At 50.4% G+C, this 57,671-nt stretch carries 42 protein-coding genes and 2 rRNA genes (1 of these 44 running past the window's edge); 25 read left to right on the plus strand and 19 right to left on the minus strand.

Annotated elements, in window-relative coordinates:
- From EHSB41UT_RS20690 to EHSB41UT_RS20705, 4 genes are all read left to right on the plus strand, one after another.
- Nucleotides 1-109: ribosomal RNA gene (locus EHSB41UT_RS20690) — 23S ribosomal RNA — on the plus strand; the annotation flags it as partial.
- Between the two features lie 121 nt (nucleotides 110-230).
- A 5S ribosomal RNA gene (gene rrf, locus EHSB41UT_RS20695) occupies nucleotides 231-346 on the plus strand.
- A 427-nt stretch (nucleotides 347-773) separates the two neighbouring features.
- On the plus strand, nucleotides 774-1,268 hold the full coding sequence (locus EHSB41UT_RS24530; RefSeq protein ID WP_133060601.1) for a sn-glycerol-3-phosphate transporter: 495 nt from the start codon (nucleotides 774-776) through the stop codon (nucleotides 1,266-1,268).
- 122 nt (nucleotides 1,269-1,390) lie between these two features.
- On the plus strand, nucleotides 1,391-2,020 hold the full coding sequence (locus EHSB41UT_RS20705) for a thiol:disulfide interchange protein DsbA/DsbL (RefSeq protein WP_207626724.1): 630 nt from the start codon (nucleotides 1,391-1,393) through the stop codon (nucleotides 2,018-2,020).
- Between the two features lie 68 nt (nucleotides 2,021-2,088).
- Here EHSB41UT_RS20705 and EHSB41UT_RS20710 read toward each other — a convergent pair whose 3' ends face one another.
- The 8 genes from EHSB41UT_RS20710 to EHSB41UT_RS20745 all read right to left on the minus strand — a co-directional run bounded on the left by EHSB41UT_RS20710 (nucleotide 2,089) and on the right by EHSB41UT_RS20745 (nucleotide 9,922).
- Nucleotides 2,089-2,589 (minus strand): hypothetical protein, encoded by a 501-nt coding sequence (locus tag EHSB41UT_RS20710; protein ID WP_087112783.1) that lies wholly within the window; start codon nucleotides 2,587-2,589, stop codon nucleotides 2,089-2,091.
- 175 nt (nucleotides 2,590-2,764) lie between these two features.
- A complete protein-coding gene (locus EHSB41UT_RS20715; protein WP_087112784.1) occupies nucleotides 2,765-3,217 on the minus strand; it encodes an Hsp20 family protein in 453 nt (150 codons plus the stop codon).
- Between the two features lie 160 nt (nucleotides 3,218-3,377).
- Nucleotides 3,378-3,908, minus strand: coding sequence for an 8-oxo-dGTP diphosphatase (locus tag EHSB41UT_RS20720; RefSeq protein ID WP_087112785.1), 531 nt, complete (start codon nucleotides 3,906-3,908; stop codon nucleotides 3,378-3,380).
- A 77-nt stretch (nucleotides 3,909-3,985) separates the two neighbouring features.
- Complete coding sequence (gene lpxL / locus EHSB41UT_RS20725) at nucleotides 3,986-4,990, minus strand: LpxL/LpxP family Kdo(2)-lipid IV(A) lauroyl/palmitoleoyl acyltransferase (RefSeq protein ID WP_087112786.1); 1,005 nt, start codon at nucleotides 4,988-4,990, stop codon at nucleotides 3,986-3,988.
- A gap of 168 nt (nucleotides 4,991-5,158) precedes the next feature.
- A complete protein-coding gene (locus EHSB41UT_RS20730; protein WP_087112787.1) occupies nucleotides 5,159-6,448 on the minus strand; it encodes an NCS2 family permease in 1,290 nt (429 codons plus the stop codon).
- 524 nt (nucleotides 6,449-6,972) lie between these two features.
- Nucleotides 6,973-8,178: a hypothetical protein gene (locus EHSB41UT_RS20735; protein ID WP_133060602.1), complete on the minus strand. Its 1,206-nt coding sequence runs from the start codon at nucleotides 8,176-8,178 to the stop codon at nucleotides 6,973-6,975.
- A 121-nt stretch (nucleotides 8,179-8,299) separates the two neighbouring features.
- On the minus strand, nucleotides 8,300-8,692 hold the full coding sequence (locus tag EHSB41UT_RS20740) for a hypothetical protein (protein ID WP_087112789.1): 393 nt from the start codon (nucleotides 8,690-8,692) through the stop codon (nucleotides 8,300-8,302).
- 156 nt (nucleotides 8,693-8,848) lie between these two features.
- The gene (locus EHSB41UT_RS20745) at nucleotides 8,849-9,922 is read right to left on the minus strand and encodes a porin (protein ID WP_087112790.1); all 1,074 of its coding nucleotides are present in this window, start codon (nucleotides 9,920-9,922) and stop codon (nucleotides 8,849-8,851) included.
- A 352-nt stretch (nucleotides 9,923-10,274) separates the two neighbouring features.
- Here EHSB41UT_RS20745 and EHSB41UT_RS20750 point away from each other — a divergent pair, with 352 nt between their 5' ends.
- Complete coding sequence (locus tag EHSB41UT_RS20750) at nucleotides 10,275-11,246, plus strand: LysR family transcriptional regulator (RefSeq protein ID WP_165767360.1); 972 nt, start codon at nucleotides 10,275-10,277, stop codon at nucleotides 11,244-11,246.
- 16 nt (nucleotides 11,247-11,262) lie between these two features.
- On the opposite strand, the gene EHSB41UT_RS20755 is transcribed toward EHSB41UT_RS20750, so the two are convergent.
- From EHSB41UT_RS20755 to ispB, 4 genes are all read right to left on the minus strand, one after another.
- Nucleotides 11,263-11,469, minus strand: coding sequence for a hypothetical protein (locus tag EHSB41UT_RS20755; protein WP_087112792.1), 207 nt, complete (start codon nucleotides 11,467-11,469; stop codon nucleotides 11,263-11,265).
- Between the two features lie 85 nt (nucleotides 11,470-11,554).
- On the minus strand, nucleotides 11,555-12,679 hold the full coding sequence (locus EHSB41UT_RS20760; RefSeq protein ID WP_087112793.1) for a hypothetical protein: 1,125 nt from the start codon (nucleotides 12,677-12,679) through the stop codon (nucleotides 11,555-11,557).
- Between the two features lie 112 nt (nucleotides 12,680-12,791).
- Nucleotides 12,792-13,961, minus strand: a complete 1,170-nt coding sequence (locus EHSB41UT_RS20765) for a GIY-YIG nuclease family protein (protein ID WP_087112794.1) — start codon at nucleotides 13,959-13,961, stop codon at nucleotides 12,792-12,794.
- 233 nt (nucleotides 13,962-14,194) lie between these two features.
- Nucleotides 14,195-15,175, minus strand: a complete 981-nt coding sequence (gene ispB, locus EHSB41UT_RS20770; RefSeq protein ID WP_087112795.1) for an octaprenyl diphosphate synthase — start codon at nucleotides 15,173-15,175, stop codon at nucleotides 14,195-14,197.
- A gap of 346 nt (nucleotides 15,176-15,521) precedes the next feature.
- Here ispB and rplU point away from each other — a divergent pair, with 346 nt between their 5' ends.
- The 4 genes from rplU (at nucleotide 15,522) to proB (ending at nucleotide 19,058) form a co-directional block, all read left to right on the plus strand.
- Complete coding sequence (gene rplU / locus EHSB41UT_RS20775) at nucleotides 15,522-15,833, plus strand: 50S ribosomal protein L21 (protein WP_087112796.1); 312 nt, start codon at nucleotides 15,522-15,524, stop codon at nucleotides 15,831-15,833.
- 18 nt (nucleotides 15,834-15,851) lie between these two features.
- Complete coding sequence (rpmA, locus tag EHSB41UT_RS20780) at nucleotides 15,852-16,109, plus strand: 50S ribosomal protein L27 (RefSeq protein WP_087112797.1); 258 nt, start codon at nucleotides 15,852-15,854, stop codon at nucleotides 16,107-16,109.
- Between the two features lie 394 nt (nucleotides 16,110-16,503).
- A complete protein-coding gene (gene cgtA / locus EHSB41UT_RS20785; protein WP_087112798.1) occupies nucleotides 16,504-17,700 on the plus strand; it encodes an Obg family GTPase CgtA in 1,197 nt (398 codons plus the stop codon).
- Nucleotides 17,701-17,879: 179 nt separating this feature from the next.
- Entirely contained in the window at nucleotides 17,880-19,058 is a 1,179-nt protein-coding gene (gene proB / locus EHSB41UT_RS20790; RefSeq protein WP_242667381.1) for a glutamate 5-kinase, read from the plus strand.
- Here proB and EHSB41UT_RS20795 read toward each other — a convergent pair whose 3' ends face one another.
- The 3 genes from EHSB41UT_RS20795 to EHSB41UT_RS20805 all read right to left on the minus strand — a co-directional run bounded on the left by EHSB41UT_RS20795 (nucleotide 19,059) and on the right by EHSB41UT_RS20805 (nucleotide 24,734).
- Nucleotides 19,059-23,000 carry a hypothetical protein gene (locus EHSB41UT_RS20795; RefSeq protein ID WP_087112799.1) on the minus strand — a complete coding sequence of 1,314 codons (3,942 nt, stop codon included), beginning with the start codon at nucleotides 22,998-23,000 and terminating at the stop codon, nucleotides 19,059-19,061. It lies immediately after the preceding gene.
- Between the two features lie 312 nt (nucleotides 23,001-23,312).
- Complete coding sequence (gene rpsT, locus EHSB41UT_RS20800; protein ID WP_087112800.1) at nucleotides 23,313-23,579, minus strand: 30S ribosomal protein S20; 267 nt, start codon at nucleotides 23,577-23,579, stop codon at nucleotides 23,313-23,315.
- Between the two features lie 189 nt (nucleotides 23,580-23,768).
- Nucleotides 23,769-24,734 carry a LysR family transcriptional regulator gene (locus tag EHSB41UT_RS20805; RefSeq protein WP_087112801.1) on the minus strand — a complete coding sequence of 322 codons (966 nt, stop codon included), beginning with the start codon at nucleotides 24,732-24,734 and terminating at the stop codon, nucleotides 23,769-23,771.
- A 129-nt stretch (nucleotides 24,735-24,863) separates the two neighbouring features.
- Between EHSB41UT_RS20805 and EHSB41UT_RS20810 the strand changes: the two genes are divergently transcribed.
- Entirely contained in the window at nucleotides 24,864-25,871 is a 1,008-nt protein-coding gene (locus EHSB41UT_RS20810; protein ID WP_087112802.1) for an NADP-dependent oxidoreductase, read from the plus strand.
- 30 nt (nucleotides 25,872-25,901) lie between these two features.
- Entirely contained in the window at nucleotides 25,902-26,588 is a 687-nt protein-coding gene (locus tag EHSB41UT_RS20815; protein ID WP_087112803.1) for a type 1 glutamine amidotransferase domain-containing protein, read from the plus strand.
- Nucleotides 26,589-26,593: 5 nt separating this feature from the next.
- Here EHSB41UT_RS20815 and EHSB41UT_RS20820 read toward each other — a convergent pair whose 3' ends face one another.
- Nucleotides 26,594-28,042: an HAD family hydrolase gene (locus EHSB41UT_RS20820; RefSeq protein WP_087112804.1), complete on the minus strand. Its 1,449-nt coding sequence runs from the start codon at nucleotides 28,040-28,042 to the stop codon at nucleotides 26,594-26,596.
- 128 nt (nucleotides 28,043-28,170) lie between these two features.
- Here EHSB41UT_RS20820 and murJ point away from each other — a divergent pair, with 128 nt between their 5' ends.
- The 4 genes from murJ to EHSB41UT_RS20840 all read left to right on the plus strand — a co-directional run bounded on the left by murJ (nucleotide 28,171) and on the right by EHSB41UT_RS20840 (nucleotide 39,726).
- The gene (murJ, locus tag EHSB41UT_RS20825) at nucleotides 28,171-29,751 is read left to right on the plus strand and encodes a murein biosynthesis integral membrane protein MurJ (protein WP_087112805.1); all 1,581 of its coding nucleotides are present in this window, start codon (nucleotides 28,171-28,173) and stop codon (nucleotides 29,749-29,751) included.
- 175 nt (nucleotides 29,752-29,926) lie between these two features.
- Nucleotides 29,927-30,874 (plus strand): bifunctional riboflavin kinase/FAD synthetase, encoded by a 948-nt coding sequence (gene ribF / locus EHSB41UT_RS20830; RefSeq protein WP_087112806.1) that lies wholly within the window; start codon nucleotides 29,927-29,929, stop codon nucleotides 30,872-30,874.
- Between the two features lie 94 nt (nucleotides 30,875-30,968).
- Nucleotides 30,969-33,791 carry an isoleucine--tRNA ligase gene (ileS, locus tag EHSB41UT_RS20835; RefSeq protein ID WP_087112807.1) on the plus strand — a complete coding sequence of 941 codons (2,823 nt, stop codon included), beginning with the start codon at nucleotides 30,969-30,971 and terminating at the stop codon, nucleotides 33,789-33,791.
- A 187-nt stretch (nucleotides 33,792-33,978) separates the two neighbouring features.
- On the plus strand, nucleotides 33,979-39,726 hold the full coding sequence (locus EHSB41UT_RS20840; protein WP_087112808.1) for a hypothetical protein: 5,748 nt from the start codon (nucleotides 33,979-33,981) through the stop codon (nucleotides 39,724-39,726).
- Here the strand turns inward: EHSB41UT_RS20840 and EHSB41UT_RS20845 are convergent.
- Complete coding sequence (locus EHSB41UT_RS20845) at nucleotides 39,719-43,075, minus strand: hypothetical protein (RefSeq protein WP_087112809.1); 3,357 nt, start codon at nucleotides 43,073-43,075, stop codon at nucleotides 39,719-39,721. The genes EHSB41UT_RS20840 and EHSB41UT_RS20845 overlap by 8 nt on opposite strands.
- Before the next feature lie 294 nt (nucleotides 43,076-43,369).
- Between EHSB41UT_RS20845 and lspA the strand changes: the two genes are divergently transcribed.
- From lspA to EHSB41UT_RS20895, 10 genes are all read left to right on the plus strand, one after another.
- A complete protein-coding gene (gene lspA, locus EHSB41UT_RS20850; RefSeq protein ID WP_087112810.1) occupies nucleotides 43,370-43,870 on the plus strand; it encodes a signal peptidase II in 501 nt (166 codons plus the stop codon).
- Nucleotides 43,871-43,900: 30 nt separating this feature from the next.
- A complete protein-coding gene (locus EHSB41UT_RS20855) occupies nucleotides 43,901-44,350 on the plus strand; it encodes an FKBP-type peptidyl-prolyl cis-trans isomerase (protein ID WP_242667382.1) in 450 nt (149 codons plus the stop codon).
- Between the two features lie 134 nt (nucleotides 44,351-44,484).
- Nucleotides 44,485-45,105, plus strand: coding sequence for a GspH/FimT family pseudopilin (locus tag EHSB41UT_RS20860; RefSeq protein WP_087112811.1), 621 nt, complete (start codon nucleotides 44,485-44,487; stop codon nucleotides 45,103-45,105).
- A gap of 16 nt (nucleotides 45,106-45,121) precedes the next feature.
- A complete protein-coding gene (pilV, locus tag EHSB41UT_RS20865) occupies nucleotides 45,122-45,685 on the plus strand; it encodes a type IV pilus modification protein PilV (protein ID WP_165767361.1) in 564 nt (187 codons plus the stop codon).
- A 14-nt stretch (nucleotides 45,686-45,699) separates the two neighbouring features.
- Nucleotides 45,700-46,866 carry a PilW family protein gene (locus EHSB41UT_RS20870; protein WP_165767362.1) on the plus strand — a complete coding sequence of 389 codons (1,167 nt, stop codon included), beginning with the start codon at nucleotides 45,700-45,702 and terminating at the stop codon, nucleotides 46,864-46,866.
- A gap of 52 nt (nucleotides 46,867-46,918) precedes the next feature.
- The gene (locus tag EHSB41UT_RS20875) at nucleotides 46,919-47,470 is read left to right on the plus strand and encodes a pilus assembly PilX family protein (protein WP_087112814.1); all 552 of its coding nucleotides are present in this window, start codon (nucleotides 46,919-46,921) and stop codon (nucleotides 47,468-47,470) included.
- 17 nt (nucleotides 47,471-47,487) lie between these two features.
- On the plus strand, nucleotides 47,488-51,282 hold the full coding sequence (locus EHSB41UT_RS20880; protein ID WP_087112815.1) for a pilus assembly protein: 3,795 nt from the start codon (nucleotides 47,488-47,490) through the stop codon (nucleotides 51,280-51,282).
- Between the two features lie 2 nt (nucleotides 51,283-51,284).
- Complete coding sequence (locus tag EHSB41UT_RS20885) at nucleotides 51,285-51,599, plus strand: hypothetical protein (protein ID WP_087112816.1); 315 nt, start codon at nucleotides 51,285-51,287, stop codon at nucleotides 51,597-51,599.
- A gap of 57 nt (nucleotides 51,600-51,656) precedes the next feature.
- Nucleotides 51,657-52,136 (plus strand): type IV pilin protein, encoded by a 480-nt coding sequence (locus EHSB41UT_RS20890; RefSeq protein WP_087112912.1) that lies wholly within the window; start codon nucleotides 51,657-51,659, stop codon nucleotides 52,134-52,136.
- Between the two features lie 248 nt (nucleotides 52,137-52,384).
- A complete protein-coding gene (locus EHSB41UT_RS20895) occupies nucleotides 52,385-53,893 on the plus strand; it encodes an EAL domain-containing protein (protein WP_165767363.1) in 1,509 nt (502 codons plus the stop codon).
- Here EHSB41UT_RS20895 and EHSB41UT_RS24970 read toward each other — a convergent pair.
- Together EHSB41UT_RS24970 and EHSB41UT_RS20905 are read right to left on the minus strand one after the other, a co-directional pair.
- Nucleotides 53,890-54,255 carry a type IV pilin protein gene (locus EHSB41UT_RS24970; protein WP_087112818.1) on the minus strand — a complete coding sequence of 122 codons (366 nt, stop codon included), beginning with the start codon at nucleotides 54,253-54,255 and terminating at the stop codon, nucleotides 53,890-53,892. The genes EHSB41UT_RS20895 and EHSB41UT_RS24970 overlap by 4 nt on opposite strands.
- A 74-nt stretch (nucleotides 54,256-54,329) precedes the next feature.
- On the minus strand, nucleotides 54,330-57,671 hold the 3' portion of the coding sequence (locus EHSB41UT_RS20905; RefSeq protein WP_087112819.1) for a PilC/PilY family type IV pilus protein. 1,416 nt of this gene lie beyond the right edge of the window; 3,342 of the gene's 4,758 nt are visible here — the last part of the coding sequence; the start codon falls outside the window, past its right edge — the gene reads right to left on this strand; it ends in the stop codon at nucleotides 54,330-54,332.

Raw genomic sequence — 57,671 nt, forward strand, 5'->3', positions numbered from 1 at the left:
ACTTGATCCCCTGAAGAGCCGTTCAAGACCAGGACGTTGATAGGCTGGGTGTGTAAGCGTTGTGAGGCGTTGAGCTAACCAGTACTAATGACTCGTGCGGCTTGACCATATAACGCCAAAGCGATCTAAAAGATCCGATAACGCGATAAACGATCGACACATACTAAGTGTCAGCAACTAACAGACAGATTTCATAGATTGTTGTCGAAAGACAGCAATCACCGTTTTCGCCTGGCGACCAAAGAGCTTTGGAACCACCTGACTCCATCCCGAACTCAGCAGTGAAACGAAGCATCGCCGATGGTAGTGTGGGGCCTCCCCATGTGAGAGTAGGTCATCGCCAGGCACTTATTAGAAAACCCGATTATCGAAAGATGATCGGGTTTTTGCTATTTGGAATTCTATCCGCGCATATGCCGGAATTAGTATTACTCCTCCCGCTCCAGCAATACGTCCCTGTATTGAGTCGCTAGCGGGGCTTCCTGCCCCTTGGCTGAGTAATACAAATTCCAGCTGTCAGCACCGCATTTGTTGCCTGATTTTTACCGCGATCTTCTCATTCCTACGGTCCTCCGTAGGAATGACTACCTGATAGTACCAAGCCCTTAATAGCATGGGTTACTACGCAGAGCGTGGTAACCAGGGTGTGGGCATCCTGCCCTTTGGCAGAGCAATACAAATCCCGACTTGGCAGCACCGTACTTGTTGCCTGATTTTTAACGAGAAAGGAAAAATTATGCTTAACTCTTCTCCGACTTCGGGGGAGGTATGCATTGTTAATACGTGATGGTTGGCAGGTTCTTGCTCTCGTCTTTTTCTCACTTTGTTCTTATGCAGAGGAGCAGCCTGAATTATCTAATGTATCCTATGCTATCGAAGCCAGCTTCCACACTATCCATTTCCATCATAACGATGAGCACAATGATCGGCAGAATCTGATTGGGATCGAAAGAAGGGACGCTTCCACGGTAATGGGCGCAACAGTATTTAAGAACTCGTTCAATCAGGATTCACAATATATTTATTGGGGGAAACGTTTCCCCTTACAAGATTCGGAATACGGTCTGCGAGCGCGAGTGACATTTGGCCTTCTGCATGGTTATCGTGGGGAGTATAAAAACAAGATTCCGTTGAATCGCTTTGGTGTGGCTCCAGCCATCCTTCCTTCACTTGGATATACCACACGTTATATTGAGGGTGATGTGGTATTGCTGGGAATCAATGCGCTGCTTTTCACGATCTCCATCCCTTTTGCTTTTTCTCAATAGCCTGTTTCACGACACATTTTTATACATTCACGCCAAGTCTATTACGACTCTGCCCTGTGCCTGTCTCTGAGATTTTGAGAGAATGCGGTAGTTACTTATAAAAACAATCACAGGGGTGCGTTGTGATAAAAGCTATAAAAGTATTGGTGGCGCTGCTTATTTTGGCGCCAATGGCCGCTCTGGCTGCTGATTACCAAGAGGGGAAGCATTACTTCAAACTGGATACTCCGGTCTCTACCAAAGCTTCTGGCAAGGTCGAGGTGGCTGAGGCCTTCTGGTATGGCTGTCCTCATTGCTACACGCTGGAGCCGGTTCTGAATGCTTGGAAGAACAAGCTGCCTGAGCATGCCGAGTTCCGTAAAGTGCCAGCTCAGTTCAGCAAAACCTGGAGAACCCACGGTCAGCTCTATTTCGCTCTGGACTCCCTGGATATCCCTAAGTCTGTTCATGACGATGTGTTCAATGCGATTCACAAGCAGAACCGTAAGCTGTCTACCCGTGATGAGATGGTGAGCTTTGTAAAGGCTTATGGTGTCTCTGAGGCGGCCTTTGACAAGGCGTTTAAATCCTTCAAGGTACGTAATGAAATGCGTCAGGCGGATGCGGTGGTGAAAGGCTCGCGTATTGCTGGTGTTCCGGCGCTGATTATCAATGGCAAGTATCGTATTTCTGCCCAGTCAGCCGGTGGTAATGCGGAAATGCTGAAGGTTGCGGATTATCTGATCGAGCAGGAGAAGAAGCAGCTGAACTGATCGTTTTATCGTAATCAGTCAGGCTTCTCCCCCATCATTAATAAGCCTCGTTGAAGTGGAGCAAGAAATTATTTCACTTCGACGAGGCTTTCTATTTTCTCTTTCACTTCTTTAGGAATGGCACGCATCCGTGGCCAGGCTACGGATGGTTTGTCATCTTCAATGTTCATATGAGGCATCTTGGTGCAGCCGCTCTTTCTGTCCAGCAGGCGGAGATTGTAGTCTGGTTGTTCGCTGCTCTCGCTTTCTGGATCGATCTCCAGATAGACCGCCCAGCTTTTGTCATTGGATTCCCAGTGCGGTTCCTGAAGGATTTTCAGGGTTTCCAGATGCTGCGCCATATCGACCATATTGGACTGACGACTTTGCTGGTCTTTCTGGGCTTGCTTGAGTTTGGTTTTCAGTGAGGAAACTTCAGCGTTCTTGCTGCGGTTTTCTTCCTGCAGACGTTTGATCTGGGCTTTCAAGCGCTTTGGGTTGTCTGCCTGCAGAGCTTTGTTCTCTGCCTGCAACTGTTTGAGCTGTTCCTGCAGTTCTTCTATGGAGATTGCTTCGGTCGAGTGGGACATACTACTTACAGATCCGCCAAAAAGTAGGGGAGTGTATCACCATGAATCCAAAATCGCTGCCCTTACAAAGGTAAAGACTGGATAAAGTCGTTGAGTATTGGTTTCGGGAGGATGCTGTGAAGAAGCAGGGCGGGAAGGCGAGAGTCGCCTTCCCGAAAGATAGCTTTATTTCATATCAGCTGTTTTCATTTTCCAGCAGCTGACTGCCACCAATATTGATCTTGCGGGGCTTCATGGCCTCGGGGATTTCACGAACCAGATCAATATGAAGCAGGCCATTCTCCATGGCGGCGGTGGTTACTCGAACATGGTCAGCCAGTTGGAAACGGCGCTCAAAGTTGCGCTCAGCGATACCCTGATACAGGTATTTGCGCTCGGTTTTATCTTCCGCCTTTTTGCCTTTAACGATCAGCATGTTTTCGCGGCTTTCCAGATCCAGTTCTTCTTCCTGGAAACCGGCAACAGCCATGGTGATACGGTAGCTGTTCTCGTCAAGCAGTTCGATATTGTACGGAGGGTAACCGTTCTGGTTGCCAGAGTGGTTGATGTTTTCCAGCATGCTGGCGATACGGTCAAAGCCGATAGCGGAGCGGTACAGGGGAGACAGATCGAAGTCGATAGTACGCATAACTCTATCCTCATAATGAGCAATAAATTTCAGATTGTTGACCTTCCATCGGACAGGTCGTTAAAGAGATCCCTGTTTATGCCGTGTCGGACTAAGGCGATCTCTCTTACTCATGAATATGTGGGCAGAGTTTATGACTTCAAGTAGATCTGAAAAATTATTATAAATTTTCTTTGCGCATGTGATCTTTACGCACTTTTTCTTCGAGGGCGTAATCGAGCATCTTGCTGTTATCGAACAGGAAGCGACCGGTAAAGTCTTTGCCTTCCAGCATCATCGGAATCCACAGGTAATCATCTTCCCACATTTCCTCGTAAGGAATTTTATCGAGATCAAACCAGAGTGGTTCGGCTTCATCTGTCTCGGTTGGTGTGCCCGTATATTCATTGGTGGTGTAAATATGCACATGCATGGCCAGACCATCGACAAACTGAAACAGGTTATCGCCATGGTAGGTCAGTGCTCCCGGGGTGATCAGCAGCTCTTCCTGAAGCTCACGGCTTGCACATTGCTCAAGGGTTTCGCCCGGATCGAGCTTGCCTCCCGGGCCGTTGATCTTGCCCATGCCCAGCCCGCGCTTCTTGCGGATCAGCAGAATCTTTCCATCCTGAATAACGAAGAGCAGCGTCGCATGCGTCGTGGGTTGCCAGTTGTCCCAGTCGATATCCGCAAGGCTGGTTGGGTTGTTCATAGGATCTCCGGGCGATCAGAAGGCATAAAAAAGGGCATCCAAGATGCCCTGATAATAAATGGTAATAATTGTCGACGTCAGCGTTTTTTCTGTTTCTTTTCTTTCTTGCCGTAGAGTGACTCTTCACCTTCCGGACGCGTCTTAAAGCGACGGTGCTGCCACAGATACTGTTCCGGGTGCTGACGGATAAAATCTTCGGTCAGCTTGTTGATACGACAGGTGTCTTCCCAAGTGTCATCGGTCGGGAAGTTAACCATTGGCTTGGCGAAATCAACGGTGTAGCGATTGCATTCATAATCCAGCCAGAAGGTACCCATGGAGACCTTGGCATTGCTCAGGCGGGCAAAGTCAGACACGCTGGGAATAGTTGCCGCTGGAATGCCAAAGTAAGGCACAAACAGACTGCGCTTTTTGCCCATATCCTGATCCGGCAGGATAATGCCGATCTCACCCTGTTCCATAAAGTGGAGCAGATCCTTGACCTGCTTGCGGGGAATAAAGCGGGATTTGTACGGGTAGCGGTTACGCATTACGCCACTGACATACTCATAAACAGGATTGTCGTGTACCCGGTAGAGAATATTGAAGGAGGTATGTTCGCTGGCAATGCGGCAGGCCATTTCTACACAGGTCATGTGCAGGCAGCTCACCAGTACGCCCTGGCCGCTCTCCTGAATCTCCTGAAAGCGTTCCAGTCCATGGAAGCTGGTCAGCCGGGCAATGCGTTTGCTGGAGGAAAACCAGGCGACACCGGGCTCGACAAGAGCGATACCAATCGCTTCAAAGTTCTGGACCAGAATGCGTTCACGCTCTTCCGAAGACTTTTCCGGGAAGCACAGCTCCAGGTTGCGGCGCGTTACCTTGACCCGGGAACCACCAATCTTCATAAACAGACGGCCAATGCCACGTCCGATAGCCAGAACCCAGCTAAATGGCAGGCGACCTACCAGAAACAGGAACAGGATCAGCAGCCACAGGCCCCAGTGACGGGGATGCAGGTAAGACAGCTGGAAGCGGTAGCTGTGGGTGTACGCCCTTTCCTGGAAGGGAACTGATGAGTCAAACTCCGGGTTCAAAGCCATTCTCGAGTAAAAGTTCTGATCGGGGCATTATACCGGAAGGATGGCGCCATAAACCTCCCTCTTTACGGAGGTTTGTTAGCTTTATGTTACGGCGGTTTTTTCTTGAGAGGGCGTCCCCAGCCTGCACACCCGTTTCAGAGAGTGCAGGCTGGGGAGTGTTCAAGGCTATCAGGCGATAACAAACTTGATAGAGAACAGGATGGTCAGGAAGATCATGGCAGGCGTAATCTCCTTGTAGCGGCCGGACAGCAGCTTGATACCGGTCCAGGAGATAATGCCGAAAGCGATACCAGTGGCGATGGAGTAGGTCAGAGGCATAGCCAGTGCGGCAATACCCACCGGGGTCACATCGGTAATATCATCCCAATCGACAGTGGTCAGGCTGTGGGTCATCAGCACAGCTACAAAGATCAGAGCCGGTGCGGTTGCATAAGCTGGAATCGCAGCAGCCAGCGGCGAGAAGAACAGTGCCACCAAGAATAGAATACCCACGACCACAGCCGTTAGACCTGTACGGCCGCCGACAGCGATACCTGCACCACTTTCTACAAAACTGGTTGTTGTAGATGTGCCCAGCATGGAGCCGGCAACAGTAGCAGTACTGTCGGCCATCAGTGCGCGACCGATACGTGGCAGGTTGCCGTCCTTGTCCAGCATCTTACCTTTCTGGGCAACCGCGATCAGGGTGCCGGAGGTATCGAACATATCCACGAACATGAACGAGAAGATGATGGAGATCAGGCCAATCTCCAGTGCGCCGGCCAGATCCAGCTGCATCAGAGTTGGTGCAATACTTGGCGGCATGGAAACCACACCGTTCATCTCGACCTCACCAGCCACAATGCTGAGAACGGAGATCGCCAGAATACCGATCATCACAGAACCGGGTACACCACGATAGTAAAGGGCAGCAATAATGATCAGGCCCAGGCCCGCCATCATAGGACCCCAGCTGGTCATATCGCCCATGGAAACCAGAGTGGCCGGGTTATCAACAACAATACCGGCGTTCTGCAGGCCCAGGAAACCCAGGAACAAACCGATACCTGCGCCAATACCGCCACGCAGGGAGAGAGGGATGCTGTTAATAATCCATTCGCGGACTTTAAACGCACTCAGCAGGAAGAAGCAGATACCGGAAAAGAATACGGCACCGAGCGCTACCTGCCAGCTGTAGCCCATCTGGCCAACAACGGTAAAGGCAAAGAATGCGTTCAGGCCCATGCCGGGTGCGAGAGCAACAGGGTAGTTTGCGTAGAAGCCCATAATGAAACAGCCGATGGTGGCTGCCAGACAGGTCGCTACAAAAACTGCTCCCTGATCCATGCCTGCCGCAGCGAGCAGACTCGGGTTCACGAAGATAATGTACGCCATGGTCAGGAAGGTTGTGGAACCAGCAATAATTTCCTGACGCACTGAGGTGTTATTCTCAGTGAGCTTAAAAAGTTTTTCTAACATGCCTGTGTTTTTTGTGAGGTGTCGATAGATTCGCGGGTGAGCGAGCGAATGCAGCCAATACAATACACGTCCGTACTAGGGCCTGTTGTGATTTGGTGATCGGGCTCAGCTTTCCCGAGAGTTTTCAGGGCTAGGCGTAGCGATGTAGGAATACTGGTGGTCTTTCAAATCGCTACAACAACGCCATGGAAGCTCTCGGGATAGCCCTTCGGGTGGAACGGAAAGCCACTCCTCGCCGCGTCAGGCTTGCTTAATGTAGGGCAACTACGATTTTCACAAGCCTTTCTAACGATGAATGGCTTTCCGCTCCACTGAGCCGCATCAGCAAATCACAACAGGCCCTAAGATGAATCCTGTCGAACGCGTGATCAAAATGACTGACAGGGTGATTCTACAAAAGTTTAATCTTTATGAATATCTGGTGTTATTACGGCTACCTTTCTTTTGGCTTTTCACGTTTAATTGCAGGTTCCACCTGCTATTTTTTCGGCTCAACAAATATTTAGTTTGTGGATGGTTTGTGGTCAATTTTTGGTCGGAATTTGTTCTTCTTTACGATTGATGGAATTGTTCTGTCTCTGTGAAGTCTGCAAAACATTTTGCAACCGGCTTTGCAGTAAGGGCATGCCTTTGGATTGCAGCTGATCCGCGAGGATGCTGCCAAGGCTGTAAGCGGTTCCTGTCGTTAATCTCCATCCTGCCATAGTCACGGCTCCCCATTCCGGAACCTGTTTATCCAGACGGTTTACTCCCTGCCAGAGCAAATAGCCTGTCGCACCAAATAGAATCCCGCCCATCAGCATATGGGTACTCAGACTGCGGTTCAGTAGTGTTCTGACAATAATATTGCGGCTGCGGGAAGGGCGCAGCAGCCAATGGCCCAGCGCACCGGCAAAGACGCCATTGGCCACATGGGTGACCACTGGTGCCAAAGCTTCCGGCACCTGAGTGTGCTGGCCGGTGGCCAGCAGTTGAGGTGAATCTGGATTCAAATCGGGGTGAATATCATACAGGTTTCCACTTCCAGCACCTCTTGGTGAGGCTGGAGCAGATTGCTCAACGGGCTGATGTGGATAGATAAATTGATCCAGCCCTTTAAAAGGCACAATAGCCAACACGCCGGGCTGGCGAATATCCCCCAGCCATAAGGTTCTGCTGGTTTCTTCCAGCCCCAGAGCCTGAATGCTGCGTGCGGCATCCCGGCGGCCAAAACGGCTGAAGATCAGTGTGTTTTTATCATCAAAGCGAATCACCCGCAGTCGGGAATCGATGAACAGCAGGGTGTGTTCGCCACTATAAAGCTTTCGATGGTTTAACCAGTTGCGCAGGTTTTCATAGCCCGGAAAGGTAGTCTGGGAGCAGCGCATAAACTGGCCAGTCTCTTCCTGTATAAAGCTCTTCAGGCATTCGAGATTGTTACAGTCGCTCAGTTGGTTGACCCAGTCCGGATCGTCCGGTGGCAGATAATTGCCCCAACCATCCTTAATCACCATCAGAATGCTTTGAAAGGGAGCCTCTGTATCAGGTTGCTCTTCCGTTGAATTGAGGGTTGGAGCAGACGTTAACCGGCGGGCTTCGACAATGGTGCTGGCGACTGAACAGACCAGTGTCGGGGCATCCTCGTTAGAGCTAATGGATGCCTGAGTGAGGCTGGCAAGACAGCCCGTCAAACAGCACATCAGGGCCAAACAAGCTCCGAAGCGCCAATGATCTGCTTTTCGGTTTTTCACACGCATCAACTCCTGCTTGTAGCCTGTAATAAAACCGGTCTGCAAGTTTTTCAGCGGAGGCTGGGGAGTATATAAGCCTGTTGGTGAATTACCGCCCTGGTTACAAAAAGATACCCCGGGCTTATGACTGCTTCCTGGGTTCTTCATGATAAGGAAGTGCGTGCGGTGGTGAGATCAGTGGAACCCAGTCGGAGACCAGCCGACGAATGCCGTAACGTACGCTGCCCATATTCATGGGAGCAAATGCAACATCGCTGACAATATACGCGGCTCCTGCTGCAACTGTGGCCTTTTTAAGAATGGATAAGGTTCTCTCAAGAAGAGCCTTGTCGGTTTTGTTGGCTGCGTAAAGGATGCCTGCTGCGGTGCTTATGACGGCTGCATATATTGCGATCTTTTTAACTGTGCTGCCTTTGGAAGTTTGACCTGATTCGGCCTGTTGGGATTGACTCTGGTACATCTCCAGCATGCCTGGTTTTTGCCCGGCGGCTGGTGCTTTTGGTTCTGACTGCATAATTTAAGCCTCATGAGTGATCGGGGCTTAGAGGCAGATAAAAGAGGGAAGTTGCTGACAAGGTGGTTAGGCGGGTTGCCTGCAGAGAGGGGAATGAGCAATAAAAAAGGGAAGACCGAAGTCTTCCCTTTTAGGCTTTAAGCGTACAGCTTCTGATTAGAAGTAGTAGCGAGCAGTTGCGTAGTAAACGTCGTCGTCGCCTTCTACGTCAACACCCAAATCGTTTTTCTTGTCAAAGTTGGAGTACTGCAGACCGAACAGCATTGGGCCAACTTTGTACTCGGTACCCAGAGAGAAGACTTTCTCTTCACGCTTGCTGTCTGCACCAGAAGCCAGTTTGTCAACTTCCAGGATTTGGTAGCCGGAGAATACAGCCAGACCAGGAACAACGGAGTTCAGGCTATACTGACCGTAAACTTCAGTACCCTTAGACTCTTTTGCATCTTCGTGGATGTATTCAAAGCTACCCATGGTAGCTGCCAGGTACAGACCGTTGTTGTCGTACTTTACAGCAAAAGTTTGAGCGGTAGAGTCGGTGTCTTTATCGAAGCCGGTCTTGGTGATTGTGCCATCAGTAGCTTTGCTTTCTGTTGCTTTGTAAGCTGTTTCAGCAACGGTAGCACCGATGGAGAAGCCCATTGGCAGATCATAGCTTACAGCCAGCTGCATGCCGTTTTCACGGTCAAAGGTTTCTTTGTCTTCAGTGCCGTTATCGGACAGCTGATACTGAGCAGAAACATTCAGACCACCGAAAGAGTTTCTGTAGCCGATAGCATCGTCAGCACGACCCATGCCGGAAGTGCCGTGGCCACCAACGCCATCGTAGATACCCATAGCATAGCCGCCATTGAACAGGCCTTTATCAGTCCAGCCTGCAACATCAGAGTAAGCGGACCACTGCTTACCCACGATTACGGTACCCATGGTTTTGTGGGCCAGACCGATGTTGCCCAGACGTTCACCGAAGGATTCACCTTCGTCGTCTTGCATATCATAGCTCCACTCAACCTTGGCGAAAGCCGTTACGTTTTCGCTCAGCTTGTGCTCGAAGCCGAAGTTGATACGGGAGCTGTCGCTTCTCATGCCATCATCAGATTTTGCACCAGTTTCGGTTTTGATACCGATACGACCGCCAACGGAAGCAGAGGTGGTGCCGTTGTCAAAGATTTCTGCGGCCATTGCCTGACCGGACAGAGCTGCGATAGCGACTGCGAGGGCTACCTTCTTCATGGGTTAACTCCAGTGTGTGTGAGTGTGTTCAACGAGTGTCACAAGGTGTGTCACATCGAATGAGTCCCGATTATTGGGAAACACCACGGCGGGTCATATCAATTGGGCGTATAGGTATATGCCGCGTATAGATAGGAATACGGATATAAGGGCTGCCGCATCCGCATTTAGAATGGGGGTATTCGCCAAACTGATAGCGATGTTTGGAACTTTCCGTTTTTACGCAATTCGGGAAGAAAAAAAAGATTGACATAGGGCAATGTTTGCAATCTGCCCGGTTGCTGAGGTGTGTGAACCGGTTATGCGTCCTACTCAAAAAGAATCGAATTTTTATAAAAAAACTAAAGCTTTTATGCCTGGTCAGAACGGCAATCAGCTTGATGGTTTAAGCCTGAGTCGGCTTAACCTGAACCTTTTACCCAGCCTTAAAGCACTGCTTGATACCCGCAGTGTGACTGATGCAGCAAAACTGTTGTGTGTAACCCAGCCCACCATGAGTCGAAACCTGGCTCAGCTGCGGGAGAACCTGTGTGATCCCATTCTTGTGCGCTCCTGTAACCGTACTGAACTGTCGGAACTGGCAAAGTCTATTCATCCATCGGTGAATCATCTGGTGATTGAAGCGGCGACTATTTTTGAAAATGCCAGCTTTGATCCGCAAACGACCTGCCGCCACTTCCGTATTGCCGGTAGCTATGCGGTGGTCGAAAAGATACTGCCCGGTGTGTTGTGTGAGCTGCGTAAGCTGGCACCGAACTTTACCTTTGATGTCGAGCTCTTGAATGAACATGTGATCGAAAAGCTGCATCGTGGTGAGATTGATCTGGCGCTGGGGTATTCCGGTCAACCACCATCCGGATTGCGCAGTCAGGAGATTATGCGTTGTCGTCTGGCCTGTATGATGAGTGCGACTCATCCTCTGGCCGATCGTATCTTCACCCTGGAAGAACTGACTGAGTATCCGCATCTGATGCAGAAGGGTGGGTGTGGTATGTCATCCCAGGTGAAAAGCTTCTATGAGCGTATCGGGATTGAGCCGCAGATGAGTATTTCCAGCTTCTGTGCGGCCAAGTCGGTGGTGGCGGGCAGTGATTATATTTGCCTGCATACACCGATTAAAGAAGTGGCCAGTGAAGGTCTGGTGCTGCGTGAGCTGCCTGATGAGGTGGTGGAAATTGATCACCGGATGGTGTGGCCGGAATACTGGAACGCCAATCGCTCCCACCGCTGGCTGCGGGATCATCTGTTCCAAAGCCTGCGCCGGTTTGTAGAAAGAAACGATGAGCCGGGTTATACCGTTCTGCACCGGCAGGCTGTGGCGTAATTCAGGCTGTACGTCATTATTGTTGTTGTCTTCTTTGCTGCTGCGCTTCGAGATCGTGGCGCAGCTTCTTCATATCCGCTGCAACTTTTCTGCAGCGTGCGTTCTGCAGAGCAAAGTGCTCTTCCATTCTTTTCAGTGATGCATTCAGTGTGGCAAGACTGTGAATCGCTCTTTGTACTTTTTCAGTACCGGATTCGCTGCTGTTTTGTGTACCCTGTTGCATCACTGTGTTCCCCGCTGAGACTCTGCAATAACCGTTAAATATTTATTGTAGACAGGCCGTTACTTCACGCTAATGGACTTCTCTGCTATTTGCTTTTGCCGCGCACAAAGGGAGCCATAATCATGTATTCACTGGAAAGCGGGAAGCTGATCTGTTCAACCTTGCCGTTATCACGAAACTTTGCACCGTAGGTATATTTGGGTTCTACGACAGGTCTTCCTATCCATTGTGAAAATGAATTGTTGTGAGTGATGACGGCTGGCTCTTCATCAAATTCGGTGTCGTCGCTATTTGTATCGGGAAATTGGGCCAGGGTGAGCTGTTCTGTTGTTTCTATAAGTTCGTCTGCCTGCTCATCAAGCAGAAAATCAAACTCGGCCAGGGTCTGGCTGACTTCATCGTCTGTATGGGTTGTTGCCGCAGATTGGTTCTCCATTTTTTGCAGGTAATCCCGCTCTACTGCTTCGGTCAGCTGTGTGAGCTTTTGGCTGGTGTAGTCAGCCAGTTGTCTGTGCTGTGTGAGTATAGGGAGTTGTTGAGTGGTGCTGGCCTTGGTCGTCCTGAATAATGCGGGTTGCCAATGCCTGCTGATTTGGTGAGTGCGCCAGTTTTTCTTGGAATTGGGGCGTGCGGGTTTATAAAAGGTAACGGTGGATTGGCCGTTGTGAATCGCTTTAGGGTTGGCCTTAAGGGCGTCTTCTGTGAGTGGTGGCGTAAAGGTGATGGTTTCTACCGCCAGTAGCCACGGGGATTCAGAATCCATAAGTAAACGGGCAGCGGGGCTTAGCAGGGTTTGAGTGTTGAAGCCCATAGATACTGGTGACTGGACTTTGAGGGCTGTGTTGCCTGTTGGTATCTCGCTGCCGGGGAGTGATTTGGTAAAGTGCTCGGTACGGGTAAAAAGAATATTACGCTGCTGGCTATGAAGCTGGTTATCAGCAATTGAACTGAAGATATGCGCCTTCATATTGAAGGCTACGCCATAGCGCTCGCCAACCTCCAGTTGCCTGATCTCTTCCTGGGATTGTCTGACTTGGTAAATCCTGTGGCTGACAAAGGCGATACCTCCACGACGGCCCAGATCCTGAAAGGTCGGAATTGCCTGACAGGTGATTGCCCACAGGTAGAGAAAGCCAAAGCAGAAAACAGTTTGAGTGCTGCGTGATGGTCTTTTGAAGGCAAAATTAATGCTGTGAGTGTTCACAGGCACAAGTCACTCCCCCGAATGCTTATGGAAATAAATATTTTCTTTGGGGAGATAAAGTAGCAGCCAAAACGAAAGGTGATCGTTTTGGCTGCCGGAGGAGGGCTTTAGTCAGGAATTAGTTGTACATCGCCAGATGTGGAGCCGGCATGGCAGCGATGCGATTATTCAGCTCATTCAGCAGCTCTTCAACGCGGGCTTTCTCGGCATCCATTACATCGCTGGTACGCTTGGCACGGGCTTCACGGTGGCGAGTAATAGCATCCAGAATGCGCTGCTCTTTCTCGCTGACGACCTTGGCCACTTCATGCAGGGTTGGCTGAGCTTCTGCCGTTGGCTCGGCAGCTGCAGATGCTGCTTCGATAGTGCTTTCAATCGTCGCTTCAATCGCGGCCGGTGCTTCTTCCTGAGTGGCAATAACTGCCTGCTGTTCAACGGTCTCAATCGCCGTTACCGGACGGGACATGGTCTCCAGCTGGTTGGCGGCAGAGGTATCGCCGGCCAGCATGCCATCGATAGCGGCGGTAATGGCAGCCAGCTGTGCATCAATCGCGTTATCAATGTTCAGATCAATGCTGACATTGCCGGTGGTGCGGGAGGCGCGACGGCTACGTTCCGCAGCTGCTTCGGCTTCAGCCTTGGCGGCAGCGGCTTTCTCTTCTTCCTCTTTGGCAGCCTGAGCGATGATGGCTTTGGCTGCGGCAAGAGCATCGAACTTGGTTGCGCTGGCAGCATTGCTGGCTGTTGCCGCAGCCGGCTTGCGAACATTCTGTTTGCTGGCGGCGGCCGCAATCATCTGAGTCATGTCCGGGCGGCTGGCCGGTTTGGCGGCAGCAGGCGCTGGTGTAGCTTCTGGCGCGGCTTCGATAGTGGACGGCTCTTCTTTCTTCTTGGTTTCTTCCATCGGCAACTCGTCGTCGAGATCGTCGGTGGCAAAAGAGTCGAGCAGTTCCAGCAATTCTTTTTCAGCTTCGGAGGCCTTACGGCGCACAGGCGCTTTTTTGCGGATAACAACGTTACTGGTTTTATGGCCACGCAGACTGATGGCGTCCAGATCTTCCAGTGCGTTCTTTTCCAGTTCGGCCAGTTCGACACGGTTCTCGGCCATGTCGTAAATTTCACGGTGGAAGCAGTCGGTGCCGTGGCGGCGGATATCACGGTACAGCGGGAAGTCCATGTTCTGTTCCGCCGCAGCTACCATTTTATCCCATTGGTCTTCCAGATCGTTACGAGTAGAGCCGACGTAAACCTGGTTGGTAACAGTGTTGGTGACAGTGAAGATGATCAAGAGACAACCCTGATGTTTCTGAGAGATGACGGAAACGCAAGGCGCAGCATTATAGCGCCCCTGACGAGAGTGTGAAGCGGTGATTTCGTCCGTACTTCACGAATACAGTATGGCTGTAACTTTTAGGATTGTTGTCGTTTATGAGGCATAACTGTGGTTTGTAGTAGTAGCATAAAAAAATAAAGGCTGAAGCCAGTTACCCGGCTTCAGCCTCTGGTGTAATCTTCCGGACTTTACGAGGTTCGACTGACGGATAGTTTCGCCAGACTGATCATCGCTTCGCGTTGTGGTGAATCCGGCAGAATGCTGATCGCATCAATGGCCTTTTGGGCGCATTCGTTGGCGCGTGTTGCAGTATATTCGAGCGCGCCGCAGGCTTTCACTGCAGCCAGTACATCGTCCAGCGCATCAAGGCCGCCTTTACGGATGGCATTGCGCACCAGTCTGGCCTGGTCTTCTGTGCCGTTGGTCATGGTGTAGATAAGCGGCAGGGTTGGTTTACCCTCGGCGAGATCATCACCAACATTCTTACCCATCTCTTCGGCGTTGCCGGTGTAGTCCAGCAGATCATCAACCAGCTGAAAAGCGAGGCCGAGATAGTTGCCATAATCCTGAAGAGCTTTTTCCTGTTCGGCAGTGGCACCGGCCAGAAGGGCTGCGGTATGGGTGGAGGCTTCAAACAGCATGGCGGTTTTGCAGCGGATCACTTCCATGTAGCGTTCTTCGCTGATATCCGGATTGCGGACATTCATCAGCTGCATCACTTCCCCTTCTGCAATCACGTTGGTGGCATTGGAGAGTGTGGCCATAACATTCATCTTGCCAATATTCACCATCATCTGGAAAGCGCGGGAATAAAGGAAGTCACCGACCAGTACGCTCGGTGCATTACCCCAGCGGGCATTGGCGGTGGAGCGGCCCCGGCGCAGGTCGGAAGAATCGACTACGTCATCATGGAGCAGGGTGGCGGTGTGCAGGAACTCAATAATAGTGGCGAGAGGGATATGATCCCGGCCTTCATACCGGCAGGCACCGGCGCTGAGCAGTACCAGCAACGGGCGCATGCGCTTGCCGCCAGCGTCAATTATATAGTGGCCAATTTTTTCAACGAGGGAAACGTCCGAGTGCAGCTGTGTCATGATGCATTCGTTTACGGCCTTGAAATCCTCATCGACCGTAGCGTAAATACGGCGGACATCTTCGTGCTGGGACATTCGTGAAATACTTATGACGGGTCCGGAATAACTGGCAAATCGTATGGGGAGGCCGTTGGGGTGTCAAGGAATTCCACGGCCAGCCTTGACCTTAGTGAGTGGTTATTGCCCCTCTCGCCGTGGATATCCGACTCTCTTGACTTGTTCGCTTGTTTCTCGGTGTGCCATTCTCTACAATATGCCGCCCGTCTTGAAAGTCCTGATAGCTGCCATTTTGTTATGGCTGGGTCATCTTCGGATGAAACCAATCATGAGGCGCTATTCTGGAGTAGAGTCGGCGAACCCAAAAATTCCACCCCCCGGTGGATGCCTTTGACAAAAAGGCCAAGGATTTTCGGAGAATTCCATGTACGCAGTTATTGTAACTGGCGGTAAGCAATACCGCGTTACTGAAGGCGAAACCCTCAAGGTTGAAAAGCTGGACGTAGCAACTGGCGAAGCTATCGAACTGGACAAGGTTCTGATGGTTGCCAACGGCGAAGACATCAAGATCGGTGCTCCTGTTGTTGAAGGCGCAAAGGTTAACGCTGAAGTCGTTGCTCACGGTCGCGCGAAGAAGGTAACTATCGTTAAGTTCCGTCGTCGTAAGCACCACCGCAAGCAGATGGGCCACCGTCAGTGGTTCACTGAAATCAAGATCACTGGCATCAGCGCCTGATTCGGAGGGTATTGACTCATGGCACACAAAAAAGCTGGCGGTAGTACACGTAACGGCCGCGACTCAGAAAGCAAACGCCTTGGTGTAAAGCGCTTCGGCGGTCAGGCAGTTCTGGCTGGTAACATCCTGGTTCGTCAGCGTGGCACCAAGTTCCACGCTGGTGAGAACGTAGGCATTGGCAAGGATCACACCCTGTTCGCCAAGGCTGACGGCAAGGTTGTTTTTGAAGTTAAAGGTCCTAAGAACCGCAAGTACGTTCGTATCGAAGCGGCTTAATTAGCGACTTATTCTTCTGGTCTCCGGACTGGAAGAGCATAAAAAGCCCCGCACGCGGGGCTTTTTTGTTATCCATCCTGTGGATAAACAGAGTGGGTAACGAGAGTTGGAAGAGGCTCATCCGAGCACTATGTTTGGGGCGGGCTATAAGGTTTCTGTTCTTTGTGGGCATCGGTGTATGCCTCGGTTGGAACAGGATTGCTTCTTTCCGCCCTGGTGGACTGTCCTGTCCAGCAGGGCTCTCTCAGGCCATCCATGGCCTTTGAAAGCAGCTAATCCTCTTCCATCCGGCTCAGTAGCATCCGGTTCTATGGGCGAACAAAGAGTGGAAACCTTATGGCCTTGCGCCCGAGGTTAAGCGCTGGCAGCTGTAGCGCCGGTGTGGAGGTAGAGAATGAAGTTTGTTGATGAAGCCCATATCTATGTCGAAGCCGGCAAGGGTGGTAATGGTTGCGTGAGCTTCCGTCGGGAAAAATTTATCCCGAAAGGTGGCCCGGACGGCGGTAACGGCGGCGTAGGCGGCAGCATTTATATTCAGGCGGATAACGACCTGAATACGCTGGTGGATTACCGTTACACCCGTAAATACAAGGCTAAGAATGGCGAGCAGGGCCGTGGTGCCAACTGTACTGGTGCCAAGGGTGACGATATGACCCTGCTGGTGCCGGTGGGTACCACCATTGTTGACGAAGACACCCATGAGGTGATCGGTGATCTGACCGAAGTTGGTCAGCGTATTCTGGTGGCCAAGGGCGGTCACAATGGTATTGGTAACACCTGTTTTAAATCCAGTACGAACCGTGCGCCACAGACTGCGACTCCGGGTAAACCGGGTGAAGCTCGAAACCTGCAGCTGGAGCTGAAGGTGATTGCGGATGTTGGTCTTCTGGGTATGCCGAATGCCGGTAAATCTACCTTTATCCGTTCTGTGTCTCAGGCGCGTCCAAAGGTGGCAGATTATCCGTTTACCACTCTGGTTCCAAACCTGGGGGTAGTGAGTGTGCAGAAGCACCGCAGTTTTGTGGTTGCTGATATTCCGGGTCTGATTGAGGGTGCGGCTGAGGGTGCTGGTCTGGGTATCCGCTTCCTGAAGCATCTGGCTCGCTGCCGTATTCTGCTGCATCTGGTGGATGTGGCACCTGTGGATGAGTCTGATCCTGTTGAAGCGGCTCGTGCCATTATCAATGAGCTGGAAGTGTTCTCCCCGGCTCTGTACGGTCGTGAGCGCTGGCTGGTGCTGAACAAGATGGATTTGATTCCTGAAGATGAGCGTGAAGCTCTGCGTGATCGCATCGTTTCCGAACTGGGCTGGGAAGGTAAGGTTTACCAGATCTCCGCGATTGCCAGCGAAGGTACTGCGCGTATGTGTCAGGACATTATGCGCTATATCGAAGATCGCAACCTGCAGGAAAACGAAGACCTCGAATTCGCCCAGGCGGAAGCTGAGCATCGTGAGCGCATGGAAGAAGAAGCGCGTATCCGTATTCAGGAGCTGGCAGAAGAGCGTCGTGCCCGTCGCATGGCCGAGAAGATTGCCGCTCTGGATGATGAAGACGATGACCACGAAGTAGAGATTTTCTACGTGCAGTAAGCTGCTTCTACGTACGCGAAATTGTAGGCATAATGATCAGCCGCTCCCGGCTTTCTCAATGGAGACTTTCTCGATTGAGATCAGGCGGGAGCGGCTTTTTTTTGTCTATGGCTTTTGTTGTGTCCGCCAGCTTGTATCCTTGGGATAACTTCAGGGCGGTTTAGGGAAGGATTGTAAACGTGACTTCTGACGTTCAGCACAGCAGTGCCAGTCACAGAGAGAATATCAGTGCCAACCGTGCACGTCTGGTATCCGGGCGCCGGTGGATTATCAAAATTGGCAGCGCTCTGTTGACCAATGATGGTAAGGACCTGAATGCTGAAGGAATGCGAACCTGGGTGCGCCAGATCGTGAACCTGAAGCAGCAGGGTGTGGAACCGGTTATTGTCTCTTCTGGTGCGATCGCTTTCGGTATGACCCGACTGGGCTGGAAGGAACGACCGTCCGCGATGCATGAGCTTCAGGTGGCAGCGGCTGTCGGCCAGATGGGTTTATCTCAGGCCTGGCAGGCGGCATTTGCAGAGCATGGTATTGAAACCGCACAGGTGCTGCTGACCCATGCTGACCTTTCCAATCGTCAACGTTACCTGAATGCCCGCAGTGCCCTGACCACCATGCTCGACTTGGGCGTGATTCCGGTGATCAATGAAAATGATACCGTGGTCACCGATGAGATTCGTTTTGGTGATAACGACACATTGGGCGCGCTGGTAGCCAACCTGCTGGAAGCGGATACCTTGATTCTGCTGACCGATCAGGATGGCCTGTTTACCGCTGATCCGCGCAGTAATCCGAGTGCGGCGCTGGTGGATGAGCGCAAGGCCAGTGATGAAGCTTTGGATGCGATGGCTGGTGGTGCCGACAGTAAGGGCTCACTGGGACGTGGTGGCATGTTTACCAAACTGCGGGCGGCTCGTCTGGCTGCGCGATCCGGTGCCAATACCATTATTGTCGGTGGCAAGATTCCTCAGGTGATTGATCGTCTCCATGAGGGTGAGACTCTGGGCACGCTGTTGCTGCCGGATGAGAGTCGCACGGTGGCTCGCAAGCGCTGGCTTGCTGGACATCTGCAGATGAGTGGTCGGTTAACCATTGATGCCGGTGCGGTGAAGGCTTTGCGTGAATCGGGATCCAGTCTGTTGCCGGTGGGTGTGCGTGAGGTCGAAGGTGACTTCAAACGCGGCGAAGTGGTGGCCTGTGTCGATGAGCAGGGGAATGAAGTGGCTCGTGGTCTGGTCAACTTCTCGTCTGCGGATATCAAGAAGGTTCGTGGTCTCACCAGTCAGCGGGTTCGGGATATTCTTGGCGCGATGGTAGAGCCTGAACTTGTGCATCGGGACAATCTAGTGCTCTGTTAATTATCCACAATCATTCTTGGGCATGCCGGGTTCGCTGTTGAATTGAGGGTGTGTCCAGGCTGTTTTTTGATCCGGGCTGGAAGGGGCGATTGTTGGGTTGTTGAACCTGCCCAGCAAAGCGATCGTATTCTCAATAGCGGTCAGGTCAGGCAGCTTTTTGCCGTGCTTAACATCCAATCCCATCACCTTCTTGTGTTCACCGATTCTTTTCATCAGTTCTGTGCGAACGGTTTTGATCTCTTCCAGCTTGGTTAAGAGGTCGGGGGTGGTCATCGAGCGATAGTGCTGATACTTGTCGTTCAACATATCCAGTGTGATATCAGGGATAATATCATTGTGGTTCGGCTGGATAGCTTTCAGTTGAGTCAGATATTGTCTGCAGCTCTCGATCAAAGGCTCCACGCTCTGGCATTGATTACGCATTTCACCCAGAACATTAATGAAGCTTGAACGCTCCGACATATCTGGTGCAGAAGGTGGTGTGCTTTGCAGGCCTTGGTTTAAGCGTTGCTCAAATTGTTCCAGTTTTTTCTGGTTGGTGCTCATCTGGCTGAACTCTTTCTCCAATCGATTGACAGAAAGGTGAGCCAGCTCAAGCAGTGCTTTGGCATGGTACGGTGATTCCGCTGGATATTGTTGGATGATCTCCTCATAGAGGGCAATGCCCTGTTTTCGGTCGATCTTGATGGTGTCTGATGCGTTGGTCAGCAAGGCATCTCCCGGGGCGACAGGTTGAACGTCTGGTGGTTCTGAAGGTATGGCAGGCTCAGACTTGTCGACGCTGTTAATTTTCTTTGGGGCAATTTTCTTCGGTTTCTTTTTGCCTGTTCTGGACTCATCCCCAAATGTTTTGGCTGAAGCGGCGATGGAGGGCCACTCCTCCAGAAGTTCCTGGCTTTTTACTCTTTCCAGCTGCTCTGTGAGCCGGACATTGTGGACATGAAAATCCTTCAGATGGCTACCTAATGCCTTCAGGGCGTGCTGGCTGTCCGGGATAGGGCGTCTGGTGTATGTGCACATTAACTCAAACCAATGTTTACCCAGCCATGCCAATCGAATGGAATCAAGAATGGTATTTAGCGACTGGCGGGCTGCAAGCTGCTCGGGGAGTGAAGAGCGGGGATTGCTGAGGGTTTTTATATCCGTATGAATCTGTGTGGTGACTAGCTGGAATATTGTTTGTACAGCCAGAGTGCTGCTGGTGGCGTAAGGCAGATTATCCAGTTGGATCAGGCTTTCATTAAGTGTTGGTGGCTTAGCTTTTGAGCAGGTGACAGGATTTAGCTGTTTAAGTGCTAGGTCGGCGATGATCGCCTGTTGGGCCAGCTGGACATCGAATCTGGTGGTGGAGCTATGTGTGAAAACTGTATGGCAAAGTCGTTGGAATAACGGACTTTTGTGCAGTGTGTTTTGCATGGTTTTCAGCGTTTTACCGGAATCCCTGTGCGTGGCTTGTGATGAATGGATTGCCCGGTAAAAAGACAGGGTCACCCTGCTGAGAATATTGTTGATGCTCTCAAGGCAAACGTGGGCGGACGCGGAGTTATCGGCTTGTATGCTGTTGAGTGCAAGGCATTGGGCGCAGGCTAAATCCATGATGTAGACAATTTGCTCTATTTGGAGTTTTGCTGGTCTTTCCGTATCCAGGGAGCTAAGTCGTTGTTCCAGCTCATCGGCCTTACTCGCTGTAATGAGCTCGGCTTTGCCATTGAATTGCTTTTCCAGTTCTTTATTCAGGGTATTCCAGTCTTCTATGAAGCTGTCCGGAGATGACTCTGTTTCGAGAGTCGTCGGGTTAGGGTGGGATGAAGCTAATGCCGTCCGCCTGGAGAGTGAATAAAAAAACGGATGTGGTGGTCGTGGGTGGATAACCAGATCCGGCTGTATGTTTTCAAGCAGGATGTCAGCGGCGGCCAGCTCGGCGCGAAGTTCTGCGAAACAGGGTTTGTCGACGAAGGTGGCAAGCCAGCCCTCCATGCTCGATCGATGAAGCATTTTATAAGCGACGACGGCTTGTTGGACCATGTCCTGATCCAGAGTTTGGGTTTGCAGAGCCTGGTTGATGTCCCCATTAATGGCAGTCAGTATCTCAGACACTTGTTCTGCCTGTGCTGGTGCAGGTTGCAGGTGCGCCTTGTTTTCGTCAGCATTTTTAATTGTTAGTCCCAGGGCTTCGTAGTCCTTCAGGTGTCGGATCAGCATAAGGCGGCTGATCAAGATGTCCGGGGCGTCTATGGTTGAGTCCGCTTCAATGGCGATATAGCCGAGTCGTGTATGTTTCAGGTGATCCGCAAGAAGACTCTTGAACAGTTCTTGTGCTTCCTTGTTTGTCTCGAGCTTTTGAATAGTTGCCAGACAGGTATTCATCCAGTCTGGCCAGAGGCCGAGAGGGAGAAAGGGGGCGGACAAGGTGCATACGGAGAACGCTAGAATCAATGCGTCAGCCTGGGATTTGAGAACCTCTTCAAGTTGTCGTCTGGCCTGGTGTCTTCTCTTCTGATGAGGGTTCTTATGAGAGGTGGCGTCAGTGGCGAGTCGGCATAGCTTGTCAACGGTTCCAGAGTGATTTGTGACCAGCTCGTACAGCATGGGAGCGATCAGGCAGATATTGATAATGGTGTCGTGCAGGGTTCGGAAGCTGGCCGCGGGGCTGGCATTGGGGTTCTCAAAAAGAGTAGTGCTGCTGTGAGCGGCTAGAAACTCCAACTCATCCGGGTGGTTGAGAAGATGCTGGGAATAATCTTCCCTGAGGGAAATTGCATTTTTATAGGCGGCTTCGGCGCGTTTGGTCTGACCGGAACTTTTGGGAATCTGTTCCAGCAGGCAGGCGCGAACATAAAGAGTGTGAACTGGGCTTGTAAGCCAGCGACTGTAAAAATGGCATGCACCTGTATAAGCCGATAAAGCACTTTGCCAGAGTCGCCCTTTGGCTGTTCTGCTGGTTAAAACCCTGGAGAGGTCCAGCGTATCCTGCGCATCAAAGAAGAGTTCTTCAGGTGGTTCCAGCCATTGCTTTGCCAGTTTCTCAAGATTATCTGGAATACCTGCAAGCTTTCTCTGTTTTGAGGCTTTGTGCAATTCGCTTAGCCACTTCAATCGTTCCAGTAGTTTGGCACGGTTGCCGATTAGTGCTGCATTGGCGAGAGGAAGGTTTGATATATCAAGCGTTTTACGCGGGGTGAGGTTATTTAGCCTGTCCTCTTCTGCCTGTATCTCAAGATGAATTTTCTCTGCTTCGCTAGCTGTCTCCAGTTGCAAGGCCATTATCTCAAGGCAGTCCGAGAGTGTTATGCAGGGGAGCTCTAGCCCATTTTGGTAGGGGGCTGCTGTGGCTTGTGTGGTGAGTCGCGCACTGTGGGATTGCCAGTAATCCAGCCAATGTTGATGGATGGTCTGCATTCGCAGGGTCCGTTTATCTGACAGGTAGCGGTTGATTGCTCGCTGGGCGGCCTTGTCGCAGGCCTGTGTCTGGCTTTCCGCTGTGGTTGGTGTTGAGAGTGATTCACAGAGCTGAGTGTAGGTTTTCTCTGCCTCCCTCCTAACCTGCGCCAGGTCGGGTCTGTCAGGTTTGGCCGGTGGTCTGGGGAGTGTTTCTTTAGGGATGAAGATATCCACAGACAGTAGTGTTTTTCTGCACGGAGGTTCGTCTGTTGTTTTCTGGCTGGAGGTTGTCAGGGAGACCAGCTTTTTGTGTTTGACGGTCACGGTTGGATGATGGGTGGTGGGCTCATCTTTGGTCTGAATTTGTAGCGAGTGGGCCTGTTTATCCAGAGTTTGGAGAAAGTCCTCCGCATCTTCTTCGGAAGCCGCGATAAAATCAAAGTCAGTGGTTTTGGGGGATTGCGGGTCGAGCTGTAAAGCTTCCCTGTTGCCGGAATACCATATCTGCGCGGCCCGACTGCAGAGAGCTTGCCCACCCAGCAGGGTAATTCCCCTTGGCATCCGGCAGGTTGCGGCAAGTGCGCTTTCTGCTTTTTTTACCAGCTCCGATTGTTTCGGTGGGGGGCCTGAGCAGGCTCTTTCTCCAGAGGATTGTAAGGACTGCATATCGCTGACGAGGTCTGGCTGAGGTATCAACAGTGTTGGACAGGCAGGGGGCGGTATTGATTCCTATAGGCGTAACGTGACGGTCACAAGGTTGGTTAGGGTGACGAGGCTGTTAGGGGAGGGGGAGTAGAACAGGCATAAAAAAAGGAGCTCAGTGAGCTCCTTTTTTGTACCAGATCGGCAGATTGCTATTAAGCGTATCGCTTATTAAGCAGCCAGAGCTTTGATCTTGGTGTTCAGACGGCTCTTATGACGAGCAGCCTTGTTCTTGTGGATCAGGCCCTTGTCAGCCATACGATCGATCACAGGAACTGCTACAGCGTAAGCAGCGGTAGCCGCTTCGAAATCCTTGGATTCGATGGCAGCGATTACTTTCTTGATGTAAGTACGAACCATGGAACGCTGGGAAGCGTTGTGCTGACGACGCTTCTCTTGAGTCTTGGCGCGCTTGCGAGCAGAAGGAGAGTTAGCCATCTGATAGCTCCTCGAAAAATCGGTTGTGTATTTAAAGACGCGCAAATATGCCGAGTTACTCAAGCTATGTCAATTTCTGGCAGCCGCACCATCCATTAACTCTGAGTAAAGTCAGCAATTCGCTTCCCGATGACACATTTCGGGAGTTTTAAACGGGTGCGCGCATTCTGGCATTCCTGCCCTTGAGGGTCAAGGGAGGGCTGGCTCCGGATAGTCCGTTAAAAGCGCGCACTGCTGTTGAATAACCCTTAGGCGTGCGGTCAATTCCTCGTACATTAACTGACGAAACCAGATGTGACCTTCATCCCTCTGGTAGCGCTCATGCCAGACGATGGAGTAGGTAAATGGCTCCTGCTCAAGGGGGAGGGCCAGGATCTTCAGGTTATATTGAGCAGCGCAGCTGGAAGCCAGGGCGTAGGGAATCGTCAGGATAAGATCCGACTCCCGGATCAGTGCCAGAGCAGCCACAAAGTGGGGAACCCTGAGGGCGATGCGCCGTTCCAGATTGTAACGCTCCAGCATATGGTCAATGGCGCCTTTCTTCTCGCCGCCCATGGTAATAAGAGCGTGGGGCCAGCGGGCATAGTCCTCAAGCGACATAGCACCATTGGCCAGCGGGTGCTCAGGGCTGACAACACAGACAAATCGGTCCTGACCTATACCTCGCCCATGAATCTGGGCGGGAGGGTTGCTGACGGCGCAAAGAGCTAGATCAACATTATTCTCATCAAGCTGGTGAATATAGTGCTCTTCCCAGGGGTGAATTTCCAGATCAATACCCGGAGCTTCACTGCGAAGCCGGGTAATGACATTGGGTAATAATGCCTGAGAGCCGTAGTCGGTGGTGGTGATCGTGAACAGCCGTTCGGCTTTGGCTGGCACAAATAGCTCGGGCTGGATCAGCCCTTCAATATCCCTCAGTGACTGTTGCAGTTTTCCGGCCAGCTGTTCCGCCCGTGGTGTGGGAATAAGCCCTTTTGGCGTTCGGGTAAATAGAGGGTCGTTGAACAGGGTTCGCAGTCGGGCAAGATTTCGGCTGATAGCTGGCTGGGTCAGATTCAGCCGGCCTGCTGCCCGGGTCACACTTCGTTCTTCTAATAGAACCTGCAGGACTGGCAGCAGGTTGAGATCAGCAGAAGACAGCTTTTTATTCATGGGATTCGCTTTATGGAATAGCTTCAATATGATTTTTAATCATGTTGATAATGCATCGCATGCATTGGAGTTATGGATCCTATCAGGATTACAGTTGCCGGGTCACGATCTGATTCAAAAGGTAGCGTTATGTATATCGAACAGAGCAAAAGCATCCACCTGGCTCGTCGTCCTGAAGGCATGCCGACCGCAGAAGATTTTCAGCTGATCACCGAGCCGGTCTCCGAGCTTCAGGATGGCGAAGTGCTGGTTAAAAATCTGTGGATGTCTGTTGACCCCTACATGCGCGGCCGAATGATTGATCGCAAAAGCTATATCGAACCGTTCAAGGTGGGTGCCGTTCTGGAAGGTGGGGCCATCGGCGAAGTGGTTGAATCACGCAACGATGCCTTCAAGGCCGGCCAGAAAGTTAACAGTATGCAGGGCTGGCGCGAATACTTTATCTCCAATGGTGAAGGCTTAACTGTTCTTCCGGAAACCGGCGCTCCGGTTCAGTCTTTCCTGGGAGCCTTGGGTATGCCGGGTATGACCGCTTACACCGGCCTGCTGAAAATCGGCGAGCTGAAAGAAGGTGACACTGTTTTTGTATCAGCAGCGTCCGGAGCAGTTGGAGAGTTGGTCTGCCAGATTGCCAAGATCAAAGGCTGTTATGTCGCTGGTAGTGTCGGTTCCGATGAAAAAGCGGCTTATCTGAAAGATGTTCTGGGTGTTGATGCGGTTGTGAATTACAAAACGATGGCTGACCTGAAGGCGGATATTGCTGCAGCCTGCCCAAATGGCATTGATGTGTATTTTGAGAATGTCGGTGGCGCACATCTTGAAGCCGTTCTTGATCTGATGAATGACTATGGCCGTATAGCGGTATGCGGAATGATTGACCAGTACAACGCCACCTCGCCTGTTGCTGGCCCGGCCAATCTGTCACAGCTGATTATGAAAAAACTGAAGATGCAGGGCTTTATTGTTTTCGATCACTGGGATGGCTATCCGGCCTTTGTCGCAGAAATGGGTAAGTGGCTGGCAGAGGGTACGGTCAAGGCGCGTGAAACGATTTATGACGGTATTGAAAATGCCCCGGCTGCCTTTATAGGTCTGTTCGAGGGTAAAAACACCGGCAAGATGCTGGTTCGTCTATAAATCAGTCTGATCATCGGAGGATTTGATCTTATGAAAGTTTTGTTTGTGCTTACGTCCCACGATCAACTGGGTGATACCGGCGAGAAAACCGGTTTCTGGACGGAAGAGTTTGCCGGGCCTTACTACACGCTGCTGGATGCGGGAGCTGAAATTACTCTGGCCTCGCCGGCAGGCGGCCAGCCTCCGGTAGACCCGAAGAGTGGCTTGCCTGATTTTCAGACCGATGCCACCCGTCGCCTCGATAATGATCCGGCAACGATTGATAAGCTGGCCACGACCCACAAACTGGTGAATGTGTCTGCGGATGATTTTGACGCGGTGTTTTATCCAGGTGGCCACGGTCCGCTCTGGGATCTCACCACCAATGGTATCTCTGTGGCATTGATTGAGGCCTTTATCAAACAGGGCAAGCCGGTGAGTGCCGTCTGCCACGCATCCTGCGTGCTCCTGAATGCTTTTGATCCGGAAAGTGAACCTCTCCTGAAAGGCAAAAACGTCACCGGCTTCTCGAACACGGAAGAAGACGCCGTGCAGCTGACCAATGTCGTACCGTTTCTTCTGGAAGATGAGCTGGTGGCCAAAGGTGGCCATTACACCAAGGGTGCGGACTGGTCTTCCCATGTCGTTACCGATGGTCTGCTGATTACCGGACAGAACCCGCAGTCATCCGTTGATGTTGCCAAGGCTTTGCTGAAGGCGCTGCAGGCTGAAGCCTAAGGTTATCAGGTAAACTTCTTGCCGATTCTCTGGTTGGCCCGCTGATGCAGACGATTATGCTGGCCGACCAGATCACTTATGGACAATCCCATCGCGTGAGCATTACAGCGATAAGACATAGGTAGTGCGCCGGTAAACTGGAAAGTTTGACAGGGAATCTGTAAGTCTTCGCAGGCGCCTTCTACTTGTTCCAGAAACCCCTCCATATCATCGGCAAAGAACACTTCGTCGGGATTGAGCCTTTTGTCCCGCAGGTAAGCCTTCAGCCGATCGCCTTTATTGTTTTCATTGCCTTTCAGGATAACGATATCGTCAAACAGACCATTATCGTTTAGTTGGCCTGCTTTCAGCTTTTCAGCGGTACTTTCTTCATCCCCTTTGGTCATAACGATAATGCGGGCATCAGGGCACTTGGTGCCAATCTGGCGAAGGATATCTTTCGTCTGCGGGTTGATGACGGTGCGCTGAACATCGCCATTGATGACATCCCGTGATACCAGCGTCTCATCCAGATCAAAAATCACCAATGGCGCGGTCCCAGGTGTCACCATTTCCGGCAGTTCGGCAATAGTCTGTACATTGTCATGGCGAACGATAGCAAAGGGCTTTTTCGTGTCCTGGGCTTCATGGATAGGTGCCAGTCGCAGGCTTTCCAGTCTTAGGCTCTCCGGTCTCAGGGATTGTGCGATATCCTGAGGCTTGAGTGACGTGAGCAGGGTTTCATCTGCGTTAGCGGAGATGCGCTGAAGGCTGGGCAAAGCATCTCGAGAAGCCAGACGGGACAGCTTGGGAGGCTTGGGTGAACTGCTAAGGACTTTTGCGTGTTTCTGGTGCAGTTCATCAGGCAGCGTTACTGAGCCCCACTCCTTGAATTCATCATAAAACTCCTGAGCGGTGGGATGGTTGTGATGAGACAGCCACTCCAGATAATTGATTGTCGTGCTCTTGGGGAGATCCTGCTCAGTCAGTTTTGTTCTCAGGCGCTGGTCGACCAGTGTAGCCATCAGCTCCAGTGTCTGGTCGCGCATTTGATGAAGTTCGGTCTGGCCTTCCAGATCGAGAGCGATGGAGGCATCAAGCATCTCCATCGCTTCGGAGAATCTCCGGGCACTGATCAGGTTGTTGATGTCCTGAATATGTTCCCGGCCGATTCTGGCTTTCAGATAATCAAACACGACCGACATGGTGCCAACGACCTCAGTGCCATCATCATTTAACAGGGACGCCATGCCGACCACGGTTTGTTGATTCAACGCATTCTTACTGCCGATGGTTTCCAGATTGGTGAGCACCTGTATCTCTCTGTCATTCAGCCGCTTTGGCTCTTGCTTGATACCGGCTTTTTGCATTTCCTGAATCAGAAGCTGTTTAGTGGCTTTCTGATCTTTATGGGATGGATAGTGGCAAGGGTATGCGCTGGTCTGTGGTCCAGCATTTTGGCCGGCTCTCTGCATGATTCTTCCTTGAATAATGGTTTATGGTTTAGCTTAGCCGGATATGGTGATATGCCCTGCTGGTCTCCCATGGTGCGCAGGCGTTACACTCAGAAGGATTTTTATCTGATTTGAAATAACAAAACTGTATGACCTCTGAACAACAGGCTGATCCGGCAAAAAAGACGGGTGGCGGCCTTTTACGCTCTTCATTAGTGGTCGGAATTATGACCATGCTCTCCCGCGTGCTGGGTTTGGTGCGGGACGTTGTTGTCGCTTTTTACTTCGGTTCCCAGGCTGAGGCGGATGCATTCTTTGTCGCCTTCAAGATTCCCAATTTTCTCCGTCGCTTGTTTGCTGAAGGAGCTTTCTCCCAGGCATTTGTGCCTGTGCTCTCGGAGTATCGCACCAAACGCTCCCATGAGGCCGTTCAGGAATTGGTCAATCGGGTGGCCGGTACGCTCGGCTTCACCCTGACCATCGTTACCGTTTTTGCCATGGTTGGCGCACCTTGGCTAATTATGCTGTTTGCTCCAGGGTTCCATGGTGATGCCGCCAAGATGACTCTGGCAGGCGAGATGTTGCGGATTACCTTTCCTTATTTGTTACTGATCTCCCTGACCGCGTTTGCCGGTTCGATCCTGAATAGTTACAACAAGTTTGCGGTGCCGGCATTTACTCCGGTGGTGCTGAATATCAGTTTGATTGGTGCCACGGTTCTCCTTACGCCTTATTTTGAGCAACCGGTTATGGCGCTGGCCTGGGGCGTGGTGATTGCCGGTGTCTCCCAATTGTTGCTGCAGATTCCTTTCCTGAAGCAGATTCAGCTACTGCCAGTGCCTATGTGGGGCTGGAAAGATGAAGGCGTGCGCAAGATTCTGCGGTTGATGGGGCCGGCCATGTTTGGTGTGTCGGTGGCGCAGATTAATCTGCTGCTGGATACCGTACTGGCTTCCTTCCTGCAGACCGGCAGTATCTCCTGGCTTTATTATTCCGACCGGTTGATGGAGCTGCCGTTGGGTGTGTTTGGCATTGCCATTGCCACGGTGATTCTGCCGAGTCTCTCCCGCCAGCATGCCTCGGAAGATCCAAAAGCTTTTTCAAAGACTCTGGACTGGGCTTTGCGGATGGTGCTGCTGATTGGTGTACCGGCGGCGGTTGCTTTGTATCTGTTGGCGGAACCTTTGATTGCAACTCTGTTCTTCCATGGCCGTATGGAAGGCAATGATGTGCTGATGGCGGCCATGAGTCTGCGGGCTTATGCCATCGGTCTCCTGTTCTTTATGTTGATCAAGGTGCTGGCTCCGGGCTTCTTTGCCCGTCAGGACACTAAGACGCCGGTGAAAATCGCCATTGTCGCCATGGTTGCCAATATGGCTTTTAACCTGATGCTGGTGTGGAACCTTCAGCATGCCGGTCTGGCTTTGGCAACGTCTCTCTCTGCGGCTTTGAATGCCGGTCTGTTGTTCCGTGGCTTGAAAAAGAGTGGTGTATTCCAGGTTCAGCCAGGTTGGATGGTTTACGGTGGCCGTTTGCTGGCGGCTAATGCCGCGCTGGTGGGTTGTATTTTCTGGCTGGTGGACGCGCCGGCGGTATGGCTGAACTGGGGCATGCTGGACCGGGTTTGGCATCTGGCAGTGCTGGTGGTTGCAGGTATATCTGCGTATGTGATCACGCTTTTGGCATGCGGGATTCGCCCCCGTCATTTTGTTTCTCCGGTAAAACACTGAAAACCAGTGTGGAAAAGCTATAGCTGGCACTGACTTTTACCGCCTGACACCTTTATAATCCGTCGATTCGATTCCGGAAGTTGGTCAGAGTTAACAGACCCTGGCCAACTTCCCCGAAATGAGCAGATGAATAATTGGGTACAAGCTGGCAGGACAGTGGCCCGATGGAGTGTCGATGCAGTTGATTCGAGGACATAACGCCATCAGGGATGAGCACAAAGGGTGCGTCGCCACGATCGGTAACTTTGATGGGGTTCATCTGGGCCATCAGGATATCCTGGCTCAGGTGCGCACGCGTGCCCGTGAAGAGGGTGCTGCGGACTGTGTGATTGTCTTTGAACCTCTGCCGCGGGAGTACTTTTCCCGTGAGCGGGCGAAAGCCGGAGAAGCCAGTTCTCCACCGGCCCGCATCCAGACATTCCGTGACAAGCTGGAATCCTTTGAGCAGGCCGGCGTTGATCAGGTGCTCTGCCTGCAGTTTAACGATGCCCTGCGCAGCCTGACTGCGGATGAGTTTATCCGCCAGATTCTGGTAGACGGTCTGGCGATTCGCCATCTTGTTGTGGGCGATGATTTCCGCTTTGGCTGTGACCGTAAAGGCGATTTTGCCTGTCTGCAACGCGCCGGCCAGCAGTATGGTTTTACCGTGGACCATACCCGCACCGTGATTGTCGAAGACGAACGGGTAAGCAGTACCCGTATTCGCAATCTACTAACGGATGGCAACTTTACCGAGGCAGCAAAACTGCTCGGTCATCCTTTCACTATTTCAGGCCGTGTCAACCATGGCCAGAAGCTGGGGCGTCAGCTTGGGGTTCCGACCGCCAATCTGCGTATTGGCCGCCGCCACTGCCCGGTGAATGGAGTTTATGCCGTTCGTATTCATGGTCTCGACAGGGTTTACAATGGTGTAGCCAATGTCGGCAAGAGACCAACCGTGAATGGCACCCAGGAACGACTGGAAGTTCATTTGCTGGACTTTGACGGTGATCTCTACGGCTGCCGCATCCGGGTGGAGTTTGTAGAGAAAATTCGCGGTGAACAGAAGTTTGATAAGCTGGATGATCTGAAGCTGGCGATCAGTAACGACATCATCCAGGCCCGGAAGATTTTAGGGCAGTGATAAGGCCTTCCCGATGGGGAAAGCCTGCTGGTTCGACCAGACCGCCCAAACGCACTGACCAAGACGCTGACTTTGTATTTGTGGTAAACGACTGATGAGCGATTACAAGCACACGCTGAACCTGCCGGAGACCGCGTTCCCTATGCGCGGCAACCTGGCGAAACGTGAACCTGACATGCTGAAAGGCTGGCAGGAGATGGATCTCTACGGAAAAATTCGTGCGGCGCGCGCTGGTCGTGACCAGTTTATCCTGCACGATGGCCCTCCGTACGCCAACGGCGATATCCACATTGGTCATGCGGTTAACAAGATTCTGAAAGATATTATCGTCAAGTCCAAGACTATGTCTGGCTTTGACGCACCTTATGTTCCGGGTTGGGATTGCCACGGCCTGCCTATCGAACACAAGGTTGAAACCATGATCGGCAAGGCCGGTGACAAGGTGGATTTCAAAACCTTCCGCCAGAAGTGCCGTGAGTATGCAGCGACTCAGGTTGACGGTCAGCGTAAAGACTTTATCCGTATGGGCATTCTGGGTAGCTGGGACAAGCCATACCTGACCATGGACTTCGTCACTGAAGCTGACACTATTCGCGCGCTGGGCAAGATCGCCAAGAACGGCCATCTGGTCAAAGGCTACAAGCCGGTTTACTGGAGTGTTGTCGGTGGTTCCGCGCTGGCGGAAGCCGAAGTGGAATACCAGGACAAGACCTCTACCCAGATCGATGTGCGTTATGCCGCGATCGACGAAGCCGACCTGCTCAAGCGTTTCGAGCTGAGCGAAGAGGGAGAAGGTGAAGTCGCGGTTGTTATCTGGACCACCACCCCTTGGACGCTGCCATCTTCCCAGGCTGTGAGTATGGGCGAAGGCATCGACTACGCACTGGTTCAGTGTGAAGTGAATGGCGAGCCTGCGCGTCTGATTCTGGCGGAAGGCCTGATCGAAAGCGCGATGAAGCGTTTTGGCGTTGAGGAATATCGCATCATTGGCCGTGCCAAGGGCGCAGACCTGGAACATGCCAAAGTCAGCCATCCGTTCTACAACAAGGAACTGCCGGTTATTCTGGGCGACCACGTAACTCTGGATGCGGGTACCGGTAACGTTCATACCGCACCTGACCATGGTGTGGACGATTTTAACGTTGGCCGCAAGTACGGTATCGATACTCTGAACTTCCTGGACGACAACGGTGTTTATCGTCCGCAGGTTGAGATCTTTGCCGGCGAGCACGTTTACAAGGTCGACCCTAAGGTTGTTGCGGTACTGGAAGAGGGCGGTCGTCTGCTGTCCCAGTCCAAGATGACCCACAGCTACCCGCACTGTTGGCGTACCAAAACTCCGCTGATCTTCCGTGCGACTCCGCAGTGGTTTATCAGCATGACCAAAGAAGGTCTGCTGGATACTGCCATGGCTTCTCTGGAAGGTGTGAAGTTCACGCCAGACTGGGGCCGTAACCGTATGGAATCCATGCTGGGCCAGAGCCCTGACTGGTGTATCTCCCGTCAGCGTACCTGGGGTGTGCCGATTGCCCTGTTTATCCACAAGGACACCGAAGAGCTGCATCCGCAGACTGCCGAACTGGTAGAAAAGGTTGCCCTGCTGGTTGAAAAGGAGGGTATGGATGCCTGGTTCGATCTGGACCCGAAAGACATCCTGTCTGCTGAAGACGCAGAAAACTATGTGAAAGTGACTGACACTCTGGACGTTTGGTTTGATTCCGGTGTGACTCACTACTCCGTTTGTGAGCGTCGTGAAGAACTGCGTACTCCGGCTGACCTGTACCTGGAAGGTTCTGACCAGCACCGTGGCTGGTTCCAGTCTTCCCTGAAGACCGGTATCGCCATGAATGGCGTGCCTCCTTACAAGGGCCTGCTGACCCACGGCTTTACCGTAGACGCCAATGGTCGCAAGATGTCCAAGTCTCTGGGTAACGTGATTCCGCCACAGGACGTTATCAACACTCTGGGTGCTGATATTCTGCGTCTGTGGGTGTCGTCTACCGACTACACCGGCGAGATGACTGTTTCCAAAGATATCCTGAACCGCAGCGCAGACAGCTACCGTCGTATTCGTAATACTGCGCGTTTCCTGCTGTCCAACCTGAACGGCTTTAACCCGGAAACCGATCTGGTGGCTTATGAAAATATGCTGCCTCTGGACCGCTGGGCGGTTGACCGTGCTCTGCAGCTGCAGGAAGAAATCCTGGCCAGCTACGACGCGTTCAACTTCCTGAACGTTTACCAGAAAGTTCATAACTTCTGTTCTCTTGATCTGGGCAGCTTCTATCTGGATATCATCAAGGATCGCCAGTACACCACCCAGAAAGACAGCCTGGCTCGTCGCAGCTGTCAGAGCGCCATGTTCCATATCATGGAAGCGTTTGTGCGCTGGATCGCACCAATCCTCAGCTATACCGCTGAAGAACTCTGGGCGGTTATGCCGGGCAAGCACTCTGAAAGCGTGCATCTGGAAGAGTGGTACACCGGTCTGAAGGCGCTGGAAGATACTACGTTCAACCGAGAGTATTGGAACCAGCTGATGGCAGTGAAGAACGCCGTTAACAAGGCGATGGAAGATGCCCGTAACGCCGGTCAGATTGGTGGCAGCCTGCAGGCGGAAGTAACTCTGTATGCTTCCGATGAGCTGAAAGCCGCCATCGACAAGCTGGAAGATGAGCTGCGCTTCGTGCTGATCACTTCCCGTGCCGACGTTGCTGCTCTGGCTGACGCGCCGGAATCTGCGGTTGAGACTGAGGTTGCTGGTCTGAAAGTCGCTGTAGCCAAGTCCGCTCATGAGAAGTGTGACCGCTGCTGGCACCACCGTGAAGATGTAGGCAGCAACGAGAAGTACGCTGATCTGTGCGGCCGTTGTGTCGATAACGTGGAAGGTGAAGGCGAAGTGCGTCACTACGCATAATCATACTCGCGCTCCAACAAACGCCGGCTGTTGCCGGCGTTTGTGTTTTTGGAATTCTGTCTCTCTCGGTTAGTTGGGATAACCGGGCAGCCATTCTTTCTGACAGCCACTGAAAATCTATCCGTGCTGTTGTCCAAAGCGTTCTGTATATCGTGGATAAACCGGCCACACTGCCGGGCAGGATGCTATGGACGCAACAGACAAGCCAATACCAAAGACGGGTTCTTTACTTAATCCAGGCTCGGGGGCGACGGCCTCAAGTGATGGTGTTGTTAGCAAGAAGGCAAAGAAAAAAAAGAAGGTGAAGTCCCTCTCGCCTGATAAGCAGCTGCCAGAAGCGAAGCCGGGTGCAGAAGCTGTTATGCCTCCCCTTAATAAAAAGACCCTGGAAGCTCTGAAGGAAAGTCTCGGGATTACCACCATTCCTGACTTTCTCATCCCTAAAACTTCTTTTGATGAATTGCAGAGTTTGTGTCGAGACTGTTTTCAGGATGGTTCCGCAGATCGACTGATCTATGGCCTTGATACAATTACCGACCATCTTCCGAATGATATTCCTGCAAAAGCCTGCAAGCTCCTGAAGCAAGCCAAGTCTCAGATCAGTGGCATTGCCGATATTAGTGATGCTAAGGACAGAGCTGAGCTATTGGTGAAAATAGAGCAGCAGTGTCTGGAATTATTTCACACTTATAAAGACGAGAAGTATCTAACGACACGGCAGTTGCTGTTGTCAGTAGTCTGGTGGTGTCGCCTTCTGGCAGATGAGCGCAGTGCTGTTGAAGCACTGCAGATGATGGACGATGGGCAGCTATGTCGGCTCGGCAACACCATCACCGATCATATTCTTTTGCACGGTGACTCGTCGTTTATTCGTACTCGTCGAAGTCTGGTACTGCGAAATAGTGCTGAGCACGGCAATGTGACGGCTCTGGAGGAATTGGTTAACCGGTGCCTTTTTGATGAGCAGGGTTTTGAGTCTGGTTTCTCGTTAGAAGAAGGTTTTCGCTGGTTGAAAGCCTGGAGAGATCTTATAGCCATTGGTCAGTTGTCTGCCCCGGAAGGCGACGGTGTGATAGCGCGTCTGGTTCGTGAGGGCCGGAATTTTATTGCGAGTTCAAACGTTAATGGTTCTGCTTCTGCAACCTCTCCAGAGCATACGTTGATTGCCTGTGGTTTGTGTTTGGATTATCGCTTTGGCTCTCCGGATTATGAGCGAGTGGAACGGCTGTTAAAGCCCTTGATTCTGGAAGAAGGTGAGCCATCCAGGAGTACAGAGAAGAAAAAGAAGGCGGGAAAACCCGAACCCAAAAAAGCAGGTCCGAAATTATCCCGCCGTTTACAGGGCATAGCTTATCTGTGGAAAGGACATCTTGCTCGCCCCAGTCCATATGATCCGGAGTATCTTAAGCAGGAGCAGGCTGCCAAGAACTACTTTGCTCGATCACAGGCACTGGGATGCCCTGATGGGCTGATTCAATATGGCTGGTCGCTGTTGCGGGAAACGGATCATAAGTATGGTAATGGTAAGGAAGTTGTTCAGTTGGCTGCTTATATCAGAGATGCATCGCCTGAATCTCTGCCGCCAGAAGTCTGGTTGTTGTTTGAGCCCCTTGCGAGTGACGCGCGATATACCGGGGTAAGTCGGTTTGATCGTGTCCCAAAACCGACCTCAAAACATGCCTCAAAGTCTTTGCCAAAGACTGTAAAGGATAAACGAAAACAGGATGAGGACAGTGATAAGCAGCGTGTTGAGGATGGGGTGGAAAGCGCCATGTATCACGCTCAACCTGATGCCCGCGCTTATTGGTTAAATGAACGACTTTGTCCAACTTATAAAGCGTTTTATCGGCGGCATTATAATGCCCACTCAAAAGAGGATATCGAGGAGGACGATAAAATAAGCCAGTATGAGCGAAAAAACCGTAAGGAAAGACAGGAGGCGGCTGAACAGGGAAAGCCTGTCTTAAAGCTTTTTCGTCATATCGCGGTGGATCCAGAACTGCTGGTTTATCGGAGTTTTGGTCAGGGGACGCCTTTTAAAATTACACGGGAGCAGGACACCTCCAAAGCGGATGCTCTTTTAGAGCGGGCCAAAATGCTTGATCCGGTAAGAAGTGGACTGCAGATGATGGCACTGCACCTTGAGACAGATGCTTTTCCCCATCCTCAGCAAAAATGCCAGGTTTATGATTCTGTCGGTGAGTGGAGTATTTGCAGGCTACAGATTTTGCTGCGTTCATCGGAGTACCAAACCCGTTTTCTTGATGCGTCCGGAACAGAGAGCAGGAAGGTTCTGTACCAAGAAATAGAATGGGCGATTGATACTTACCGTAACTCCCGAATGAAGGCACTTCAGGAGGCCTGCCTGAAAGCTGGAGAGATCGACAAGGCGCGAGCTATTGCTGATTGTTATCTCCACCGGGAAAAGCCGCGTGCAGTGCTGGATAATGAAGCTATTGATAAGGGGCGTTATATCTATAGCAATACAGATAATGAGCTGCAGCTTGATTCCGGCGGTGCTGAGACTCCAAAAGGGGTTAAGGCGGTGATGGCTAATGCAGAAGCCCTATTAAATTCTCTGAACAAGCCGAACAGCACTCACAGTCCCAAAGCTCTTATGGAAGTGATTTTGTGGGCCAAGCGAAGATTGTCTAATGACAAGCAATTGCTGGAGCCGGGCGATATTAAAGCGTTAGTCGCACTGATCACCCAAGCCTACCAGCTTTATCCTGTTGCCGCTCAGGGCGTTGAGCAACAGCTGGTGAAGAAAATGAATCACTTGGTTGGAGAAGTGGAACCTGTTCCGGGTTTACAGGAAGCCCTTGTTCAGATGAATACACTGGTATCGTCTCACTCGGCCGCAGCAGATACCTCTTCTGGGTTTAAAGCGGACAATTGTCTTTTAGCTCTGGAGAATAGCACGCTGTCATCCAAATCAGCCTGCCTGGACAAAATGGATCAGTACAGCCTTGATGAACTCCATGATTTACTGATTGCGCTGAATAATGATGGAGAATGGCATAGCACTGAACATCGCTATTTACATGAGTCAGAGCTGCCGATTGTCTTTCTGCACATTTGTGAGCGCCTGCAGGGGCGGGATATCTCTTATCCCCGCAAGGACAGTCTGACTTTATTACTGGCTGAGTTAGTGAATCATTTGGTGACTAGTAGCCGCGATTTTTATCGTGTCCGCTTATACAACGTTATGTGGTCTTTACAGATGAGTTGTGAATTCCACCCATCCTGTTTTCCATTGAAGGAAAAGCTCTGGAGCACATTCCGGGATACTCTTCAGCCCCAAGGTACACCTTATACACATGAGGAGAATATCTCCCATGATCGCATTGACGATGACTATGAGGTGTATCACGAAAATTGCGTCTTTCTGGAAAAAGCCCACGGTCCGACCAGCGCCTTGTTCCACAGGGGAACGAGTCAGGTTTATCCCTTTTTATGGTACCTGTCGATCTTTTATCAACAGCACTATAGCGATGATCAGCTGACGACCATGTTGAAGGACTATGAGCATGATGACGGCTTCATTTATAGCAAAGAGATTCAACAGCACACATCGATAGGGCACCGTATTTGGGGGAAGTGCCTGCGGCAGAATTATGATGATGACCTGTGGCGCATGCTGATGACTTTGCCCGTGACAGCAAAAGAATCCTTTTATCCTTTAGCTTTGGCACTGGTCGCCACCAATACCGCTTATACAGAGAAATGGAGTGCTGAGCAGACAGATGAGCTGTTTGAGAGTGTTTGCAAAAGCGATAACGCCGATCTTTGGTATTTCCGTTATCTGTGGCAACAGAAGCAGGGAGATGTCAAAGAAGGTATGAAATGCCTGATCAAAGGCTCTATGGCTGGTTCAGCTGTTTGCAAGCTCGAAATGGCCAGAGGCCAGCGTCTTCAGAGGAAATTTGATACTGCCGAAGGGTATTTCAAGCGATTGGATAACCGCCATGAGCCGGTTTACGGCGATGCGCTTTACGAGCGTGGTGAGATGATGCTGGAGCGGTCCACTGATCAGAACCCTGCTGATTGCAAACAAGTCTACCGGCAATGGTCTCAGGCCTGCCGATATCATCAGCCGATGGCGGTGTTGAGGGTCTTTACCTGCCTCTATCCAGAGGTGAACGCGCTCTGGTGTGATGATCACGAACAAGAGCTGAAAGACCGCTGTTTCGTACGGGAAAGCCTTGAACGGCGTTCTTTGTTTGAGACTCCAGGGCGTAAGGTCTGCCAAATGCTTCTGGCCTGGCAGGATTCAGGGGCTTTGGATAGGGAGAATCTGACAGAGCAGGTGCAGCAACTCTCTATAGCCGAGACAATGATTCTTGCTCAATTACCAGAGGATTTCTGGCCGCCAATGGACGATGGTGAGGCTTACCGTACCCAGCTGCTGGAAACTATCGTTGAGTATTTTTCTGCGCTGCCACCAAATCATCCCAGAGATGTTGTTGAGGGTGTTTCTGTACGACAGTTGTCCTGGTTCACCGAATTGGCTCCAAGGTTACAGGCTTCAGTGGAACCGGATGCGACTGATAAAGAAGTCGATGATCCGGCTGTGAATGAAACCGGCAACGATGTTGGAACCGAAGCCGAAATCGCATCACTGGATGACGATGGCAGTGTGGAATCTTCGGATTCAGAAAAGCTTTCTGGTGCGGATGGTGATGAAGAAAAACCGACGGTTGAGAGTGAAACCGCCTGGCTGGAGCAAATTGAAAATCCCAAATCTGCTGCCTTTCAACGGCGAGTTATGGAGTTGTTCGATAAGCATGGCATGTCGCTGTTTAAATTTATTCGGAATAGTCGTTTACGCAGGGACTGTTTGAACGCGCTGTTTTATCAGAGGTATTACACCGAGGCGCTTGCGCTGCAGAAGAGTATTGGCAAGCCGGAGTGCCGTGTTGGCCATTTGCTGGTGTATTTGTGTAATGGCGGTTTGTTGAATCGTTCGACAATGATCACGACCGTATTGACTGAGCTGCAAGGGGAAAGCGACTGGTCTGGTCTGGCCGATAAAGCAAACCTTGTCAGAAAAATTATTGGACAAATTTTTGATGGCACTTATCAGGATGTAGATGACCAGTTAACGGGCTGGTTGATCACTCAATTCGCCATTCACTTCCCGCAACTCTTGGGTGACGAGCTCGCTCAAAAGATAAGAGCTGGGCAGCCGGTTAAATACTCAAAGAAACTGCTCGACCAACTCTGTGGGTGTGAAAATTTACAACCCAAACTAAAAGTTTTGCTGGTGGCTGCAACATCTGGCCCATCACGTGTCGGGCATAGTTCTGAGCTTGAGAAGGTCGGTATTCTGAAATGCCTGCAGGACAAGAGCCTGCCGATTGAGTACTGCTTAACATTGGCAGGTTTGTTAACGCATCAGGATTTACAAGTGCTTGAAACGGGCCTGATAGAAGAATTGCTGGATGCTGGCTGGAAAGATCATCGCGCTGTCGGCAAGCTTCTGCAGGTGTTAATGGTGCATGATTCGCAAAAGGCCTACCGTTACCTTGTTTCAGAGCGACCATCGGCCAATATATCAGAACATACCCGCCGACATTTTTTAGCCGCACTCTGGAAAATTGAGCTGCCAGAGGGGACGGAGCTTGTTGAAGAGATCAGCCAACGTCACTATCAGTATGAGCAACGGTGTGCGAACAGCGATGTTTCCGTTGCCAGCCTGAAGCGACGTATAAAACGACAGGTAACCAATAAAAACCTGATCGGTCTCTGTGCCAGTAAACAAAGCCTGTTGGTATTGGCACCGAATATCGCACGTTTGGAACCTGATTATTTTGAGGATCTGGAGAGTGAGATCTCCGGCCAGATCAAAAGTTGGAGTGAGTTAGCGAAAACCGTGGATTATGAGCAGGCAGTACAGCAACACTTTGCACATGCACAAACGAGTGTTAAATAATTCGCCCCTTACGGTAATGTGGGCGGTAACGACTACGGGCTTCTTTTAAATAGACCTGATGCTGCAGTGTTAGAAAACGCTCGAACATCGCCAGCATCGGGAAGAACTGCTCCGGTGTGGGAGACTCCGCGTAGTCTTTCAGTTGAGCTTTGAAGTCTTCCGTAAAATCTGCCTCATAAGCGGGATTGTTGGATAGAATCTGATCCAGCATCTCGGTCATTTCGTTGTGAACACTTTTGGAAGCCTTGCCCATATTGATCATCAGTTCTGAAATGGCTGCTTGATTTTGCAGGGCATAAAAATAGAAAGGGTTTTCAGAGCGAAGCTCAGGTGTCGGTAAATCCTCTGGGTTCATTTCCCAGGTTGGAGTCTTAATCATTTCGGCGGCTTTCCAGCCGTTAAACTTGGCATAAATGTACGTCAGAGTGTTATTGCCTGGTCGTTCCCACCAGTTGTGAATGCCGGCCTTTCTTATACCGCCATCAACCTTGATTGCCCCTATCGGACCTGTCGGTATACCCACTCCGGGTGAGTTAATCCCGATACTTTCATGACCACTGACCCGGGTGTACTGGAGCTTCCAGCCTTTGTGTCGTTTCACAAAGTTAAACTCAACACGCATTCCACCTTCTGCCGATAATCCCATCACTTCAGGCGCAAAACCGGTCAGGGCTATTTCGGGAATGGAGCTGTCCTGCAGGCGCATTTTACTGAGTGCTGTTTCCAGTGCCTTTACGGCAACGGCTGTTGTACAGCCGCCGTTTAAATTCAAGCCAACATTAAAGTAGATGCCATCGTTATCCGGATTAACGTTTTTACCAATATTGGTCACTTTGATATCTGCTGATACGGACAGGTTGGTGTGGGGAATGCTCAGGGCCAACTGGCTTTCAAAATTGGTTTCAGTACTGCTGGCTACGGACTCTGCCGTCAGGCTTCTGCGGACATGTTTGGTATTGTCGAGATGAATCTGGGGCCGATTTAGGGAAGGCTCAATATGGTGTTCCAGCACCTGTTGAAAGGAGGAGTCCTGAATGGTTGGGGATTCTGGTAGCAGAAAGGTCTTTTCATACAGGGTGTGCAGGTTGTAAAACGTGTAGATATGGGCAGCGATGTAGTCGCCGCGGTTACTGGCGCGGTAAATCTCCTGCATGCTGTGTTTGGCTTTATGGAAATGTTCCTGAGGGGCTTCTTCCCCAATATGCCCTTCCATGGCATTCACCGTGAAGTAATACATATCCCGTTCAAGATACTGGTCAACCATGGCTTTTTTCAGACTGTCCCGAATTTCCAGTCGTTCTTGCTGATAGCTCAGGGCATCCTGCTCAGAAACACCGGGTGTACTGTAAAGTGCGGCCAACACTTCCAGTCGCTTTTCCAGCTGAGCCAGACGTTGTTCAGCCTCATCCGCATGAAGTCGAACCGAGACAATCCCGTTTTCTTCTTTAAACTGGTTTAACCGATCAATAGCGTCGGTATCTAAGTCTTCAATATTACGGCGTAGTGCTTTGTATTCTTCTTTCTCGGTAATTGTTGCCGGGCTCCAGAACGACAAATAATCCACTTTCGGTGGTGTTGTGTGGTTCGGGTTATTGCGCAGCATGGGAAGTAGATTGGTGCGGGTTTGAAAGCGGGTCTTGGAACGTTTATGGGCGATGGAGCCTTCAGCCAGCCCGGCCAGAATATCAACCGTGCCTCTGATATCCACACTGTGTTTGGTAAAGTCGGCAAAGTTCACCGCTTCCTTTTGTGCGACCCGGATTTTGTCACCCGGAACCAGAACGCCCAGTTGTGTTAACCGTTCAGAGAGTAGGTGACGGTCAGCAGTTATATCGCGATGAAGCTTCTGAGCCCGGTTGACATCAAGGCTGCCTTTTATATTGCCGGGCAATTTGCTCATGGAACCTAACAGGGTTGGAATAAGATCGTTGCTATGGAAGCGGACAAACTCATCTAGGTTCCGGAACACTCGCCCTTTGGCACCGGCATAGCCTGCTTCCACAGTGACTGCGGCAAGCTTTTTATCCCCTCCGGTTATGGTCAGTGATGGCTTCACGGCCCGAAATTCTCTTACCCGCACATCATCATTGCCAGTTACCGCAAAGGTGAATTCCAGATTACCTCCAAGGCTGACACCTGCAACATTGGCGACGGCTAGTGCACCGCCAAGATTGACGGATACTGTAAAGCGCTGCTCTGATCCTCCGCGCTCAAGAAAGGCTAGTTGTTGGTAGAGGTCTTCCTCAAAGGCGATACGGGTCTGTTCCAGCACTTGAAAATCAACGTGATCCTTGAGACGTGCAAGAGCCTGACGCTCAAGAATGGTAGGAGCCTGTTTCACCGAATTTTTAAGAACGCTACTGAGTCTGGTCAGTTTATCTGTGTCGCTTTCGGCAAGGTGATGGCTTTCTTCTTCCAGTGTTTCGAGTGCAGAAATACTCTGCTGTAACTTCGGAATAGATTTCCCCAGCAAGGCGATTGCATCAACAAGGTTGTCCTGAGAAATTTCATTATTGTGCAGGTAGTTAGTTAGTAACCTGTGATTCATCATGTTGCGGTAAAGCTTCGAGAGGGGGGCTGTGTTCGGTAAGGCACTGTATTCCTCATTGGTTAATGGCAGGCGCGCAATCACTTCAGGAGTAATCAATGCCCTTTTGAGAAATTTCTCGACTTTAAGATCCTTGTGTAAAAGCCTTCGGCTGTTGGTGATGCTTTGAGCCAAAGTTCTGTTAGCCAGTGGCAGAAGGTGTTCCTGGTTCTCCAGATCAATATCCTTGCCCATAAACAGGTTCGCATACTCGATAACCGGGGCATCAGAGAGGTTTGGAGAGCGGACCTGTAATCGGCTGGTGATATGAGTCAGGCCGAGGAGAAGCTTCTTCTCTTCCTCTTGAGTCAGGCGTTCATCCTGTTGAATTCTGTCCAGTACATACTTGCCAAAATCGGTACTGAAAAACACCGAGAGTGCTCTTGGCGAATATTGTTCAAACAGGTCACTGATAAATTTGCTTTTCAAAGGAGCAAGGGCATGCTCAGAGAAGCCGTCGCCAGTTAGCATCTGCAAGAGCTGCTCAAGGGATTCTCGCTCTTCCGGTGTTTTGTTGGCTATCAGCAGAAAGAGGCGGTCGGCATATTCAGGGTTGGAGCTGTCGGAACTGTTGTCAGAGCTTTCTGAGTTTGTTTCGCCAAGAGCTCTTTTAAGTTCCAAAGCGTGACTGCATAGCTCGTCATCATCGAAGCTGTCACTCTGATTCGCATGCAGGTTCAGCCGGTTTTGTCGGGCCAGATCCCTTAACCGGTTGATATTACGTTCACCGATACGCTGGCGAAGCTCGCGTTTAAGAACCAAAGGATGGAGGTGGCTGCGAGCAGTGGCAGGTGTGTGGCTGACGCTCCTGTGATTTTTCCGGACCGCCCCCAGCCCAAGATGCTGGTTGCCAGCCCTGTGAGAGCCGGGAGGTGATATTCCCCCAGGATGTGAGGGGCGGTTGACGCTGTCCATTGCCTGTACTGCCAGATGCTGGGTAAAAACCGGTCTATTCAGTATGGTTGAGGCTCGTAACGAATTAGTCGGTTAGAGGGGTGAAGGTCAGCTCTAGGGCAGATAGAATACCGACATAAACGAAATTCTCAGTGGACAGTCATGATTCGTAGCCCGCGCTTATTCTCACTATCAATTTTTGTCAGTTTATTGATCTTCACTTTGGATCAGCTGACCAAGTTCTGGTTCGATGCCAATTTTTCCCTGTATGAACAAGTGCCTGTTATTGCGGACTTTTTTAGCTTCACCCTGGCCTATAACACGGGTGCGGCTTTCAGTTTTCTGAGTTCCGCAGGGGGCTGGCAGCGCTGGTTCTTTATTGGTATCGCAGTTGCTGTGAGTGTGGCTCTGGTTATCTGGATTTCCCGTCTGGAAAAGGATCAGAAACTGCAGGCGGCTGCTTTAACGCTGATTTTGGGTGGTGCGTTGGGAAATCTATGGGATCGGGCGATTTTCGGGCATGTGATTGATTTTATCCTTGTTCATTATGAGCAGTCCTGGTTTTTCCCGGCCTTTAATATCGCGGATATCGGCATTACCATGGGCGCAGGTTTGATGATTCTGGATATGTTTATCAACCCGGAATCATCCTCTGAGAAATAAAAACCGTAGCAGTACAGCGGCACAAGAAATATGGAAAAGCAGACAAAAGATATGGCTCTGGTCACGACCGGCAGTAAGGTTAGCCTGAACTTCGCCCTTCGTTTGGATAACGGAGATGTGGTGGACAGCACCTTTGAAACCCAGCCAGCCTCACTCACCATCGGTGATGGGAATCTCCCCGCCGGATTTGAAAAGCATATTCTCGGCCTTGAAGTAGGGCATCGGGAAACGTTTGCTATCGCTCCGGTTGATGGCTTTGGTCAGTACAATGAAAGCAATATTCAGCGGGTTGAGCGTGGCCGCTTTGCTGCGGATATGGAGTTGGCGGAAGGACTGGTGATGTCCTTTGCTGACCCGGCTGGTGGCGAGCTGCCTGGGGTGATCTCTGCCTTTGACGAGAACTTCGTGACAGTTGATTTCAACCATCCTCTGGCCGGTAAAACTCTCTCTTTTGAAGTGGAAATTCTCTCGGTCGAATAGCCCTGAGCCCTTAATTTTTAACCGCTTATCCTCCTTTCCCTGCCGCCGGTCCTGTACCGGCGGTGGCTTATTCCTCCTCCCTGAAATCACGGCCTAGTCTGGAAATAGATTCATGAGGTACATGGAGGTACCCCATGGTGGTCGCTTCAGACCTACACCGTTTTTTACCCAAGCGTGAATCCGGTCTCTCTCTGATGGAGGTTCTTTGGGGGACTGCTCTGCTGGGCATCATTATGCTGGCTGGCCTTCCTGCGCTGTCCGGTATGGTTAAGCGTTATGAGGCCGAGTCCGACTTTCGGAACTTTCGCAATATTGTCTCTTACGCTAGGGCTGAAGCGATTGTGCGGAAAAAAGATGTTGTACTCTGCCCCAGAAAGTCTGGCTCTGAAGAGTGTTATGACACGGCCATCAGTTCCGATGATGACGAAGAAACCGTCTGGAAAAACGGATGGATCCTGTTTGTAAATAATGAAGGCGCTGAAACAGCTATCGAGGCTGATGACCTAATTCTCAAGGTCTATGAACCGCTTGATCAGAATCTGACCCTGCGTATGGGCGGCAGCACAGGAGCCGGCGGTCAGCTGGCCTTCCTCCGATTTATGTCCAAGGGCAACAGCTTCCCAAACAATCCATCTGCACTGTTTTGCCAGTTGGAAGGTGATGATGTGAATTTTGCCGGTCGGGTCGTTATTGCTTTCGGGCGGGTGCGCATTGATGAACGATCGGTTGCGGAGGGCCTTTGTGATGCTTTGTAAATTACCAAAGCGCGGGATGAAGCAATCAGGTTTTAACCTGATCGAAAACCTGGTCACGCTGTTTATTCTCACCGTGGGCTTGCTGGGGGTTGCAGGCATGCAGGCAATGGCGTTGAAAACCCAACAGACCAGCCATCACTACGATAAGGCGCTGGCGCTGGCTCAAAATATGGCAGATCGCATGCGAGCTAATCAGGAGGCAGCACTGGCTGGTTATTACAGTCTGAATACAACCAACGTGCGCAACTATCCCATCGAAGCGCAGGCAGCTTGTTATACAACTGAGGGTTGTAACCCTGAGCAGATGGCTGTGAATGATATGTATGAATGGCATGAGGCTGTCATGCGTACTTTGCCGTCTGGTGATAGCTATATCTGCCAGGACTCTACACCCAGTGAGGATCCTTCAGACTATATCGGTGATCCCTTCACTGTTGTCCCTGCAAGTTGTGACAACCAGGGCGATGTTTATGTGATCCATGTGATCTGGGATATGGATAAGGATCGGGATGGCACCGTAGAGCTCAGCAGTAATCCGGAAGAGACAGACGGGCACCTGATGCTGGTGTTCGAGCCATGAAAGGAGAGACAGGCATGAATCGTCAGCAAGGCTCTCTTGTTATTGAGGTGATGGTTTCAACCCTGATCGGCACATTGTTGTTGTATGGGGCGATCTCCATTCTTCTGACCAGCAAGCAGACGTTTATTGCCAGCCAGGGGCTTTCACGCATAGAAGAACGTGGACGTCTGGCTCTGGAAATTCTGTCTGAAGATATCCGCATGGCGGGATATCGGGGGTGTGTATCCAGCGGCGGTCAGCAGGTGATCAATACGATTTCTGCAACACCTGACTGGCGTATGGAACCGGAGGTGGGGATTCGTGGCTGGGAGTTTTCAGGCACAAATTATGGCGATGAACTGGATGTGTTCACACTATCTGAATCAGCTTTCAGCTCTTCGACATGGGCGGGTGGAACTTCCTCGGTTAAAGGCACCGGTATAGATATGTTGCGCAACAGTGATGTGTTGCAATTGTGGGTCGCTCAGCCTTATTTAATCGATATTAATATGGAGAGTCCATTAACTGTTTTTGATGATGATGGTGCTCGCTTGGGCGTGGCGTCTATGGAAGGAATGCCAGCGGATGATGACGAAAACCATGATCGTTTTATGGTGGTGAGTGACTGTTCCCGCAATTTGCTGGTGAAAACCCAGGAGTTCAAAAACTCCAGCAACCAGATTTACCTGGATAAAGATAATTTTAATGAGAGTGCCCAGCAGCTGGAATCACTAAGCCAGCCGCAGGCGCTTCTTCTGGAAGGGGTGATGTACTACCTGGCTATCCCCAGTGAGAGAGACCGCCCTTCGCTTTATCGCAAGGTCGTCGATATCAATGACAGTTTCGACCCCGGTGAAAGTAACTTTGCCAATGCAGTAGAAGTTCTTCCGGGAGTTCTCAATCTGCAATTTAAATACGGCGTAAATACCAATAATGAATTGTCAGCAGATACTTATCTGGATGCAGATGATGTTGATGACTGGACTCAGGTTGTGAGTGTGCGGGTCTTTATGCTGGTAGAGACAGAAACTGACCGTACGGCTCCGGAAAGTACGAGCACTTATTATTTCGGCCGTACTTATGGAGGAACCAGTGCACCGGATAAGCGTATACGCCGGGAGTTTTCTACCACGGTGACATTGAGAAACCGGGCGTTGGGGTTAACGACAGTGGGGCAGGTTGAGCAGGCGCAACCGCCTTAAAGTCTTTTGTGGTAACAAATCCATTTAGAGCCAGACATCAGGGATTGATGATATGGATCGGAGCAGAACATATAAAAAACAGCAGGGAGCAGCACTGGTTGTTGCCATGGTGTTATTGCTGCTGCTGACCCTAATGGGGACAGACAGTATGCGCACCTCCATGCTGGATATGCACCTCAGTAAGGGCTTTAAAGATCAGAACTATGCCTTTCAATCGGCGGAAACTGGCCTGCGGTTGGCGGAAAAGATTATCCAGAATACAGACCTTCAGAGTGAGCTCTCTGCAGCTCTGGCTTCAGCCAATATCAGTTATGTCAGCTCGGCTATTTCCTATCACACTGAAGGTGGCTGGGGAGGAATTTCGCAGGTTGATGTAGGGCATGAGTTTCCCACCAAGGTTGTGGTTCAGGAGTGGCGCTTTGTTCCTGATAGTTTGAGTGTGGGGGAAGGGCGCTCAACAGGACTGACTTATTACCGCATTACTGCCCGGGGAACAGATCCGGCCTACAACAAGTATGTGGCGGATGGCAGTAGTGAAGATTATAAAAAGGCACGCACGGTTGTGGTCTTGCAAAGTATTTATGTTGTAAGGCATGCCTACTGATACGGGAGGGTAAAGGAATGCCCAGACTGACTCATAATACTCTCAATGGCCTGTTTATTCTGTCGCTGTTGTCTGTAGCAGGCAGTAGCCCGGCCCTGAATCTGGCCAATAAACCACTGTTTCTCAGTAATGGCTCGGTGCCGAATGTAGCCCTGATGCTGGATAACTCGGGCTCTATGGATTGGGAAATCCTGACCGGAAGACATTTTGATTATTGTTCGTATGCGACCAATTCCTCCTGCTCCAATCCAACGACGGATGGTCTGTTTTATCCAAACTATTCTGCTCAGTATCGTTATCTTTATAGCACCTCATCCAATGCTTATTCCAATACCTATGCTCTTGGTTACACATGGGATTTAACCAATACCAATGATTTTGTTGTCTATGGTACGAAGGATTGGAGGATTTTCTCCAAAGATTTAAATGTCGTTTATTTTGATCCCGTAGAGACTTATACCCCTTGGGTTTCATCTTTGCCTAATGCCTCTTTTACCTCAGCCAGAGCGCATCCGATTTCTACTGAGACGGGCTATAACAGTACTCGTGATTTAACCGGTTCTTTTTATGTGCTGTATCAGGATACGGCAGGTTTTAGTGGCAGTTATCCTACAAACAGCGGTTCATCCTATACATCAGGCCCCAATGGACAGGTTGATTACTGGGACGATCATACAATTATAAAAATCAATTCCGACTCGATCAGCCGCTGGGAAGTCACGTTTAGTGTCAGTGGTGGAAATGTTGTTCGTACCGTTTCGGCTGAAGATGTTAATTATGACCAGGATGAGGTCGCTGCTGTTCAGCAAAACTATGCCAACTGGTATCAGTATTATCGTCGTCGTGCATTTTCTATTAACTCGGCTGTCAGTGATCTGCTGGCCAGTAACCCCAATTACCGTTACAGCATGGGGCTTATTAATGGTTCAGGTACTCCGTTGGTGCAGGTGGCAGACAATAACAATGATCTACCAGCCCATAATGATGATCTGCTGAATACGTTGTTTGAGCAGAATCAGCAGGCTTTGGGAACTCCACTCCGACGGGGGCTGGATCGTGTGGGGGCGTATTTATCTACTTCAGGTGCCGGAGCACCAATCACAGAAAGCTGTCAGCAGAATTTTTCTGTTCTGTTTTCAGACGGCTACTGGAATGGCAGCTTGAGTAATGCCTCGATTGGTAACTCGGATGGTGATGGTTACTCGCCCACTGTCGCCGATGTGGCAGATTATTATTACAAGAATGATTTGCGTGGGGACCTAGATGACAATGTCCCACCTTCCGCAGCCGACCCGGCTACCCATCAGCATATGAGTACTTTCACCGTTGCCTTCGGTCTGGAGGGGAAGTTATCAGATAGTGACAGTGATGGCTGGCCGGACAGCGGGGGCCAGAATTTGGCGTCCAATGGAAACTGGGGCGACCCATTTAGCAGTGACCCCAGCAAAATCGATGATCTCTGGCATGCCGCTTTCAATAGCAAGGGCGAATACACCTCGGCGAAAACACCAACTCAGGTTGTTGATGCACTGTCTAATGCTCTGGCAGAAATTGATCGTCGGGTCGGCTCAGCGGCATCTGTTGCAACAAACTCTGGCAGCTTACGCAGTGGTACTCAACTGTTTCAGGCCCGCTTTAACAGCTCCAACTGGACCGGTGATATTCGGGCATTGCCTTTAAATAGCGATGGTTCTGTTTCCAATACGCCGTCTTGGGAAGCATCAACATTGATGGAAAACCGAACTGCAGATAGTCGGGTCATTATCACAGCGGATATGGTCGGCAATGTTCTGGTCGGTAAACCCTTCCGAAATGATGGTGATACTACCCTGTCAGGCTCTTTTTCTCAGGGGATGGACACTCTGGGTATTCAGGGCCGGCTCTCGGATTACACAACAGCGTTGGTCAATTACATCCGGGGAGATGACAGTAATGCGAATAATAACTCACCGGATGCAGCCTGGAGCCAGTGTGCTGTTTATGGCGCAACCTGCACGTTGACAGAATCCCAAACGGTTAGGTATGGCTTAAATGATACCTGGTCAGTCAAAGTGATGCCCGCAGGGCAGTTTGCCTGCGATGAGAGTGTCTTTACCGATTCTCTGGCAGGTGATGTGGAGGTCTGTCAGTTAGCCACGACACAAAATTATGGCTTTAGAAGCCGCGCCTCCAAGTTGGCTGACTTTATTCATTCCACGCCGATATATGTTGGCCCACCTATCTCACGTTATACAGACGACAGCTACCAGACTTTTAAAAGTGATAACGCTTCACGGACTCCAGTCATTTATGTGGGCGGCAATGGCGGTATGCTCCATGCCTTCCGGGCGACTGATGGAGCAGAAGTTCTCGGGTTCGTACCTCACTATGCCTCAACGAAACTGCATGAGCTGGCCAAGATAAACTATGAACATGTTTACTATGTTGATGGCGAGCAAACGGCTGCTGATGTCTTCATTGATACCGATGGAGAAGGCGACGAATGGAAAACCATTCTTGTAGGCGCCATGCGTGGTGGCGGTGAAGCCGTTTATGCGCTCGATATAACCGACCCAGCCTCGTTTAGTGAGGATAATGCCGATGATATTTTCCTTTGGGAGTTCTCACCTGCAACGCATACCAAAATGGGACACAGTTTTGGCAAGCCGCTGGTCGCTAAAATGGCTAATGGGCAGTGGGTTGTGATTGTCGCCAATGGATACAACAGTAATGATGGTACCGCTGTACTTTATATTTTGGATGCGGCAACGGGAGAACCTCTTACTGACGGTGGAGTTATGGATACCATGAATGGTGATCCTTCTAGTCCGAATGGACTCTCTTCGCCGACGGCTGTGGATACCAATCAGGATGGGCTGGTTGATTATATCTATGCTGGAGATTTAAACGGCAATCTCTGGAAGTTTAATGTCGACTCTTCAGACCCTAAGGATTGGGGGATTGCTTACAACGATGCAGGTACACCTCTGCCGCTTTTTTCCGCAGGTTCTAGTAGTCCGATCACAGTGGCTCCTGCGGTTGGTCGTCATCCCACCAAGCAAGGTTATTTGGTTTATTTCGGAACCGGTAAATATCTGGAAACCATTGATAACCAAAGCACCGGGCAACCCGTGCAGGGGTTCTTCGCGATCTGGGATGAGCTGTATGCCAATACGGAATTTCCAGGCCCGGTGGGCGGTGGCGATCTTCTTGGACAGTTTATTACTGCAGAGCTTGAACTGTACCCCAATGATACGAATAACGATGGAGTAACAAACAGTCAGGATGAGGCTTCCAGTTTTCGAGTGACCTCATCAAACCGAGCCTGCTGGGATGAGTGTGGTACTGGCAATATTCAGCATCGGGGCTGGGTTCTGGCCCTGCAGGTGAATAATGACTCCAGAGGTGAACGGCAGGTTACGCAACCCATACTGCGTAATGGTCGTATTATTTTTACAACGCTCATGCCTTCAGAGTCCTCCTGTACTAATGGTGGTAAAAGCTGGCTGATGGAACTGAGTGCCGCCGATGGCAGTTATCTTCCGGAGCCTCCTTTTGATATCAATCAGGACGATGAGTTTGATGAAGAGGATAAGAACTTTACCAATTGGACGACTGCGGATCTGACGGCTATTTGCCCAAATGGGCAGTGCCCGGCTCCTTCCGGGATATTGAATGAAGGTGTCGTACAGACGCCATCCATTATTGGCTGTTTCACTGGTGTGGAATGTAAATATCTGAGTGGCTCGACCGGTGGTATCGGACAGGTTAATGAAAATCCGGGGGGCAATAGCCTTGGCCGTCAATCCTGGCGTGAATTGAGGGGGGATTAATAATGTTCAAACAGGCACTGGCAGGAGTTGTTCTGATTCTCGGGTTTATGGCTACTGGCTTCTCAGCGGCGGCCAGTAATGTACGTGGAACGATTCTGTCTATCAATGAGAGTGCCGGCACTCTCCAGCTGGAAGGGAACAGCCAGGAGTATGTCTTAAATTCAGATGTTAGGCTGGAGTCTTTTGACCTCAGGCATCAGAAGATTTTCCTGGTACCCGAGATGGATGTGACACTTTATCTGGAGGGAGGCAACGGTATTACCCGGATTGTGATTCATGGACCATACTCACTCATGCAGGAGCTAAAAACACACTAAATAAGCAGTGGGTTAGGTCTGCAATTCAAAGGACTGAAGCAGTAGAAGTACAGAATCATGGCAGATGTAAAAGATGTTGCGCGAAATGGATTCTCTCTCGTCGAACTTTTGATTGTGATTGGCATACTGGCGATATTTGCAGCCTTTGCCTACCCCAACTATCGCGATCATGTTCTTCGGAGTAATCGCTCTGATGCTCATATTGCTATCCAGAAGGCGGTAGCGAAACAGGAATTGTATTATTCAATACGGCATGAATACTCTGATCAAATCGATGATATAGGCGGATCAACTACTCAAGATGAAAGGTATCAACTTTCAGTTGTTAATCGCTATCTCGAGGATAAGAATAATGATGGAAACTATGAATGTTCGGAGCTAAGTGATCCTGCCAGCGCTAGTAGCTACACAATTATTGCTACTCCGACTTCCGAAGGAGGACAGAATCGAGATTTTACGTGTAGTCAGATTTGCTTTGACAATCGAGGTGTCAAAGGTTGGACTATCAATTCCGAGTACCCTGGGAAGTGCTGGTAACTTCGTCTTCTACCCGTCTCTCCCTTTATAGACCGCTTCACTAAGCTTCTGAAAGGAACCTTCCTTTTCCGGGACCTTTTTGCTGTAAGGATGCTTTACCCATGAAGCCTGAGAGAGAAGCTTATCGCCTGCTGGTCATGAACTGCCACCTTGATGAGGGCAGTAAGCTGGTGGATGGACTGACGTCTGCCGGGCTTCCTGTTGAACCCACTTACGTTGTCTCATTGGAGCACTATGAAAAGTCTCTAATGAATGATGAGTGGGATATGATCATCGGGCTTAATAGCGACGAACCTACGGTTTCGCTGACTCAGGCTCTGGGATTTAAAGCGTCAGCTTCTGCCTATCAAAGCATTCCGTTTATTATTATCTCCCCTGAAGCCTCGACACACAGCCGCATCAAGTGGATGAAACTGGGAGCGACTGATGTCGTAGAAAGTCATGTTGATGAGTTACTCGCTTTGGTTGTGAGTAGGGATTTGGTTGCAGCTCGGGTAACCCCTGATGTTAAGAATCAAGAAGCTGATGCAGCAGCCAGTATCAACAATAGATTGGAAGCGGTTCTGGCCAAAGAGAGTGAAAAAGAAAAACTGACACTACTTCATGTTGATCTCCATCGTTGGGCAAGCATTACGGCCTCATTCGATACGGAGCAGAAAAACTATCTGAAAAACAATATTGAAAAAGAAATGCAGGCACACCTTGAAAAAGAAGCGGAATTATTTATTCAAGAGGATTCCGTTCAGGTGTTGGCGCCATTGGGAGAGAGTGAGGCACCTTTACGTAATCTCACCCAAGTCTTTGATAAGTTGTTTATTGATGTAGGCGAGAAAAGTATTCAGGTTGCGGTCTCAGTGGGTGCTCTAGCACTTAAGCATGCTACGAAGAATCATGAGCAGACTTTAAAACAGGTGATTCAACTGGCGAATGCTGCCAATGAAAAAGGCATCAACAAGTATGAGCTATTCTGCCCCAGCGCCAACCTTGAAAAACAGGCCACAGAAGGGGATGCCCATGCTCTTGTTCAGCACGCGCTGGATAATCAAAGCTTTCGGTTGATGTTCCAGCCCGTAGCCAGCTTACGAGGGGATGAAGAAGAGCATTACGATGTCTTGCTGAGGATTATCGATCCAGAAGGTAAGGAAGTGCCTGCTGGGCAGTTTATGGGGCCGATTGATAAAACCCCGCTGGCCGAGAAAATTGATAAGTGGGTGATTCTTCAAAGCGTTAAAAGGCTCCTGCAGCATAAGGATAAAGGGGAGCACTCTCACTTGTTTCTACACATCAGTGCAGCCTCAATTCAGGATAAGAAATTCCTGCCCTGGTTGTTTTTGGTCATCAAAAAAACCGGTATTAAGCCGCAATCACTCGTCTTTCAGCTTGCGGAAGAGAATGCTGCACGATTCAGTGATGCGGCATCGAATATTATTGCAGGAATGGAAAAAGTGGGGTGCCGGACAAGCCTTTGCCACTTCGGCAGTACAATGAATCCTATGAAGATCGCCAAGGATTTCGCCACGGATTATGTGAAGCTCGGTGGTGAGATGACGACGGATCTTGCTGAGAATCCTGATAAGGAAAAGCCGGTTCGGGAAACCATTGAGGCGCTACAGGAGCTTGGGCGCAAGACCATAGTGCCCCAGATCGAAAGCCCTAATGTAATGACCCGGGTCTGGCGAACCGGGTCTGATTATGTTCAGGGGTATTTTCTGCAGAAGCCAAAGTCTGATATGGACTATGACTTTAGCTCGGACTAGTTACAGTCCCAATTTCCCTTCACACCCACGTTAGTCAGGGTTATAGATTGACCGTTTCTTTGAGCCTGTAAAGTATAGGTTGTGGCATTAAGAGCGCTGGTGGAAATAGCATATTGAGCCGTTCCATCAACAGGACTTTGTGATGGGTAGTGGGTGCCTGCGGTTGCACTGGCATAACTGCCATTATTTACGATACGGTATTGCTCCAATGCATTTGCTGAAGCCAGCAATACACCTTTAGCATCTTCACAGTAACCTCTTTCAACACTGTCTTGATAGGACGGCCAGGCAACAGCGGCCAGAATCCCGATAACCGCGACAACTATCATCAACTCAATTAAAGAAAAGCCTTTCATCTTCATTCTTTTTCGTACTCCAGCTCAGCCCCTGAAAAGGGGCTAAGCCTATCTTGCTTTATTTTTTGTTGGGAACTGGTTTAGTTGCCGCTAACTTTTTCATCAATCCAGAAAGTCTTAATGATCGAGGATGAGGTATCCAGCTCAAAGACTTTGGTACCAATCAAAGACGCAATGGTGTCATCGGTTGCTGGCGAGCTGCCTGATGGGCTGTTGAGAACCGATGGGTCAAGGAACAGCGTATTCATACCGTCGATGATACCTGAATTTTGTATAACGGATTTTGTCACGGTATCGTCTTCAAGAGCCGGTGTTCCGTCATACATATTCAAACCGTAGAGGCGGTTAATACCTGTTACAGGCTTACAGCTGCTGGCTTCAGCCTCGGGTTCATAGGTAACAAACATTATGTCGCCATCAAAAGCCGTTGCACGGGATAGAACCTTTTCTCCAGGGCCTGACTCCATCTTGATGAACCAGCCACCACTTTGAAGATTCACGACGCCATTGTCGGTTGTGGCCTGAAGGTTTGCAGCCAGCTGGGCAGCTTGCTTCTCCTCATCCGAGCCGTCTTGAATCAGGTTGTCTGTTGCATCATAGAGGTTAGATTCCGTCATTGTCGTAGCGCTGGTTTCATTGGCTGAAATAATCCTGGTTTTCAGCAGATAGAAACGATCTTGTACTACCTCATTCAATGGATGGGCACGGAACCCGGACCCAATCCCAACAGTGAGGACAAGTTGCCCATTTTGTTTCAGCAGAGCAACGGTCGGTTCATTATAGAGGCGACGGGTATTTTGCTGATTGGAGGCAAGCGCAAGATTTGCCATAACGCCTTTTGCTGTATTGGAAGCACCTAAGGGAGTTACAAGGTTATTAGCTGAAGAGCCGTTATTGATAAACAGTCTCCATACTTGGCCGCCCATATCGCCAAAGAACATCTGGTCTGCCATACCGTCAGAGTTGATATCAATTACTCGTATTGGTGACGGGATGCTGTAGTTCATTTTGTTAAGGTTCAGCGTATGACCCGTTTTACCTCCAGACCAAAGCAGGGTACCGGTTAAGGCATCAACGATATAAATCGAGTTGCCCTGCGTGTCTGAACTGCGCTGGGCTGCACTATCCTGATCAGGGTCGTAACCTCCCCCGAAGATCAGTACATCCTTTTTCTCGATGCCGATTTTTATGGTCGTTTTTACTGGTGTGGACCAGGTCTGACCAAGGTTACTGAAGCCTGTAGTTGATGGGGATATCTTCCAGATCAGCTTGGGAGTGGCACGATTTGTCAGGTCAAAAGCGTAGTAGTGCTGTCCGCCACGGCGCATACCGATATAGGCGTATATACGGTCTCCCTTTGAGGCTTGGATGACAGCCTTTTGGTTGCCGTTTGAGTCTACATTATTCCTATCAGGATCCAGGTTAGCGTCATAAAGGTCTTTAATCCATAAAACCGGGCTGCCATCAAGGCCATAAGGCTTAGGGTTCGACACGCTGGTCGCTGCATTGTCCTTGAAGGTCTTAATGTTCTTCAGAAGTTCCTGTGGAATATAACTGAAGGTTTCAACACCGGTGTTGGCATTAACGAGGTGTAGCATTCCCTGATTGGTACCGAAGATAATGGAGATATCCTGAACAAGACAGTTTTTGCTTTCGTCCTGTGGAGTATTGGTATCATCGGTTTGCCAGGTTGTGCAGCCATAGGTTGCCAGTGTTGGTTGGGAGTGAAGTGGATCACCGATGGTGTTTCGTGGTTGACCATTGTCATCCAGACCTCTAGCCCAGTTTATAAGATCGTTTCTGGTGCCGTTGGATGCAGTCGATGGAATATCCAGCAAAGCCCGGGTGATATTGTCATTGCTTGTGCTGACAATATGATTATTTAGTAAAACCGGATTTGCGGCTGAAGGCGTTTGCCCTGCATCGGTATAGACCTTACGTGGGTTGGTTGCATGGTTGGGGTCAGGAAGCATTTCAGCTGCGCCACCCAGAGCTGTGTTATTTCCATCGATAACCGTTGACCAGAAGCTTATGGCGTCTTCCTCGAACTGTCCGGTATTTTCATTCACTGCCGGAGTATTCTCGGAGTCCATGATGGTCAGAACATCATCTGTTGAGTCATTAACATCATTGAGGTCAACATCCAGCTTGTAGCGCTTCACATTCCCAGCCCAGACATTGTTTTGGGATGGCTTAAACAGCGCATAGTAAATTTCGTTACGGTGATTCAGCCGGTTGAACTGGTTGACCGTTGCACTTGGGCTAACGAAGCTACTGTCTGTTTCCAGAACACCCTGCAAAATATCCTTAAAGGCCTTGGAGAGCTCCGCAGCATTATTGGCAGAGTAGAAGCTTCCTTCACCATTCTCGGCAATGCCTCGGAGATAGTCACCAACACTGCTTGATCCACCAAAACTGATAGTGTGTGTGGTGATATTATTTTTACCTGAAACGGAAGAACTCAGGTCATTACCCGTCAGCCAGGCTGCAAGCTTGTTACTGCATTGGCTATTGCCGCTACAGTTTCCGGTTGTACCGGGTAAATTATTGATGGCATTGACTGTCTCGTTATAGAGAGTATTGGGCTCACCATCGGAAAGGATAACGATATGGTTAGTCTGACACTCATTAGTGATCGGTGACTGGCTACCATTAAAATAATTTTTAGCTTCAAGGAAGAGGTTGGTTATTGGTGTACCACCCCCTGGGGACAGTTGGTCCACATAGCTGACAATCTGATCACGAACCTTGAGTTCTGAACTGCCATCGTAATCAGCGCTGTTGACCACGACAACCAGCCTTGGCGCTTCACCGGCATTGCCATCCCAGCTGTGAATTCCCCGGTCTCGATTATTGCCACTTCCAGTTCTGTCTAGAATAAATGAGATAGAATTACCGGCCTGCCAACCATCACGGTTAACGACTTCCTGCACAACGTCAGTAATAGAATTACTACGATAGACATTGCCATTGGACCAATTGCTGTTAATAGTCCAATCCACCGTATTTGAAGTTTTTGTGCGACCAGATATGGAGTTCCAGTTGGTATTGTAGACAGGGGAGTTGTCATTATCGTGGGCTGCAATATTCACAGTGATATTGCGATTGCTGTTTTGGGATGCTGTTACTTCAAGGTAGGCATCAACAATCGTTGCGCCTTTTTTGATAGGGAATCGCTGATAACGAAGACCAACCTCTCCCTCTGACAAATACAGGTTGTACTCATCAAGATCTACAGAGCTATAGCGTTGAGCATCATCTTTACGGGCATTTACCAGCTTACTGACTTTCTTGTTGATACAGCCTGTGGGGGCTGAGGTCGGATCATATTCCACAACCAGTTGAGGAGCTCGCAGATCCTCAAAGCTCTCAAAGATACGGAAACCTTCATCACTATCAGAAGCTGGCTCGATAGCAAATGC

It is taken from the genome of Parendozoicomonas haliclonae, assembly GCF_900174585.1.
Lineage (GTDB): Bacteria > Pseudomonadota > Gammaproteobacteria > Pseudomonadales > Endozoicomonadaceae > Sansalvadorimonas > Sansalvadorimonas haliclonae.

Excerpts from the sequence above, each read along its gene's own strand:
- EHSB41UT_RS20710 (WP_087112783.1), bottom strand. The coding sequence starts at position 2,589 with ATGTCCCACTCGACCGAAGCAATCTCCATAGAAGAACTGCAGGAACAG.
- EHSB41UT_RS20715 (WP_087112784.1), bottom strand. The coding sequence starts at position 3,217 with ATGCGTACTATCGACTTCGATCTGTCTCCCCTGTACCGCTCCGCTATC.
- EHSB41UT_RS20720 (WP_087112785.1), bottom strand. The coding sequence starts at position 3,908 with ATGAACAACCCAACCAGCCTTGCGGATATCGACTGGGACAACTGGCAA.
- lpxL (WP_087112786.1), bottom strand. The coding sequence starts at position 4,990 with ATGGCTTTGAACCCGGAGTTTGACTCATCAGTTCCCTTCCAGGAAAGG.
- EHSB41UT_RS20730 (WP_087112787.1), bottom strand. The coding sequence starts at position 6,448 with ATGTTAGAAAAACTTTTTAAGCTCACTGAGAATAACACCTCAGTGCGT.
- EHSB41UT_RS20740 (WP_087112789.1), bottom strand. The coding sequence starts at position 8,692 with ATGCAGTCAGAACCAAAAGCACCAGCCGCCGGGCAAAAACCAGGCATG.
- EHSB41UT_RS20745 (WP_087112790.1), bottom strand. The coding sequence starts at position 9,922 with ATGAAGAAGGTAGCCCTCGCAGTCGCTATCGCAGCTCTGTCCGGTCAG.
- EHSB41UT_RS20750 (WP_165767360.1), top strand. The coding sequence starts at position 10,275 with ATGCCTGGTCAGAACGGCAATCAGCTTGATGGTTTAAGCCTGAGTCGG.
- EHSB41UT_RS20755 (WP_087112792.1), bottom strand. The coding sequence starts at position 11,469 with ATGCAACAGGGTACACAAAACAGCAGCGAATCCGGTACTGAAAAAGTA.
- ispB (WP_087112795.1), bottom strand. The coding sequence starts at position 15,175 with ATGTCCCAGCACGAAGATGTCCGCCGTATTTACGCTACGGTCGATGAG.
- rplU (WP_087112796.1), top strand. The coding sequence starts at position 15,522 with ATGTACGCAGTTATTGTAACTGGCGGTAAGCAATACCGCGTTACTGAA.
- rpmA (WP_087112797.1), top strand. The coding sequence starts at position 15,852 with ATGGCACACAAAAAAGCTGGCGGTAGTACACGTAACGGCCGCGACTCA.
- cgtA (WP_087112798.1), top strand. The coding sequence starts at position 16,504 with ATGAAGTTTGTTGATGAAGCCCATATCTATGTCGAAGCCGGCAAGGGT.
- EHSB41UT_RS20795 (WP_087112799.1), bottom strand. The coding sequence starts at position 23,000 with ATGCCAAGGGGAATTACCCTGCTGGGTGGGCAAGCTCTCTGCAGTCGG.
- rpsT (WP_087112800.1), bottom strand. The coding sequence starts at position 23,579 with ATGGCTAACTCTCCTTCTGCTCGCAAGCGCGCCAAGACTCAAGAGAAG.
- EHSB41UT_RS20805 (WP_087112801.1), bottom strand. The coding sequence starts at position 24,734 with ATGAATAAAAAGCTGTCTTCTGCTGATCTCAACCTGCTGCCAGTCCTG.
- EHSB41UT_RS20810 (WP_087112802.1), top strand. The coding sequence starts at position 24,864 with ATGTATATCGAACAGAGCAAAAGCATCCACCTGGCTCGTCGTCCTGAA.
- EHSB41UT_RS20815 (WP_087112803.1), top strand. The coding sequence starts at position 25,902 with ATGAAAGTTTTGTTTGTGCTTACGTCCCACGATCAACTGGGTGATACC.
- EHSB41UT_RS20820 (WP_087112804.1), bottom strand. The coding sequence starts at position 28,042 with ATGCAGAGAGCCGGCCAAAATGCTGGACCACAGACCAGCGCATACCCT.
- murJ (WP_087112805.1), top strand. The coding sequence starts at position 28,171 with ATGACCTCTGAACAACAGGCTGATCCGGCAAAAAAGACGGGTGGCGGC.
- ribF (WP_087112806.1), top strand. The coding sequence starts at position 29,927 with ATGCAGTTGATTCGAGGACATAACGCCATCAGGGATGAGCACAAAGGG.
- ileS (WP_087112807.1), top strand. The coding sequence starts at position 30,969 with ATGAGCGATTACAAGCACACGCTGAACCTGCCGGAGACCGCGTTCCCT.
- EHSB41UT_RS20840 (WP_087112808.1), top strand. The coding sequence starts at position 33,979 with ATGGACGCAACAGACAAGCCAATACCAAAGACGGGTTCTTTACTTAAT.
- lspA (WP_087112810.1), top strand. The coding sequence starts at position 43,370 with ATGATTCGTAGCCCGCGCTTATTCTCACTATCAATTTTTGTCAGTTTA.
- EHSB41UT_RS20855 (WP_242667382.1), top strand. The coding sequence starts at position 43,901 with ATGGAAAAGCAGACAAAAGATATGGCTCTGGTCACGACCGGCAGTAAG.
- EHSB41UT_RS20860 (WP_087112811.1), top strand. The coding sequence starts at position 44,485 with ATGGTGGTCGCTTCAGACCTACACCGTTTTTTACCCAAGCGTGAATCC.
- pilV (WP_165767361.1), top strand. The coding sequence starts at position 45,122 with ATGAAGCAATCAGGTTTTAACCTGATCGAAAACCTGGTCACGCTGTTT.
- EHSB41UT_RS20870 (WP_165767362.1), top strand. The coding sequence starts at position 45,700 with ATGAATCGTCAGCAAGGCTCTCTTGTTATTGAGGTGATGGTTTCAACC.
- EHSB41UT_RS20875 (WP_087112814.1), top strand. The coding sequence starts at position 46,919 with ATGGATCGGAGCAGAACATATAAAAAACAGCAGGGAGCAGCACTGGTT.
- EHSB41UT_RS20880 (WP_087112815.1), top strand. The coding sequence starts at position 47,488 with ATGCCCAGACTGACTCATAATACTCTCAATGGCCTGTTTATTCTGTCG.
- EHSB41UT_RS20885 (WP_087112816.1), top strand. The coding sequence starts at position 51,285 with ATGTTCAAACAGGCACTGGCAGGAGTTGTTCTGATTCTCGGGTTTATG.
- EHSB41UT_RS20890 (WP_087112912.1), top strand. The coding sequence starts at position 51,657 with ATGGCAGATGTAAAAGATGTTGCGCGAAATGGATTCTCTCTCGTCGAA.
- EHSB41UT_RS20895 (WP_165767363.1), top strand. The coding sequence starts at position 52,385 with ATGAATGATGAGTGGGATATGATCATCGGGCTTAATAGCGACGAACCT.
- EHSB41UT_RS24970 (WP_087112818.1), bottom strand. The coding sequence starts at position 54,255 with ATGAAGATGAAAGGCTTTTCTTTAATTGAGTTGATGATAGTTGTCGCG.